This window comes from Enterobacter sp. 940_PEND, assembly GCF_001059415.1.
GTDB lineage: Bacteria > Pseudomonadota > Gammaproteobacteria > Enterobacterales > Enterobacteriaceae > Enterobacter > Enterobacter cloacae_M.
On sequence record NZ_JUMS01000134.1, the window covers coordinates 1 to 56,538 of the forward strand.

At 56.4% G+C, this 56,538-nt stretch carries 56 protein-coding genes; 41 read left to right on the forward strand and 15 right to left on the reverse strand.

The features are described 5' to 3' along the window. The first annotated feature begins 254 nt into the window (after positions 1 to 254). The gene (locus tag ADJ24_RS19500; protein ID WP_023308863.1) at positions 255 to 1,550 is read left to right on the forward strand and encodes an MFS transporter; all 1,296 of its coding nucleotides are present in this window, start codon (positions 255 to 257) and stop codon (positions 1,548 to 1,550) included. On the opposite strand, the gene ADJ24_RS19505 is transcribed toward ADJ24_RS19500, so the two are convergent. The 5 genes from ADJ24_RS19505 to trxC form a co-directional block, all read right to left on the reverse strand. Continuing rightward, positions 1,547 to 1,870, reverse strand: coding sequence for a YfiM family lipoprotein (locus ADJ24_RS19505; RefSeq protein ID WP_023308862.1), 324 nt, complete (start codon positions 1,868 to 1,870; stop codon positions 1,547 to 1,549). The two genes, ADJ24_RS19500 and ADJ24_RS19505, sit on opposite strands and share 4 nt — an antisense overlap. A 45-nt stretch (positions 1,871 to 1,915) precedes the next feature. Then, positions 1,916 to 3,271, reverse strand: coding sequence for a CDP-diacylglycerol--serine O-phosphatidyltransferase (gene pssA, locus ADJ24_RS19510; protein ID WP_023308861.1), 1,356 nt, complete (start codon positions 3,269 to 3,271; stop codon positions 1,916 to 1,918). Positions 3,272 to 3,381: 110 nt separating this feature from the next. After that, on the reverse strand, positions 3,382 to 6,045 hold the full coding sequence (locus tag ADJ24_RS19515; RefSeq protein ID WP_023308860.1) for a bifunctional acetate--CoA ligase family protein/GNAT family N-acetyltransferase: 2,664 nt from the start codon (positions 6,043 to 6,045) through the stop codon (positions 3,382 to 3,384). Between the two features lie 35 nt (positions 6,046 to 6,080). Beyond that, positions 6,081 to 6,779: a tRNA-uridine aminocarboxypropyltransferase gene (locus tag ADJ24_RS19520; protein WP_023308859.1), complete on the reverse strand. Its 699-nt coding sequence runs from the start codon at positions 6,777 to 6,779 to the stop codon at positions 6,081 to 6,083. Positions 6,780 to 6,848: 69 nt separating this feature from the next. Then, entirely contained in the window at positions 6,849 to 7,268 is a 420-nt protein-coding gene (gene trxC, locus ADJ24_RS19525; RefSeq protein WP_023308858.1) for a thioredoxin TrxC, read from the reverse strand. 204 nt (positions 7,269 to 7,472) lie between these two features. On the opposite strand from trxC, the gene ADJ24_RS19530 reads away from it, so the two are divergent. Continuing rightward, positions 7,473 to 8,603, forward strand: coding sequence for a tRNA/rRNA methyltransferase (locus ADJ24_RS19530; protein WP_023308857.1), 1,131 nt, complete (start codon positions 7,473 to 7,475; stop codon positions 8,601 to 8,603). A 48-nt stretch (positions 8,604 to 8,651) separates the two neighbouring features. Here the strand turns inward: ADJ24_RS19530 and ung are convergent, their stop codons facing one another. After that, positions 8,652 to 9,341: a uracil-DNA glycosylase gene (gene ung / locus ADJ24_RS19535; RefSeq protein ID WP_023308856.1), complete on the reverse strand. Its 690-nt coding sequence runs from the start codon at positions 9,339 to 9,341 to the stop codon at positions 8,652 to 8,654. 314 nt (positions 9,342 to 9,655) lie between these two features. On the opposite strand from ung, the gene grcA reads away from it, so the two are divergent. Then, positions 9,656 to 10,039, forward strand: coding sequence for an autonomous glycyl radical cofactor GrcA (gene grcA / locus ADJ24_RS19540; RefSeq protein ID WP_023308855.1), 384 nt, complete (start codon positions 9,656 to 9,658; stop codon positions 10,037 to 10,039). A 50-nt stretch (positions 10,040 to 10,089) separates the two neighbouring features. Here grcA and srmB read toward each other — a convergent pair whose 3' ends face one another. Beyond that, a complete protein-coding gene (srmB, locus tag ADJ24_RS19545) occupies positions 10,090 to 11,418 on the reverse strand; it encodes an ATP-dependent RNA helicase SrmB (protein ID WP_023308854.1) in 1,329 nt (442 codons plus the stop codon). Positions 11,419 to 11,550: 132 nt separating this feature from the next. Between srmB and trmN the strand changes: the two genes are divergently transcribed. Beyond that, positions 11,551 to 12,288, forward strand: coding sequence for a tRNA(1)(Val) (adenine(37)-N(6))-methyltransferase TrmN (trmN, locus tag ADJ24_RS19550; protein WP_023308853.1), 738 nt, complete (start codon positions 11,551 to 11,553; stop codon positions 12,286 to 12,288). Here the strand turns inward: trmN and nadB are convergent. Next, the gene (gene nadB / locus ADJ24_RS19555) at positions 12,273 to 13,892 is read right to left on the reverse strand and encodes an L-aspartate oxidase (protein WP_023308852.1); all 1,620 of its coding nucleotides are present in this window, start codon (positions 13,890 to 13,892) and stop codon (positions 12,273 to 12,275) included. The two genes, trmN and nadB, sit on opposite strands and share 16 nt — an antisense overlap. Before the next feature lie 363 nt (positions 13,893 to 14,255). On the opposite strand from nadB, the gene rseD reads away from it, so the two are divergent. The 12 genes from rseD (at position 14,256) to acpS (ending at position 23,690) form a co-directional block, all read left to right on the forward strand. Beyond that, a complete protein-coding gene (gene rseD, locus ADJ24_RS25630) occupies positions 14,256 to 14,318 on the forward strand; it encodes a rpoE leader peptide RseD (RefSeq protein ID WP_229255512.1) in 63 nt (20 codons plus the stop codon). Continuing rightward, positions 14,315 to 14,890, forward strand: coding sequence for an RNA polymerase sigma factor RpoE (gene rpoE / locus ADJ24_RS19560; RefSeq protein ID WP_006176728.1), 576 nt, complete (start codon positions 14,315 to 14,317; stop codon positions 14,888 to 14,890). The genes rseD and rpoE overlap by 4 nt, the downstream gene beginning before the upstream one ends. A 31-nt stretch (positions 14,891 to 14,921) precedes the next feature. Continuing rightward, positions 14,922 to 15,572 (forward strand): anti-sigma-E factor RseA, encoded by a 651-nt coding sequence (rseA, locus tag ADJ24_RS19565; protein WP_008502186.1) that lies wholly within the window; start codon positions 14,922 to 14,924, stop codon positions 15,570 to 15,572. Further along, complete coding sequence (rseB, locus tag ADJ24_RS19570) at positions 15,572 to 16,525, forward strand: sigma-E factor regulatory protein RseB (RefSeq protein ID WP_023308851.1); 954 nt, start codon at positions 15,572 to 15,574, stop codon at positions 16,523 to 16,525. The genes rseA and rseB overlap by 1 nt, the downstream gene beginning before the upstream one ends. Continuing rightward, the gene (rseC, locus tag ADJ24_RS19575) at positions 16,522 to 16,998 is read left to right on the forward strand and encodes a SoxR-reducing system protein RseC (protein WP_023308850.1); all 477 of its coding nucleotides are present in this window, start codon (positions 16,522 to 16,524) and stop codon (positions 16,996 to 16,998) included. Before rseB ends, rseC begins: the two co-directional genes overlap by 4 nt. A gap of 185 nt (positions 16,999 to 17,183) precedes the next feature. Further along, on the forward strand, positions 17,184 to 18,983 hold the full coding sequence (gene lepA / locus ADJ24_RS19580; RefSeq protein WP_023308849.1) for a translation elongation factor 4: 1,800 nt from the start codon (positions 17,184 to 17,186) through the stop codon (positions 18,981 to 18,983). A 15-nt stretch (positions 18,984 to 18,998) separates the two neighbouring features. Next, a complete protein-coding gene (lepB, locus tag ADJ24_RS19585; RefSeq protein ID WP_023308848.1) occupies positions 18,999 to 19,973 on the forward strand; it encodes a signal peptidase I in 975 nt (324 codons plus the stop codon). A 222-nt stretch (positions 19,974 to 20,195) separates the two neighbouring features. Beyond that, on the forward strand, positions 20,196 to 20,876 hold the full coding sequence (gene rnc / locus ADJ24_RS19590) for a ribonuclease III (protein ID WP_003860711.1): 681 nt from the start codon (positions 20,196 to 20,198) through the stop codon (positions 20,874 to 20,876). Continuing rightward, positions 20,873 to 21,778: a GTPase Era gene (gene era / locus ADJ24_RS19595; RefSeq protein WP_023308847.1), complete on the forward strand. Its 906-nt coding sequence runs from the start codon at positions 20,873 to 20,875 to the stop codon at positions 21,776 to 21,778. Before rnc ends, era begins: the two co-directional genes overlap by 4 nt. Before the next feature lie 17 nt (positions 21,779 to 21,795). Continuing rightward, the gene (gene recO / locus ADJ24_RS19600) at positions 21,796 to 22,503 is read left to right on the forward strand and encodes a DNA repair protein RecO (protein ID WP_023308846.1); all 708 of its coding nucleotides are present in this window, start codon (positions 21,796 to 21,798) and stop codon (positions 22,501 to 22,503) included. A 75-nt stretch (positions 22,504 to 22,578) separates the two neighbouring features. Further along, a complete protein-coding gene (gene pdxJ / locus ADJ24_RS19605; protein WP_032659491.1) occupies positions 22,579 to 23,310 on the forward strand; it encodes a pyridoxine 5'-phosphate synthase in 732 nt (243 codons plus the stop codon). Beyond that, the gene (gene acpS / locus ADJ24_RS19610) at positions 23,310 to 23,690 is read left to right on the forward strand and encodes a holo-ACP synthase (RefSeq protein WP_023294331.1); all 381 of its coding nucleotides are present in this window, start codon (positions 23,310 to 23,312) and stop codon (positions 23,688 to 23,690) included. The genes pdxJ and acpS overlap by 1 nt, the downstream gene beginning before the upstream one ends. Here the strand turns inward: acpS and ADJ24_RS19615 are convergent. Then, the gene (locus ADJ24_RS19615; protein WP_008502177.1) at positions 23,687 to 23,947 is read right to left on the reverse strand and encodes a YfhL family 4Fe-4S dicluster ferredoxin; all 261 of its coding nucleotides are present in this window, start codon (positions 23,945 to 23,947) and stop codon (positions 23,687 to 23,689) included. The two genes, acpS and ADJ24_RS19615, sit on opposite strands and share 4 nt — an antisense overlap. A 46-nt stretch (positions 23,948 to 23,993) precedes the next feature. After that, complete coding sequence (locus tag ADJ24_RS19620; protein ID WP_023308844.1) at positions 23,994 to 24,842, reverse strand: MurR/RpiR family transcriptional regulator; 849 nt, start codon at positions 24,840 to 24,842, stop codon at positions 23,994 to 23,996. A gap of 117 nt (positions 24,843 to 24,959) precedes the next feature. Here ADJ24_RS19620 and murQ point away from each other — a divergent pair, with 117 nt between their 5' ends. The 4 genes from murQ to tadA are packed head-to-tail and all read left to right on the forward strand — an operon-like array spanning position 24,960 to position 28,429. Continuing rightward, entirely contained in the window at positions 24,960 to 25,853 is an 894-nt protein-coding gene (gene murQ / locus ADJ24_RS19625) for an N-acetylmuramic acid 6-phosphate etherase (RefSeq protein WP_023308843.1), read from the forward strand. 11 nt (positions 25,854 to 25,864) lie between these two features. Beyond that, positions 25,865 to 27,226, forward strand: a complete 1,362-nt coding sequence (locus tag ADJ24_RS19630) for a PTS transporter subunit EIIC (protein ID WP_048703445.1) — start codon at positions 25,865 to 25,867, stop codon at positions 27,224 to 27,226. A 3-nt stretch (positions 27,227 to 27,229) separates the two neighbouring features. Continuing rightward, entirely contained in the window at positions 27,230 to 27,865 is a 636-nt protein-coding gene (gene yfhb, locus ADJ24_RS19635; RefSeq protein ID WP_023308841.1) for a phosphatidylglycerophosphatase C, read from the forward strand. Positions 27,866 to 27,889: 24 nt separating this feature from the next. Further along, entirely contained in the window at positions 27,890 to 28,429 is a 540-nt protein-coding gene (gene tadA / locus ADJ24_RS19640; protein WP_023308840.1) for a tRNA adenosine(34) deaminase TadA, read from the forward strand. On the opposite strand, the gene mltF is transcribed toward tadA, so the two are convergent. Continuing rightward, positions 28,317 to 29,867, reverse strand: a complete 1,551-nt coding sequence (gene mltF / locus ADJ24_RS19645; RefSeq protein WP_023308839.1) for a membrane-bound lytic murein transglycosylase MltF — start codon at positions 29,865 to 29,867, stop codon at positions 28,317 to 28,319. The genes tadA and mltF overlap by 113 nt on opposite strands. 267 nt (positions 29,868 to 30,134) lie before the next feature. On the opposite strand from mltF, the gene purL reads away from it, so the two are divergent. From purL to glnB, 5 genes are all read left to right on the forward strand, one after another. After that, on the forward strand, positions 30,135 to 34,022 hold the full coding sequence (gene purL / locus ADJ24_RS19650; protein WP_048703453.1) for a phosphoribosylformylglycinamidine synthase: 3,888 nt from the start codon (positions 30,135 to 30,137) through the stop codon (positions 34,020 to 34,022). A gap of 534 nt (positions 34,023 to 34,556) precedes the next feature. After that, positions 34,557 to 35,984, forward strand: a complete 1,428-nt coding sequence (qseE, locus tag ADJ24_RS19655; RefSeq protein WP_023308837.1) for a two component system sensor histidine kinase QseE/GlrK — start codon at positions 34,557 to 34,559, stop codon at positions 35,982 to 35,984. Position 35,985: 1 nt separating this feature from the next. Then, entirely contained in the window at positions 35,986 to 36,723 is a 738-nt protein-coding gene (gene qseG, locus ADJ24_RS19660; protein WP_023308836.1) for a two-component system QseEF-associated lipoprotein QseG, read from the forward strand. After that, positions 36,710 to 38,047 carry a two-component system response regulator GlrR gene (gene glrR / locus ADJ24_RS19665; protein ID WP_023308835.1) on the forward strand — a complete coding sequence of 446 codons (1,338 nt, stop codon included), beginning with the start codon at positions 36,710 to 36,712 and terminating at the stop codon, positions 38,045 to 38,047. The genes qseG and glrR overlap by 14 nt, the downstream gene beginning before the upstream one ends. 65 nt (positions 38,048 to 38,112) lie before the next feature. Beyond that, on the forward strand, positions 38,113 to 38,451 hold the full coding sequence (glnB, locus tag ADJ24_RS19670; RefSeq protein ID WP_003860685.1) for a nitrogen regulatory protein P-II: 339 nt from the start codon (positions 38,113 to 38,115) through the stop codon (positions 38,449 to 38,451). 79 nt (positions 38,452 to 38,530) lie between these two features. On the opposite strand, the gene hmpA is transcribed toward glnB, so the two are convergent. Next, positions 38,531 to 39,721 carry an NO-inducible flavohemoprotein gene (hmpA, locus tag ADJ24_RS19675; RefSeq protein ID WP_023308834.1) on the reverse strand — a complete coding sequence of 397 codons (1,191 nt, stop codon included), beginning with the start codon at positions 39,719 to 39,721 and terminating at the stop codon, positions 38,531 to 38,533. Positions 39,722 to 40,025: 304 nt separating this feature from the next. On the opposite strand from hmpA, the gene glyA reads away from it, so the two are divergent. Then, positions 40,026 to 41,279: a serine hydroxymethyltransferase gene (glyA, locus tag ADJ24_RS19680; protein ID WP_008502165.1), complete on the forward strand. Its 1,254-nt coding sequence runs from the start codon at positions 40,026 to 40,028 to the stop codon at positions 41,277 to 41,279. A gap of 54 nt (positions 41,280 to 41,333) precedes the next feature. Here glyA and ADJ24_RS19685 read toward each other — a convergent pair whose 3' ends face one another. Then, positions 41,334 to 41,756 (reverse strand): DoxX family protein, encoded by a 423-nt coding sequence (locus ADJ24_RS19685; RefSeq protein WP_032667909.1) that lies wholly within the window; start codon positions 41,754 to 41,756, stop codon positions 41,334 to 41,336. A 149-nt stretch (positions 41,757 to 41,905) separates the two neighbouring features. On the opposite strand from ADJ24_RS19685, the gene ADJ24_RS19690 reads away from it, so the two are divergent. Then, positions 41,906 to 42,397, forward strand: a complete 492-nt coding sequence (locus tag ADJ24_RS19690) for a DUF2569 domain-containing protein (RefSeq protein ID WP_048703458.1) — start codon at positions 41,906 to 41,908, stop codon at positions 42,395 to 42,397. A gap of 116 nt (positions 42,398 to 42,513) precedes the next feature. Beyond that, positions 42,514 to 43,659, forward strand: a complete 1,146-nt coding sequence (locus tag ADJ24_RS19695) for a 3-phenylpropionate MFS transporter (protein ID WP_008502163.1) — start codon at positions 42,514 to 42,516, stop codon at positions 43,657 to 43,659. Here the strand turns inward: ADJ24_RS19695 and csiE are convergent. Next, a complete protein-coding gene (gene csiE / locus ADJ24_RS19700; RefSeq protein ID WP_023308831.1) occupies positions 43,654 to 44,931 on the reverse strand; it encodes a stationary phase inducible protein CsiE in 1,278 nt (425 codons plus the stop codon). The genes ADJ24_RS19695 and csiE overlap by 6 nt on opposite strands. Positions 44,932 to 45,056: 125 nt before the next feature. On the opposite strand from csiE, the gene ADJ24_RS19705 reads away from it, so the two are divergent. Continuing rightward, positions 45,057 to 45,695 (forward strand): DUF1007 family protein, encoded by a 639-nt coding sequence (locus ADJ24_RS19705; protein WP_023308830.1) that lies wholly within the window; start codon positions 45,057 to 45,059, stop codon positions 45,693 to 45,695. Continuing rightward, positions 45,686 to 46,666 (forward strand): nickel/cobalt transporter, encoded by a 981-nt coding sequence (locus tag ADJ24_RS19710; RefSeq protein ID WP_023308829.1) that lies wholly within the window; start codon positions 45,686 to 45,688, stop codon positions 46,664 to 46,666. Before ADJ24_RS19705 ends, ADJ24_RS19710 begins: the two co-directional genes overlap by 10 nt. 59 nt (positions 46,667 to 46,725) lie before the next feature. Here ADJ24_RS19710 and suhB read toward each other — a convergent pair whose 3' ends face one another. After that, positions 46,726 to 47,529, reverse strand: coding sequence for an inositol-1-monophosphatase (gene suhB / locus ADJ24_RS19715; RefSeq protein WP_023308828.1), 804 nt, complete (start codon positions 47,527 to 47,529; stop codon positions 46,726 to 46,728). Between the two features lie 131 nt (positions 47,530 to 47,660). Between suhB and trmJ the strand changes: the two genes are divergently transcribed. The 11 genes from trmJ to sseB all read left to right on the forward strand — a co-directional run bounded on the left by trmJ (position 47,661) and on the right by sseB (position 56,527). After that, positions 47,661 to 48,386, forward strand: coding sequence for a tRNA (cytosine(32)/uridine(32)-2'-O)-methyltransferase TrmJ (gene trmJ, locus ADJ24_RS19720; RefSeq protein ID WP_023308827.1), 726 nt, complete (start codon positions 47,661 to 47,663; stop codon positions 48,384 to 48,386). 216 nt (positions 48,387 to 48,602) lie between these two features. Further along, on the forward strand, positions 48,603 to 49,094 hold the full coding sequence (iscR, locus tag ADJ24_RS19725; RefSeq protein ID WP_023308826.1) for a Fe-S cluster assembly transcriptional regulator IscR: 492 nt from the start codon (positions 48,603 to 48,605) through the stop codon (positions 49,092 to 49,094). 117 nt (positions 49,095 to 49,211) lie between these two features. Next, on the forward strand, positions 49,212 to 50,426 hold the full coding sequence (gene iscS, locus ADJ24_RS19730; protein ID WP_008502157.1) for a cysteine desulfurase: 1,215 nt from the start codon (positions 49,212 to 49,214) through the stop codon (positions 50,424 to 50,426). A gap of 24 nt (positions 50,427 to 50,450) precedes the next feature. Continuing rightward, entirely contained in the window at positions 50,451 to 50,837 is a 387-nt protein-coding gene (gene iscU / locus ADJ24_RS19735; RefSeq protein ID WP_003860661.1) for a Fe-S cluster assembly scaffold IscU, read from the forward strand. Between the two features lie 13 nt (positions 50,838 to 50,850). After that, entirely contained in the window at positions 50,851 to 51,174 is a 324-nt protein-coding gene (gene iscA, locus ADJ24_RS19740) for an iron-sulfur cluster assembly protein IscA (RefSeq protein ID WP_003860659.1), read from the forward strand. Between the two features lie 79 nt (positions 51,175 to 51,253). Next, on the forward strand, positions 51,254 to 51,769 hold the full coding sequence (gene hscB / locus ADJ24_RS19745) for a co-chaperone HscB (protein ID WP_023308825.1): 516 nt from the start codon (positions 51,254 to 51,256) through the stop codon (positions 51,767 to 51,769). A gap of 14 nt (positions 51,770 to 51,783) precedes the next feature. After that, positions 51,784 to 53,634, forward strand: coding sequence for a Fe-S protein assembly chaperone HscA (gene hscA, locus ADJ24_RS19750; RefSeq protein WP_023308824.1), 1,851 nt, complete (start codon positions 51,784 to 51,786; stop codon positions 53,632 to 53,634). Between the two features lies 1 nt (position 53,635). Continuing rightward, entirely contained in the window at positions 53,636 to 53,971 is a 336-nt protein-coding gene (fdx, locus tag ADJ24_RS19755; RefSeq protein WP_003860652.1) for an ISC system 2Fe-2S type ferredoxin, read from the forward strand. Position 53,972: 1 nt separating this feature from the next. Next, positions 53,973 to 54,173, forward strand: a complete 201-nt coding sequence (gene iscX, locus ADJ24_RS19760; protein WP_003860650.1) for a Fe-S cluster assembly protein IscX — start codon at positions 53,973 to 53,975, stop codon at positions 54,171 to 54,173. Between the two features lie 180 nt (positions 54,174 to 54,353). Next, positions 54,354 to 55,640, forward strand: coding sequence for an aminopeptidase PepB (pepB, locus tag ADJ24_RS19765; RefSeq protein WP_023308823.1), 1,287 nt, complete (start codon positions 54,354 to 54,356; stop codon positions 55,638 to 55,640). Between the two features lie 110 nt (positions 55,641 to 55,750). Further along, complete coding sequence (sseB, locus tag ADJ24_RS19770; RefSeq protein ID WP_023308822.1) at positions 55,751 to 56,527, forward strand: enhanced serine sensitivity protein SseB; 777 nt, start codon at positions 55,751 to 55,753, stop codon at positions 56,525 to 56,527. Positions 56,528 to 56,538 lie beyond the last annotated feature (11 nt).

The following is a 56,538-nucleotide window of genomic DNA, read 5'->3' on the forward strand; positions in this document are numbered from 1 at the left end:
TGGTAGTGTGGGGTCTCCCCATGTGAGAGTAGGGAACTGCCAGGCATCAATTAGAAGAACCCCGCACCGTAAGGTGCGGGGTTTTTTGCTTTGTGCTTATCCTCTCTGGCCTTCCTCTTAATCCCTTATCCTGCTAATGGAATGTGTGATCCCTGTCGCAATGTTATTTATAACAAAATTATAACATTTTATTTACGAGGTAATTGAGTCTCCTGGCTCAATACGCCGCTGTTTATGGCAGGAGTATAATCACAATGACAGAAAGCATTACATCAAACGGGACGCTGGCTAACAGTGATACCCGAAGAAGGGTATGGGCAATAGTCAGCGCCTCTTCAGGGAATCTGGTTGAATGGTTCGACTTTTACGTCTACTCATTCTGTTCACTCTACTTCGCACATATTTTTTTCCCATCCGGCAACACCACAACGCAGCTGCTACAAACGGCGGGGGTTTTTGCCGCAGGGTTTTTAATGCGGCCCATCGGGGGCTGGTTGTTCGGTCGTATTGCGGATCGTCGTGGCCGTAAGACTTCTATGCTGATCTCGGTGTGCATGATGTGCTTTGGTTCTCTGGTGATCGCCTGCTTACCGGGATATGAATCGATTGGTACCTGGGCACCGGCGCTACTTTTACTGGCCCGCTTATTTCAGGGATTATCGGTGGGCGGAGAATACGGTACCAGTGCGACCTACATGAGTGAGATTGCACTGGAAGGCCGTAAAGGTTTTTACGCCTCATTCCAGTATGTCACGCTGATTGGTGGTCAACTGCTGGCCATTCTTGTGGTGGTGATCCTGCAGCAAATCCTGACGGACGAACAACTTCACGCCTGGGGATGGCGAATTCCTTTCGCGATGGGCGCAGTACTGGCGGTTGTCGCACTTTGGCTACGCCGTCAGTTAGATGAAACCTCTCAGAAGGAAGTCAGAACGCTGAAGGAGGCTGGAACATTCAAAGGGTTATGGCGTAACCGCAAAGCTTTCCTTATGGTACTGGGCTTTACTGCGGGCGGCTCTCTTAGTTTCTACACGTTCACCACCTATATGCAAAAGTACCTTGTGAACACCACCGGCATGCACGCAAACGTTGCCAGCGTAGTCATGACCGTGGCGCTGTTTATCTTTATGCTCATACAACCTATTGTCGGTGCGCTCTCGGATAAAATCGGTCGACGAACGTCGATGCTGATTTTTGGCGGGCTGTCGGCGTTATGTACCGTACCTATTCTGTCTGCCCTTCAGCACGTGACTTCGCCGTATGCCGCGTTTGCGCTGGTGATGCTGGCGATGGTGATTGTCAGTTTCTATACCTCTATTAGCGGAATACTGAAAGCCGAAATGTTCCCGGCGCAGGTACGTGCTTTAGGGGTAGGGCTCTCTTATGCGGTAGCTAATGCGTTGTTTGGCGGATCGGCGGAGTACGTTGCGTTATCGCTTAAATCATGGGGAAGTGAAACGACATTCTTCTGGTACGTAACGATAATGGGCGCACTGGCCTTTGTTGTTTCCCTGGTGCTGCATCGCAAAGGGAAAGGCATTCGACTTTAATAGCGCGCCATCTGCCACACGGCATAGCCGGTCATTGCGCCGGCGACATCCCAGGCGAAATCTTTCCAGCTCCAGCCGCTCCCTGCGGGGCGGCTATCCCACAGTTCTTTTGATGCTCCAAGACTGACTGAGAACATCAACCCAATTGCCGCACTGCGATCCCGGCTGTATCCCTGATGCTGCGCATATTCATTACCGGCTGCAGACAACATCGCGGAAGCGAGGAAATGCTGGGCTTTATCCTGTCCTGACCAGCTATCGTTGGCCATATGGCTACAGCCGCTCAGAAAGAGGACGCTCAGTAACAGAGGAATACGCATCAACGGGCTCCATAAAAAAGCCCTGCGTGTGGCAGGGCCTGGACATTACAGAATACGGCTGATAAGTCGGTCGATACGAATACGACGCAAGCGGCGGATAAGCTTGCGGACTTTCACCGGGTAATCGGCAATGCTCTGCAGTTCGCGGTAATGATTCACCACAGTGGTATGTGTGCGAATCAGCTCCAGCTCACGTTCACGTTTTGCGGCTAACTCATGCTGCGGGTCATGGATTAGGATAGCGTTTTCCAGATCCAGTCGCCACGCGCGTGGGTTCAGGTTGTTACCGGTCAGCAGCATCCACTCATCGTCGACCCACATTCCTTTCAGATGGTAAGTGTTGTCTTCATCTTTCCAGAGACGCACAACCAGCTGGTCAGTGTTTACGTAATACTGTAAACGGCTCAGGAAACGGCGCAGGTTAATCTCGTAGAGATAAGGCAGCGCACCGATGATTTTGAACGGCTGATCTTCAGGAATGAAGAAGTCGTTTGCAGTTTTATCGCCAACGATGATTTCCACTTTTTTACCGTCGCGCAGCAGCTGAATGATATTACGCACCAGCACGGCAGGAAGGTTGAAGTACGGCGTACAGATGGTGAGTTTCTGCTCTGCACACGGCATCAGATGGAAGATCGTTTTGTTAAGCAGGCTTGATTTGCCGAGCCCTACCAGCGGGGTAACGGATAACTCTTCGTTGTTCGCATCGCCCTGAAAATGATAGACCGCATCACGCAGCTCCTGACGGAAGGCGCGAACATCGTTTTTGATTTCCGGGCTTTTAGGACGCTCGGGATCGTCAAGGCGATTAACACCACGGCCATGGACCAGATTTTTATCAACCCAGTTAAACATGATATCGGCCATCTGCGGATTACGGATCAGATGGTAGCGGTCGTAGCGATATTTATCGAGCTGATGAAGGTAAACATCATTCAGACTTGCACCGCTGTACAGCACGCTGTCATCAATGATGAACCCCTTGAAATGAAGGACGCCGAGCGCTTCACGGGTATTTACCGGGACGCCATAAACAGGCACATCAACGCCAGGATTTTCCTGCGCCGTACGGCAATACCAGTCGGCATTAGTGTTTGAGGCGGCAGCGCCAATACGGCCACGCTGAGCGCGATGCCAGTCTACCAGCACGCGAACATCAAGTTCTGGTCGCTGACGTTTGGCTTCATAGAGCGCGTTCAGGATCCCGCGCCCGCCTTCATCCTGTTCAAGATACAGCGCCACAATGCAAATGCGTCGCGTGGCGCTGGCAATCTTTTCCAGAAGCGTCTCCCGAAAATGAGCGGGAGCGTAAAAGAACTCTACATCATCAACTGACTGAGAAATCTTCGGTAGTTGAGCAAGGTGTTGTTGATGTTTATTACGCTTAAATTTTGACAACATCACAGTGCGTTTCTTCTCTGTTCATTGAAGGGTTGTCTGTACCATGCAAACAACATAAGCGGACAATGATACCACCAGTCCCGTCCAAAGTGGGTAACATTTCCAGTAGCTTACTCGCGTTTGTCTGCTGATCTCAGACTGAGGGACAAGGCCACAATACCTTCGTCCAGCTGAATATCAACGTCAAACCCAAGTTTTCGCGCCAGGGTCACCATACCGCGATTGTTAGGCATAGTAATGCCATTAAGGCGTAACAATCCGTGATCTCGCGTATAACCGATGAGTTTTTCCAGCAGCCGTCTTCCCAGACCCAGGCCTTTAAGATCGGAGCGCACCAGCACCGCAAACTCCGCATCGACGTTATCCGGGTCAGAAATCGCACGCGTGACGCCGAGGATCTCATCCCCCTTATCGGAGCGACGAACGGCAACAAACGCCATTTCTCGATCGTAGTCGATCTGGGTCATATTGGCTAAATCATCGTGGGTAAATTCGTTGATTTCGCTAAAATAGCGATAATAAAGGTCCTCTTTCGTGACCTGAGAGATAAAGGCCCGCAGCTGGGGCTCATCTTCCGGCAGGATAGGGCGGAACAAGGCGCGTTCCCCATTCTTCATCTCAACCCACTCCTCCAGCTGCAGGGGATACGGGCGGATTGCCAGACGGCTCTCTCTGTCTCCTTCGAATGGCGCGATATCCAGGGTCACGTCCAGCGCCGTGAACTCATTGCCGGAGGCGAGCAGTGGATGAATGTCCAGCCGCTGGATTTCGGCACAATCCACAATCAGGTTAGAGACCTGCACCAGGAACTGGCTTAACCCGGCAATATCAAGCGGGCGCAGCGCACTCCGGCCACGGATCTTTTTACTTTTGATCGCCTGGATGATCAGATACCGCGCCAGGTTCATGTTCAGCGGCGGTAACGCCACCGCGGCCTGCTCCTCCGGGCGCCACTCAACGCCACCTTCCCCCAGCATGATGAGCGGTCCGAAGACGGGATCGTGTTCAACCACCACCCGTAATTCCTGGGCTCCTGCACGGTTGGCCATGCTTTGCACCAGCAATCCGTGGATCCTTGCCTGCGGCCAGGCCATTTTTACCCGGTCGAAAATAGCATCAGCTGCCTGCTGCACCTCAGTCGCCGTACGCAGGTATAACATAACCCCCTGAACATCAGACTTATGCGGGATATCCGGGGAGCGGAGCTTCAGGGCCACCGGATAGCCAATCTGTTCGGCTATATACACGGCCTCTGCGCTGTCGCTGGCGATCCAGGTCGGCAGGGTTTGCATCCCGTAGCTGCCCAGAATGGGCTGGACCTCATGGGTATCAAGCGAGGTCGCGCCTTCTTCAATGGCCTGCTGCAACAGCCGGTGAACGTCGACGGTGTTCGCCGTCAGATTCCCCGGCAAAGCCGGCGTCTCACGCAGCTGTTTCTGGTTGCGGCGATATTCCACCATATGCATAAATGCGGTGATGGTGCCTTCCGGCGTGCGGTAGGTTGGCAGCCCGGCCTCGCTGAACAAGCGCCGCGCCTCCTGAGAGGAAAACTCGCCGCACCAGTTGGTGAGCAGGGTAACGTATTTACCGCGTGGATGGTTGCGCACGGCATCAATAAGCGCGCGCGCGCTTTCACTGCCCGGCGCGACCGCGCTGGGGGAGTGGATAATCATCAGCGCATCGAAATCCTGGCTATCCAGCAAAATGGATATCGCCCTGATATAGCGGTCGCTGCTGGCGTCATCGCGTAAATCAAGCGGATTGCCGGGCGTCACGCTGGTCGGAAGCGCTTCTTTCAGGCGCTGCAGCGTCTCTTCACTCGGCGTTGCCAGCTTGCCGAAGCGCCGCCACAGCTCGTCCAGCGCGAGCGCGGCAGGGGCCGCACCGTTACTGACAATCATTAGCTTCTCACCGCGCAACGGGCGCATATGGCTTAACGTCTCAACGGCGGAAAAAAGCTCGTGCGTATCCTGTACCCGCAGCAACCCCGCGCGCTGAATGGCGGCGTCCCAGGCGGGATCCATGCCGGAATGAGAATGCAGCAGACGCTGTGCCGCAGGGCTGCGTCCGCTTTTGATCACCAGGATCGGCTTATTGCGCGAAGCGCTTCGCGAAGCCGAGACAAAACGACGCGCGTCGCTGAGGTGCTCAAGATAAAGCAGGATCGCACTGGTTTTGCCGTCACGCGTCAGAAAATCCAGTAGCTCATCAACGTCGATATCCAGGCTGTCGCCCAGGGCAATGAAGTAGGAGAATCCCATTTCACGCTGCTGCGCCCAGTCGAGGATGGTGTTCGATACCGCAGCCGACTGCGAGATAAACGCGAGCTTGCCTTTGCGGATCGGAACCGGAGAGAAGCTGGCATTTAAGCCCTGCCAGGGGGCGAGCAGGCCGAGACTGTTTGGCCCAAGAATGCGCATTTGATAGCGGCTGGCGCAGGCCAGAAGCTCGGCTTTCTGTTCAGGCGGAGACGAGAGAATAATGCAGGTTTTACACCCTTTCTTGCCGAGCGATTCCAGCAGCTCCGGATTCCGTTTCGCATTTGTACACAGTACGGCCAGATCCGGCACGAAAGGCAGGCTCTGTACATCAGGCCATGCAAGCACTCCCTGAACCGCCTTATACGCCGGTGTGACGGGCATGACGGGGCCATTAAATCCCCCGGCCAGCAGATTGCGCATCATCAGATAGCCAGCACGATCCGGTTTCATTGATGCGCCGATAACGGCAATGGATTTAGGACGAAGTAGCGCTTCTAACCCTCGCTGGCTCATGCAGGCCTCCTGTGAATGCAAGCGACCTGATGATTTTAAACGCTTTCTGGCTCGGGCGCTGTGACGCTGCCCTTATGAACGGTTTTTCCCGCCAGATAGCGCTCCCGGAAGCATGAGAAATGGTTGCCCAGAGCCCCAGCCGCAGCGGTATCTCCCGCTAAATCCAGAAGCGCAATTGCCACTTCGGCGGTGCAGTATTGCCCGTCAGCATGCGCTTCACGCAGGCGGTAGGCGGAGACGCGGGAAAGATCTACAGAAATCAGCGGCAGCGCGTCGAGATAGGGGCTTTTGCGAAACATTTTTCGCGCTTCGGTCCAGGTGCCGTCCAGCATGATAAACAGCGGCGGTTTACCGGATGGCGGCGCTGAAAGCACCTGGCGCCCCACGCCTGCATAAGACGCGGGGAAAACGACCATCGGCTGATAGTCCTGGCTGGCCACCAGGTCCAGCAGGGCCTGAGGTGGCTCCGTACGGGACCACTGAAACGCGGCGGTATCCGGCAGAATATCGGCGATAAGACGCCCCGTATTGCTGGGTTTCATCGGCTCGGTATCGAACATGACCAGACAAAAACGGCTTTGTGCCGTACTCGGTGCCAGCGTCTCGCACAGACAAACCTTCAGCGGCAGCAGGCAGCGCTGACAGCGGCGAATACGGTTGCCTCGGGCGAGGAACGGTCGGGTGGCGCGCGCAAGGCGTTCGGCGCGTAATTTAAGAACGGCGTTATCAGTCATGGGCGAAATGCAGGAAAAACGCTATTTTCGCAGAGGCGGGAGCGGGGCACAAGACGTGCCCCGAGAATGTTACAGAGACTCGTTTAACCAGCTTTCAAAAGGCGCTTTTGGAACCGCGCCGTTGAGCATATCGATTACTTCACCATTTTTAAAAATCATAATGGTCGGTATGCTGCGAATACGAAAACGGGCGCTCAGTTCGGGTTCGGCTTCGGTATTGACCTTAACGAACCGCATTTTTCCGCTGCGCTCTTCGGCCACATCTTCGAAAATCGGCGCGAAGCTACGGCATGGGCCGCACCATGGCGCCCAGAAATCGATCACGACAGGAAGATCGTCCTTGAGGAGTTTGTCCAGCGTAGCACCCGTCGCGTTAATGACATCGCCATCAAATAATTCATGGCCACAACGTCCGCATTTCGCACCATCTTCCATCCGATCGTCCGGAATGCGATTAAGAGCCTGACAGTTGGCACATACGGTATTCATAACTAACCTCTGATAGAGCCGTGGGACAGCGGCACAACGCCGATAATGTTTCTAATATGTTACATATTATCAATGAGCCTGTTTGAAACAACAATGCGTTTTATTCAATGAGAACAATAGTCACAGGCTTTTGTACGAAATTATGGCTATGCGCTGGCACATCGGGTAATCTGCGCGCTTCGCGCAGCGCTGGTGGAGAAAAGCATGAACGACGAAATGAAAAACAAAAGCGGCAAGGTCAAAGTGATGTATGTCCGCAGTGATGATGACTCTGATAAACGCACCCAAAATCCGCGTACCGGAAAAGGTGGCGGGCGTCCGGCGTCTTCTCGTGCAGACGGTGGCCGTCGCCCCGCCCGCGATGACAGAAATAACCGAGGTGATGACCGCAAACGTGACGATCGCAAACGCGATGACCGTCCGCGTTCCGACCGCCCGCGCAGTGACCGTCCACGCGATGACCGTCCGCGGGATGACTTCTCACGTGATAACGCCTCCCCGTGGCGCACCGTTTCTCGCGCCCCTGGCGATGAGACGCCGGAAAAAGCCGATCACGGCGGTATCAGCGGGAAAAGCTTTATCGACCCGGAAGTGCTGCGCCGTCAGCGTGCGGAAGAGACTCGCGTGTATGGTGAAAACGCCTGCCAGGCGCTGTTCCAGAGCCGTCCTGAGTGTATCGTCCGCGCCTGGTTTATCCAGAGCGTGACCCCGCGCTTCAAAGAAGCGCTGCGCTGGATGGCCGCGAACCGTAAAGCCTACCACGTGGTTGATGATGCCGAGCTGACCAAAGCGTCCGGCACTGAACACCACGGCGGCGTCTGCTTCCTGATCAAAAAGCGTAACGGCACGACCGTGCAGCAGTGGGTCAGCCAGGCGGATGCCGATGACTGCGTGCTGGCGCTGGAAGATGTGGGCAACCCGCACAACCTGGGCGCAATGATGCGCAGCTGCGCGCACTTTGGCGTGAAAGGCGTGCTGTTGCAGGATGCCGCGCTGCTGGAATCCGGCGCCGCGATCCGTACTGCGGAAGGCGGAGCCGAGCACGTACAGCCGATCACCGGCGACAGCGTTCTGGACGCCCTCGAGCAGTTCCGTAAAGCAGGTTATTCCATCGTGACCACCTCGAGCCATGCCGGTACGCCGCTGTTTAAAGCGACGCTGCCGCGCAAAATGGTGCTGGTGCTGGGTCAGGAACGTGATGGTCTGTCTGACGCGGCGCTCTCCAGTGCGGATCTGAGCGTCTCTATCGACGGAACAGGCAATGTGGAAAGTCTGAACGTATCCGTTGCGACCGGCGTACTGCTGGCCGAATGGTGGCGCCAGAATAAGGCATAATCCATTGTGCTTTTTGTATGCCCGGTGAACCGGGCATACAAACTCAAACTACTCGCTCTCTGCCGGTAATACAGGCATCCAGTCAATTGGCTTTTCGCCACGTTTTTCCAGCCATTCATTCGCCAGAACAAAATGATTACTGCCAAAGAAACCGCGATGCGCAGAAAGCGGTGACGGGTGCGGTGCTTTCAGCACGTGATGACGCTGACGGTCAATAATCGCCCCTTTCTTCTGCGCGTGAGAACCCCAGAGTAAAAACACCACCCCTTCACGATGCTCGTTGATAAGGCTGATGACTTTATCGGTAAACGTCTCCCAGCCCAGACTGGCGTGCGAGTGCGCCTGACCCGCCCGTACGGTAAGCACCGTATTCAGCAACAGCACGCCCTGGCGCGCCCAGCTTTCCAGGTAACCGTGGTTTGGCCGGGTAAAACCGGGCACCGTTGCTTCAAGCTCTTTATACATGTTGAGCAGAGAAGGGGGTATAGCCACGCCCGGACGAACGGAAAACGCCAGCCCATGCGCCTGCCCGGGGCCGTGATAGGGATCCTGACCCAGAATGACCACTTTCACATCGCTCAGTTCGGTGTAGCGAAAGGCGTTGAACACGTCTTTCTGCGGCGGGTAAATCGTCTGTCCGGACTGACGCTCAGCGGCAACGGTGCTGAGCGTATTGATAAAATAAGGCTGCTGCTTTTCTTCTGCCAGCACGTCATGCCAGGTTAAAGGTGTCGTCATCTCGCTCTCCTGCGAATCTCAATCTCTGACTAGCTTACCTGTTTCACTCCGGTGAGCAAAATTACGCGCTGAAATACGTGCTAAGTGGCTAAATTTATTTTGAAAAGATGCAGGGTAAGTTGAATTGGTAAAACTGTGAAATTGATCTGAAACAATAAATTCAAACCACACTCTTTATGTGGTTGGTGTTTTTGTTGATTTAAATCAATAAATCACCGGGGTGTGAATGTTATATATACACACAAGAAACAATGGTTTTACCAATTGGCCGCAAGAGGCCGACACCAGTTAATGTAGCCTAAGGGAGGCAACACATGATTACAGGTATCCAGATTACTAAAGCTGCAAATGACGATCTGCTCAATTCTTTCTGGCTGCTGGATAGCGAGAAGAACGAAGCGCGCTGCGTCGTTGCGAAAGCGGGTTTTACTGAAGATGAAATCGTACCGGTAAACAAACTGGGCGAAATCGAGTACCGTGAAGTTCCTATGGAAGTGCAGCCGGAAGTGCGCGTGGAAGGGGGTCAGCATCTGAACGTTAACGTGCTGCGCCGCGAAACGCTGATGGATGCCGTTGAGCACCCAGAAAAATACCCACAGCTGACCATCCGCGTGTCTGGCTATGCGGTTCGCTTTAACTCACTGACTCCAGAACAGCAGCGCGACGTTATCGCCCGTACCTTTACTGAAAGCCTGTAACGGCTTCAGCAGGGGGGAATAAAAAAGCCGGGGATTTCCCCGGCTTTTTTTTACTCTTCAGTTTTCGTCTCTGGTGCGGCAGAGCTTGGCTTACGGCGCTTACCAATATTTTTGGTATCGCGGTGGCGCTGCTTCACGCGCGGTTTCTCTTTTTCTTTCTCTTTTCTCTCAGCACGTTTTGCGAGCGCTTTCTTGGACGGTTTACCCGTCATCTTTTCACTCGGCGCACGCGTGGTCGGGCGGAGTTCGTCAATCACGCGTGCTTTCAGCGGCTCGTCAACATAGCGGCCAATTTTCTGCAGCAGCAGGTAGTCATGCGCTTCGACCAGTGAAATCGCAATGCCTTTGCGGCCCGCGCGGCCGGTACGACCAATACGGTGCAGGTAGGTATCGCCGCTGCGCGGCATATCGAAGTTAATAACGTGGCTGACGTCAGGGATGTCGATCCCGCGAGCGGCAACGTCTGTGGCAACCAGCACGTTAACGCGGCCATCGGTCAGACGCTTAATCCCTTCGGTACGCTTGATCTGCGCCATCTCGCCTTCAAGATAACAGTTGTTGATCCCGGCGTTACGGAGCATTTCAGCCAGCTCGTGCACGCGCTCGCGCTTGCGCACAAATACGATTGTGCGCAGAGCATCTTCCTGTTTGAGCAGGTGTTTCAGCAATTCGACCTTGTGCTCAAGGTTATCCGCGCGGTAGTACCACTGGTGGATCTTCTTACGCTCACGGGTGGACGGCGTTGCCGAGACTTCCACCGGATCTTCCAGCAGACGCTCTGCGAAGTCTTTGATCGCTTCCCCTTCGAGGGTGGCAGAGAACAGCATCGTCTGGTTACGCCATCGCGTCTCGCCAGCAATGTGCTCGATATCCTGAGCGAAGCCCATGTCCAGCATGCGGTCGGCTTCGTCGAGGATCAGCGTTTCAACCGCGCGGCAGTCGAAGTTCTCTTCTTTAATGTACTGCAGCAGGCGGCCCGTCGTCGCAACGACGATGTCCTGGTTTTCGCTGAACACTTCGGCGTGGTTCATGTACGCAACGCCGCCGGTGATGGTGGCGATATCCAGATGAGTATTTGCCGCGAGTTCACGCGCGTGATCGGCAACCTGCATTGCCAGTTCGCGCGTAGGCGTCAGGATCAAAATACGCGGCGGGCCAGATTTTTTACGCGGAAAGTCGAGCAGATGCTGCAACACAGGCAGCAAATAGGCTGCTGTCTTCCCCGTGCCGGTTGGCGCAGAACCGAGCACATCGCGGCCCTCAAGCGCAGGCGGAATGGCCGCTGCCTGAATGGCGGTCGGGCGTGTAAAGCCTTTGCTCTCAAGTGCATTGAGCAGGCTTTCATCGAGTTCAAGTTCGGAAAAAGTCGTTACAGTCATGTTCTACCTCTGTGTGGGGCGCTGATTATAGACGTTACGGCTGTAATCTTCATCTGTTTGTATGGATATCGCTTTTCGGCCACTTCGCTTTCCCCTATGCTACTCCAGTTTCACTTAGAAGGTTGCCCTGACATGTCTCAACTCAAAGCGCAGCTGCGCCGCGATGGTTTTACGTTTAAACAGTTTTTTGTCGCTCACGATCGCTGTGCCATGAAGGTCGGTACAGACGGTATTTTACTGGGAGCGTGGGCGCCTGTCGCAGGTGTTAAGCGTATTCTTGATATCGGTACCGGTAGCGGGCTGGTGGCGCTGATGCTGGCGCAGCGTACGGAAGAACATGTCATCATTGATGCCGTCGAACTGGATGCGCAGGCCGCAGAGCAGGCGAGTGACAATATGGCCGAATCTCCCTGGGCAGCCCGAATGAAAGTGGAATGCGCAGATGTGCTCGCCTGGGCGCCTGAACAAACCGCGCGTTACGATCTGATCGTCAGCAACCCTCCCTACTACGAACCCGGCGTTGAGTGCGGGACCCCCGAGCGTGAACAGGCGCGTTATACCGGCTCCCTCGATCATAAAGCGCTGCTCACCAGTGCGGCAGAACTCATCTCCGAAGAAGGTTTTTTCTGTGTGGTCCTGCCTGAGAGTACCGGCAACACGTTTATCGGCATCGCGCAGGAGATCGGCTGGACGTTACGTCTGCGTACCGATATTTCGGATACGGAAGGACGACTGCCGCACCGCGTGCTGCTGGCGCTCTCGCCAAAAGAGGGTGAATGCTTTAATGACCGGATGGTGATCCGTGGGCCAGACCAGCGTTATTCCGAAGATTACACTGCTCTGACCCAGGCGTTTTATCTGTTTATGTAAACCTGCGGGGCGAGTATCGACGGGCCGGACTCAGCAAGCTGATCCGGGTAGTCCAGGGTATAGTGCAGCCCGCGGCTCTCTTTACGCATCATCGCGCAGCGGACAATCAGCTCGGCCACCTGCACCAGATTGCGCAGCTCCAGCAGGTTATTGGATACGCGGAAGTTGGCATAATACTCATCAATTTCCTGCTGCAGCATGGTGATGCGGCGCAAGGCGCGTTCCAGACGTTTCGTGGTGCGCACAATCCCCACGTAGTCCCACATAAATAGCCGTAGCTCATGCCAGTTATGCTGGATCACGACCAGCTCGTCCGGATTATCCACCCGGCTTTCATCCCAGGCTGGCAGGTGCTCTGTCTCGCGGGCGTAAGGCATGCGCTTTGTGATATCTTCCGCCGCCGACCAGCCGTACACCAGACACTCAAGCAGCGAGTTAGAGGCCATACGGTTCGCGCCGTGAAGTCCGGTATAGCTGACCTCACCGATAGCATACAGACCGTCTACGTCAGTACGTCCATGATCGTCAACCATCACGCCACCGCAGGTATAGTGGGCCGCTGGCACAATGGGCACCGGGTCGCGCGTTAAATCAATGCCAAGGTTGAGCAGCTTCTCGTAAATCATTGGGAAATGCTGGCGAATGAACGCTGCTGGCTTATGGCTGATATCGAGATACATGCAGTCCACGCCAAGACGCTTCATTTCATGATCGATGGCGCGGGCAACGATGTCACGCGGGGCCAGTTCACCCCGGGCGTCAAAGTCGGGCATAAAGCGGGAGCCGTCAGGGCGTTTCAGATAAGCGCCTTCACCGCGCAGGGCTTCCGTCAGCAGGAAGTTGCGCGCCTGGGGATGGAACAGGGCGGTGGGGTGAAACTGATTAAATTCGAGGTTCGCCACCCGGCAGCCAGCGCGCCAGGCCATCGCGATACCGTCTCCGGAGGCAATGTCCGGGTTCGTGGTGTACTGATACACCTTGGAGGCGCCGCCCGTTGCCAGCACCACAGCCTTCGCCTGACAGGTCTCCACCTTCTCTTTATTGCGGTTCCAGACCCAGGCGCCCACCACGCGACGCGTGCCGGGCAGGCCAATCTTGTCAGAAATGATCAGGTCAACGGCATTACTTCGCTCGAGAACCCGAATATTAGGATGGCTCAGCGCTTTGCTGACCAGCGTGGTTTCTACTTCTTTGCCGGTGGCATCCGCTGCGTGCAGGATGCGGCGGTGGCTATGGCCGCCTTCGCGAGTCAGGTGGTAGCTCTCTTCACCGTTGGGTTGAACCTGAGTATCGAACAAGACGCCCTGGTCGATGAGCCACTGAACGCAGTGACGGGCATTGCTGGCGACAAACTCTGCGGCGTGTGCATCCACGATCCCTGCTCCGGCAATGAGCGTATCTTCGACGTGAGACGCAATGCTGTCTGTCTCATCAAACACGGCGGCAATGCCACCCTGGGCATAAAACGTGGAACCTTCACTTATCGGTCCTTTACTCAGAACGATTACGTTTTGATGCTCGGCCAGGCGCAGCGCCAGAGAGAGACCGGCAGCGCCGCTGCCGATAATCAGTACATCACAATGGAGTTCAGGTGTTGTGTTCATGATTGTTGTTTAATTTACTAAACAGTGTTGGGGCAGAATAGCACCTGAATGCGATATGTCGCACGTATTTTTTTAGAGGCTGTCGCAATGGCTAAACGCGTAAGCGGAGGTAAATGGAGGGTAAATGAGTGAAATTATTTTGCGAAGCAGATCGTTAGCGTCAGATTTTGTGGTGAAATAAAGCCTGTGTTGCGTTACTCTTCTGGCGGGAAAAAGATGTTTCTTGTCAGAAAGTGGTGCGTATCGTGAACAGACTTATAATGAGAGAAAATGAACGGTCTGCGGCGCGATGAACAAAAACAAAGGCGTTACGGAACTTATTGAAGATCAGACACTCTAATTGGTGCTTGCTCAAAGTGCGGTATTTTAGAGTGGCGTTTCGATAACGCGTGGAATTTAGGTTTGGGGAGACATTACCTCGGATGAGCGAGCAGTTAACGGACCAGGTCCTGGTTGAACGGGTCCAGAAGGGAGATCAGAAAGCCTTTAACCTACTGGTGGTCCGCTACCAGCATAAGGTGGCGAGCCTGGTTTCCCGCTATGTACCGTCAGGCGATGTGCCTGATGTGGTGCAAGAGTCTTTTATTAAGGCCTATCGCGCGCTGGATTCTTTCCGGGGAGATAGTGCTTTTTATACCTGGCTGTACCGTATTGCGGTCAATACGGCAAAGAATTATCTGGTCGCTCAGGGCCGTCGTCCGCCTTCAAGTGATGTGGACGCAATCGACGCCGAAAACTTCGAAAGTGGCGGCGCATTGAAAGAAATTTCGAACCCTGAGAACTTAATGTTGTCAGAAGAACTGAGACAAATCGTTTTTCGCACGATCGAGTCGCTCCCGGAAGATTTACGTATGGCAATTACGTTACGGGAGCTGGATGGTCTGAGCTATGAAGAGATAGCCGCTATCATGGATTGTCCGGTCGGCACGGTACGTTCACGAATTTTCCGTGCGCGAGAAGCTATTGATAATAAAGTTCAACCGCTTATCAGGCGTTGACGATAGCGGGATACTGGAAAAGGTATTAGGCATGCAGAAAGAAAAACTTTCCGCTTTAATGGATGGTGAAACGGTGGATAGTGAGCTGCTCAACGAGCTGTCTCATTCACCCGAAATGCAAGAGACCTGGGAGAGTTACCATCTCATCCGTGACACCCTTCGCGGTGACACCGGTGAGGTTCTCCATTTCGATATCTCAGCCCGCGTCATGGCGGCGATCGAGAATGAGCCTGTTCATCAGACCACTCCGCTGATTCCTGAAGCTCAACCCGCGCCTCACCAGTGGCAGAAAATGCCATTCTGGCAAAAGGTGCGCCCGTGGGCCAGCCAGCTTACCCAAATGGGTGTGGCTGCATGCGTATCGCTTGCAGTTATTGTTGGCGTCCAGCACTATAATACTCAGTCTGAAACTAATCAGCAGCCAGAAGCGCCAGTGTTTAACACACTGCCGATGATGGGCAAAGCTAGCCCGGTAAGCCTGGGCGTACCGGCTGATGCTTCCGCCAGCGGCGGCCAGCAACAGCAGGTTCAGGAGCAGCGCCGTCGCATTAATGCGATGTTGCAGGATTATGAGTTGCAGCGTCGTCTGCACTCTGAACAGCTTCAGTTTGAGCAGGCGCAGACACAGCAAGCTGCTGTGCAGGTGCCCGGAAACCAAACTTTAGGAACGCAATCGCAGTAATGAAGCAACTTTGGTTCGCCATGTCTCTGATGGCGGGTAGCCTGTTCTTCTCTGCCAACGCCTCGGCTGATGTATCATCCGGGGCGTTGTTGCAGCAAATGAATCTGGCCAGCCAGTCACTCAATTACGAGTTGGCATTTATCAGCATCAATAAGCAGGGCGTCGAGTCGTTACGCTATCGCCATGCCCGTCTTGATAACCAGCCGCTCGCCCAGCTTTTACAGATGGATGGCCCGCGTCGGGAAGTTGTCCAGCGTGGTAACGAAATCAGCTATTTCGAGCCAGGCCTGGAGCCTTTCACGCTGAATGGCGACTATATCGTTGATTCCCTGCCGTCACTCATTTACACCGACTTTAAACGGCTTGCCCCTTACTACGATTTTATTTCGGTAGGGCGTACCCGTATCGCGGACAGACTGTGCGAGGTAATTCGCGTTGTTGCCCGGGACGGAACGCGCTACAGCTATATCGTCTGGATTGATGCCGAAACCAAACTCCCCATGCGTGTTGACCTGCTCGATCGTGACGGTGAAACGCTGGAACAGTTCCGGGTTATCTCCTTCAGCGTGAACAATCAGGTTGGCAACAGCATGCAGAATCTGGCTAAGGCCAGCCTGCCGCCGCTGCTTTCTGTTCCTGCCGGGGATTCCGTTAATTTCAACTGGGTACCTGCCTGGATCCCGCAAGGGTTTAGCGAAGTGTCCAGCAGCCGACGTCAGCTGCCAACGATTGAAACGCCGGTAGAATCGCGCCTCTATTCGGATGGTTTGTTCAGCTTCTCGGTGAATATTAATCGCGCAACGGCAAATAGCGCTGAACAAATGCTGCGTACCGGGCGCCGTACGGTGAGTACAACGGTACGCGATAATGCAGAAATCACCATTGTGGGAGAACTCCCTCCGCAGACGGCGAAGCGCATCTCCGACAGCATTAAATTCAGGGCTGCACAATGATCAAAGAGTGGGCGACGGTTGTCTCATGGCAGAACGGCATTGCGCTGGTGAGCTGCGATGTTAAAGCCTCATGTAATAGCTGCGCATCCCGCGCCGGCTGCGGCAGCCGCGTGCTGAATAAGCTCGGGCCGCAAACATCGCACACGATTTCTGTGCCAAGCGAACAGCCGCTGATGGCGGGGCAGAAGGTGGAACTGGGCATCGCGGAAGGCAGCCTGCTCAGCTCCGCTATGCTTGTGTATCTCTCTCCGCTGGTCGGCCTGTTTATCATGGGCGGCCTGTTTCAGATGCTGTTTGGTACCGATGTGGCCGCTATGTGCGGTGCCGCATTGGGTGGCGTGGGGGGATTCTGGCTTGCAAAAGGGCTCTCTCCGACGCTCGCCGCGCGCGAGGAGTGGCAGCCTGTCATTCTCAGCGTTGGGCTGGCGCCAGACCAGCTTCGTGTTGAAACGCTCTCTTCTGAGGCCCGGTGATCCATCGGGCTTTATCTTTTTTTACACCCTAAAACAGAAAACGTCCTTTCTTCACGCTATACCAGTCTCTAAGTGCATTTCCAGGTAGCGAGGATGTAGTGTAGAATGCTGCGTTTTCGCACTGAAAAACGTCAGGCTAAGAACAGCGGCCTCCAGGAATTCGTAAGGCATAATTATTTAACTATATGAAGAACATACGTAACTTTTCGATCATTGCTCACATTGACCACGGTAAGTCGACGCTGTCTGACCGTATTATCCAGATTTGCGGTGGCCTGTCTGATCGTGAAATGGAAGCCCAGGTTCTGGACTCCATGGACCTGGAACGCGAACGCGGTATCACCATTAAAGCGCAGAGCGTTACGCTTGATTACAAAGCGGCTGATGGTGAAACCTATCAACTGAACTTTATCGATACCCCAGGCCACGTTGACTTCTCCTATGAAGTTTCACGCTCGCTCGCGGCCTGTGAAGGCGCGCTGCTGGTGGTGGATGCCGGGCAGGGCGTTGAAGCCCAGACCCTGGCAAACTGCTACACCGCGATGGAAATGGATCTCGAAGTTGTGCCGGTTCTGAACAAGATCGACCTGCCAGCCGCCGATCCTGAGCGCGTAGCGGAAGAGATTGAAGATATTGTCGGCATTGACGCGACCGATGCCGTGCGCTGCTCCGCGAAAACCGGTGTCGGCGTCACCGACGTGCTGGAACGTCTGGTGCGTGATATTCCGGCCCCGGAAGGCGATCCGGATGCCCCGCTGCAGGCGCTGATTATCGACTCCTGGTTCGATAACTATCTGGGCGTTGTCTCCCTGGTGCGTATTAAAAACGGCACCATGCGCAAAGGCGACAAAATCAAGGTAATGAGTACCGGACAGGTCTACAACGCCGACCGTCTGGGCATCTTCACGCCAAAACAGGTTGACCGCACCGAGCTGACATGCGGCGAGGTAGGCTGGCTGGTCTGCGCCATCAAAGACATCCTCGGCGCGCCGGTGGGCGATACCCTGACCGGCGCACGTAACCCGGCGGACAAAGCGCTGCCAGGCTTTAAAAAGGTGAAACCGCAGGTTTACGCGGGTCTGTTCCCGGTCAGCTCTGACGACTACGAAAACTTCCGTGACGCGCTCGGTAAACTGAGCCTGAACGATGCTTCACTGTTCTACGAGCCAGAAAGCTCAACGGCGCTGGGCTTCGGCTTCCGCTGTGGCTTCCTTGGTCTGCTGCACATGGAGATCATTCAGGAGCGTCTGGAGCGTGAATACGATCTGGATCTGATCACCACGGCGCCGACCGTAGTCTATGAAGTTGAAACCACCTCGAAAGAAGTGATCTACGTCGATAGCCCGTCCAAGCTGCCGCCGCTGAACAATATTCACGAGCTGCGTGAGCCGATTGCCGAATGTCACATGCTGCTGCCGCAGGAGTTCCTGGGCAACGTCATTACGCTGTGTATTGAGAAGCGCGGCGTGCAGACCAACATGGTTTACCACGGTAACCAGGTGGCGCTGACCTACGAAATCCCGATGGCGGAAGTGGTACTCGACTTCTTCGACCGTCTGAAGTCGACCTCCCGTGGCTATGCGTCACTGGATTACAACTTCAAACGCTTCCAGGCCTCCAACATGGTGCGTGTGGACGTGCTGATCAACGGCGAGCGTGTGGATGCGCTGGCGCTGATCACCCACAACGACAATGCGCCGTACCGCGGCCGCGAGCTGGTTGAGAAGATGAAAGATCTGATCCCGCGTCAGCAGTTCGATATCGCGATTCAGGCGGCAATTGGCAACCACATTATCGCGCGTTCAACCGTGAAACAGCTGCGTAAAAACGTTCTGGCGAAGTGCTATGGCGGTGACGTCAGCCGTAAGAAAAAGCTGCTGCAGAAGCAGAAAGAAGGTAAGAAGCGTATGAAGCAGGTCGGTAACGTCGAGCTGCCGCAGGAAGCATTCCTTGCCATCCTTCATGTTGGTAAAGACGGCAAATAACCCTAAGGAGTTGGCATGGCGAACATGTTTGCCCTGATCCTGGTCATTGCTACCCTGGTGACAGGTCTGCTGTGGTGTCTGGATAAGTTTATCTTCGCCCCAAAACGTCGTGAACGTCAGGCTGCCGCACAGGCAGCCACTGGAGATGGGATTGACGCGAAAACCCTGAAGAAAGTCGGCCCGAAACCGGGCTGGCTGGAAACGGGCGCCTCGGTATTTCCGGTGCTGGCAATTGTTCTGGTGGTACGTTCGTTTATTTATGAGCCGTTCCAAATCCCATCAGGTTCAATGATGCCAACGCTGCTGATTGGTGATTTTATTCTGGTAGAGAAGTTTGCCTACGGCATTAAAGATCCTATCTACCAGAAAACTCTGATCGAAACCGGTCATCCGAAACGTGGCGACATCGTGGTGTTCAAATATCCGGAAGATCCGCGCCTGGACTACATCAAGCGCGCGGTAGGTCTGCCGGGTGATAAAGTGACTTACGATCCGGTTGCGAAAGAAGTCACCGTTCAGCCGGGCTGCAGCTCCGGTACCGCATGTGAAAACGCGCTGCCAATCACCTACTCAAACGTTGAGCCAAGTGATTTTGTGCAGACCTTTGCCCGTCGTAACGGCGGCGAAGCGACCAGCGGATTCTTCCAGGTACCGAAAGGTGAAACCAAAGAGGACGGCATCCGTCTGGTTGAGCGCAAAGAGACGCTGGGCGATGTGACGCACCGAATCCTCACCGTGCCAATCGCGCAGGATCAGCTGGGTATGTACTATCGCCAGCCGGGCCAGCAGCTGGCGAGCTGGATTGTACCGCCAGGACATTACTTCATGATGGGTGACAACCGCGATAACTCTGCGGACAGCCGTTACTGGGGCTTTGTGCCGGAAGCGAATCTGGTCGGCAAAGCCACCGCCATCTGGATGAGTTTTGAGAAGCAGGAAGGCGAATGGCCGACCGGTGTACGCCTGAATCGTATCGGCGGAATCCATTAATTCTCAATAAATGAACGCGTAGCCGCTTTTATTAGCGGCTACGTGAATTATTTCCACGATAAATCTCTTCGAACTAACGACATCCCCTGTCGTTGTGTATAGAATATTCCCCCGAAGTTTAAGGTTGGCCCTGCAAGGGTGCCACGGCACACGAAACCGCGTTGGTTTTCTCAGGTCGGTTTCGTGTGCTGCATTTTTGACGCATTCATTTATTGGTATCGCATGAACCCCATCGTAATTAATCGGCTTCAACGGAAGCTGGGCTACACTTTTCATCATCAGGAGTTGTTGCAACAGGCATTAACCCACCGCAGTGCCAGCAGCAAACATAATGAGCGTCTCGAGTTTTTAGGCGACTCTATTTTAAGTTTCGTGATTGCGAATGCGCTTTATCATCGTTTCCCGCGTGTGGACGAGGGTGATATGAGCCGCATGCGTGCCACGCTGGTTCGGGGTAATACCCTTGCGGAAATCGCGCGCGAGTTTGAACTGGGCGAATGTCTGCGTCTTGGACCGGGTGAACTGAAAAGCGGCGGCTTCCGTCGTGAATCTATTCTTGCCGATACGGTCGAAGCATTAATTGGTGGTGTGTTCCTGGACAGCGATATCCAGACCGTAGAAAAGCTGATCCTGAACTGGTATCAGACCCGTCTGGACGAAATCAGCCCGGGCGATAAACAAAAAGATCCGAAAACGCGTCTGCAGGAATATTTGCAGGGTCGTCATCTGCCGCTGCCGTCTTATCTGGTGGTACAGGTGCGTGGCGAAGCGCACGATCAGGAATTTACCATCCATTGCCAGGTCAGTGGCCTGAGTGAACCGGTGGTGGGCACAGGTTCAAGCCGTCGTAAGGCTGAACAGGCTGCCGCCGAACAGGCGTTAAAAATGCTGGAGCTGGAATGAGCGAAGATAAAACCTATTGCGGATTTATTGCCATCGTCGGACGTCCGAACGTTGGCAAATCCACCCTGCTGAATAATCTGCTTGGGCAGAAGATTTCTATCACTTCGCGTAAGGCGCAGACCACGCGTCACCGCATCGTCGGCATCCATACTGAAGGCGCGTATCAGGCGATCTACGTCGATACCCCTGGCCTGCACATGGAAGAGAAGCGTGCCATCAACCGCCTGATGAACAAGGCGGCGAGCAGCTCGATCGGCGATGTAGAGCTGGTGATTTTCGTTGTGGAAGGCACCCGCTGGACGCCGGACGACGAGATGGTGCTGAACAAGCTGCGTGACGGCAAAACGCCTGTCATCCTCGCGGTCAACAAAGTTGATAACGTGCAGGAAAAGGCCGACCTGCTGCCGCATCTGCAGTGGCTCGGTAGCCAGATGAACTTTCTCGACATCGTTCCGCTGTCTGCTGAGACCGGCCTGAACGTTGATACCATCGCGGGCATCGTGCGTAAGCATCTGCCGGAAGCGATTCATCACTTCCCGGAAGACTACATCACCGATCGCTCTCAGCGCTTTATGGCGTCTGAAATCATCCGTGAAAAGCTGATGCGTTTCCTGGGTGCTGAACTGCCTTACTCCGTAACGGTGGAGATCGAGCGTTTCCAGACCAACGAGCGCGGTGGCTACGATATCAACGGCCTGATCCTCGTTGAGCGCGAAGGGCAGAAGAAAATGGTGATCGGCAACAAAGGGGCCAAGATCAAAACCATCGGCATTGAAGCCCGTAAGGACATGATGGAGATGTTCGAAGCGCCGGTTCACCTCGAACTGTGGGTGAAAGTGAAATCTGGCTGGGCCGATGATGAGCGTGCTCTGCGCAGCCTCGGTTACGGCGAAGACCAGTAACTTAAGACGACGAGCATATGGATGGATGGCAGCGCGCCTTTGTCCTGCATAGTCGTCCCTGGAGCGAAACCAGCCTTATGCTGGACGTCTTCACGGAAGAGTCGGGCCGCGTGCGCCTTGTTGCGAAAGGCGCACGTTCCAAACGTTCTAACCTGAAAGGTGCCCTACAGCCTTTCACGCCGCTGCTGGTACGCTTCGGTGGGCGAGGGGAAGTGAAAACCCTGCGCAGCGCTGAAGCCGTCTCCCTGGCGCTTCCTCTTTCCGGCATCACGCTCTACAGCGGTCTGTATGTCAACGAACTCATCTCACGCGTTCTTGAACATGAGACCCGCTTCTCTGAACTTTTCTTCGATTATCTGCACTGTATCCAGGCGCTGGCTGGCGGAACCGGCACGCCCGAACCCGCCTTGCGTCGTTTTGAACTGGCGCTGCTGGGCCACCTCGGATACGGCGTAGATTTTCTGCACTGCGCGGGCAGCGGTGACGAGATAGAAGACACCATGACCTACCGCTACCGCGAAGAAAAAGGCTTCATTGCCAGTATCGTGATAGACAACAGCACCTTTACCGGTCGCCAGCTCCGGGCGCTGTATGAGCGCGAGTTTCCCGATCTGGACACCCTGCGCGCAGCAAAACGCTTTACCAGGATTGCCCTCAAGCCGTATCTTGGCGGCAAGCCCTTAAAGAGCCGCGAATTATTCAGGCAGTTTGTGCCGAAACGTTAATGTTTTACCCCTCACCCCAGCCCTCTCCCGGAGGGAAGAGGGGAAGAGAAATGAACCAAAATACCGAGGATTGTCATGGCTGAATTACTGTTAGGCGTCAACATCGACCACATCGCCACGCTGCGTAATGCGCGCGGCACGGCGTATCCCGATCCGGTTCAGGCGGCGTTTATCGCTGAACAGGCTGGCGCTGACGGCATTACCGTTCACCTGCGTGAAGACCGTCGCCATATCACCGATCGCGACGTGCGCATTCTGCGTCAGACGCTGGACACCCGTATGAATCTGGAGATGGCGGTCACCGAAGAGATGCTGGCGATTGCCTGCGAGACCCAGCCGCATTTCTGCTGCCTGGTGCCGGAAAAACGCCAGGAAGTAACCACCGAAGGCGGTCTGGATGTGGCCGGTCAGCTCGACAAAATGCGCGATGCCTGCAAGCGCCTGGCGGATGCCGGTATCCTGGTTTCTCTGTTTATCGACGCCGATTTCGCCCAGATTAAAGCGGCGGCCGACGTGGGCGCACCGTATATCGAAATCCACACCGGCTGCTATGCCGATGCCAAAAACGACGCCGAGCAGGCCAAAGAGCTGGAGCGTATTGCCAAAGCGGCCACGTATGCTTCAAGCCTGGGACTGAAGGTTAACGCCGGTCACGGCCTGACCTACCATAACGTGAAGGCCATTGCCGCGCTGCCGGAAATGCACGAGCTGAACATCGGCCACGCCATCATTGGCCGCGCGGTGATGAGCGGCCTGAAAGAGGCGGTTTCAGAAATGAAACGCCTGATGCAGGAAGCGCGTCAGTAATGGCCATTCTGGGCTTAGGCACCGATATCGTTGAAATAGCCCGTATTGAAGCGGTGATCGCCCGTAGCGGCGATCGCCTCGCAAGACGCGTTCTGAGCGATAACGAGTGGGCCATCTGGGAAGCGCATCAGCAGCCGGTGCGTTTTCTGGCAAAGCGCTTTGCGGTAAAAGAGGCGGCGGCCAAAGCCTTCGGGACCGGCATTCGTAACGGCCTGGCGTTTAATCAGTTCGAAGTGTTTAACGATGAGCTGGGCAAACCGAGCCTGCGTCTGTGGGGAGAAGCGCAAAAGCTGGCGGAAAAGCTGGGGGTGAATCACATGCACGTGACGATCGCGGATGAACGCCACTATGCCAGCGCGACGGTGATCATCGAAAGTTAAAGTTTGTCCGCGTGGTGCATCAGGACAAATTTATCCCATAGCTGCTCTTCGCTCTCAACGTGGGCCGGATCCTTCAGGATGGTATTCGGGATCGGGCACACTTTCTGACAGGTCGGCGTTTCATAGTGGCCGATGCATTCCGTGCAGCGGTCGCTGTTAATCTCATAAATGCTGTCGCCCATCGAAATCGCCTGGTTCGGGCATTCGGGCTCGCACATATCGCAATTAATGCATTTTTTGGTAATTAACAGCGCCATCAGGAAATTCTCAGAAACAACACAAACCGGGCGGGCATTATAAGCGTCAAACCAGTTTCTTTACCAGTTCTTCGCTGTGACGAATGCGTTCGGGCGCGCGCTCCAGATCCTGCTGCACCAGCGCCATAAACAGCAGGTCCGTCAGCATCATTTGCGCGCTGGTGGACGAGATAGCCGCGCTGCGCGTGGCCTGCTCTTCGGCAATGGTATATAAACAGCGCGTTGCCCGCTGCTGCAGGGCATTCGGGGTAAAACCGGTGATCGCCAGAATTTTACCGCCGACGCGCAGGGCCTCATCGGTGGCCATATTGATTTCACGGCGCTCGCCGGAGTATGAGATAGCCAGCAGCAGATCGTCAGGATCCATCGCCTGTACGGTCGCCAGCAGGGCGTGCATATCCTGCTCGACGATGGCGTTAAGCCCAATTTTCGTCAGCTTCCAGCCAAAGTTACGCGCCACAAGTCCGGACGCCCCGATACCGGTCAGGATGATGCGCCGCGCGCCGCGCAGCATCGCTACGCTCTCCAGCAGCTTCTCTTCCGTATTCACGTCGAGCGTCGCGTGCATAGCCGCCACGTTCTCTTTGATCAGCTTTTCGCCAACCAGCCGCATCGGGTCATCGCCGCGGATCTGATTATGCACCGGCATTGACTGCGGGTTGGGGTTGCTCACCAGCGCTTCGCTGATCGCCAGCTTGAGGGCGGGGAACCCCTTAAAGCCAATCTTCTGGGCAAACTTCACCACGCTGGACTGGCTCACGCCGGCTTCACTCGCCAGCTGCTGCGAGCTGAGGTGGCGTGCATGATCGGGTTGAGAAAGCAGAAAATCCGCCAGCTTTTTGTCGCTTTGGGCAAAGCCTGCATAACGCTGGCGAATGCGAATTAAACAGTTCATAGGGTCTCCTGGCGAAAATGTGATTATCTGCGCAAATACGAATTTTGCTCGCCTGAATGAATTTTATATTCCATTATAGTGTGATTATTATGAATTAAAAATTCTTGAGGTACAAAAATGAATCTTGGCTCACTTGTTTCTGAAACGCGTAACCCACAAACCATGGATCTGGATGCGCTCTCCACCCTGGAGCTGGTTAACCGCTTTAATCAACAGGATACGCTGGTCGCGCAGGCAGTGAAAGAGACTTTACCCGAGGTGGCGAAAGCGGTCGATGCGGCGGCGGAAGCCCTTAAGGCCGGCGGTCGCATTATCTACATGGGAGCGGGCACCAGCGGGCGTCTTGGGGTTCTGGATGCGTCAGAATGTCCGCCCACCTTTGGGGTGCCGCACGGTCTGGTCGTTGGGCTGATTGCCGGTGGACCCGGCGCGCTGCTGAAAGCCGTTGAGGGAGCGGAAGACAATAAACAGCTGGGCGAGGATGACCTGAAAGATCTGAATCTGACCGCGAATGATCTGGTGGTCGGGCTGGCGGCATCCGGGCGCACCCCGTACGTCATTGGCGGGCTGGAATACGCCAACCGGACGGGCTGCACGACGGTCGCCATCTCCTGTAATCCGGGTTCCCCGATTGCGCAGGTGGCCGCTATCGCTATCTCTCCGGTAGTCGGGCCGGAAGCGCTCACCGGCTCCACGCGTCTGAAATCCGGGACCGCGCAAAAGCTGGTGCTCAATATGATCTCCACCGGCGCGATGGTGAAGTTCGGCAAGGTTTATCAGAACCTGATGGTGGATATGCAGGCCACCAACATCAAGCTGGTGGACAGAGCCTGCCGCATGGTGATGGAGGCGACAGGCGCAGGCCGTGAAGAGGCAGAAGCGGTGCTCAGGCAGACCGCTCACGATGTTAAACCGGCCATTCTGATGATCCTGAGCGGGCTGGATGCGGCGGCCGCGAGGGCCAAACTCGCTGCGCATAACGGCTTCTTACGGGCGGCATTAGAAAACTAACAGAGGCGTCTATGGACAAAACAGCAGCGCTCGCCAGCGATATCCTGCAGGGGATCGGTGGGGAAAAAAATATTCAGCGTCTCGAAAACTGCATGACGCGCGTGCGCGTCGAGGTACATAACGACGACCAGCTTGACGTGCCGCGCCTTAAGCAGCTGTCCGGCGTCAGCGGCTACGTGAAACAAGGGCAGCAGCATCAGCTGATCGTCGGGCCGGGGAAAGCGGCGCAGGTTGTTGATGCCATGCGCGCGCTGATGGGCGTTAGCGCGAGCGCGTCGATGGACGATGCGGAGCGCACCAGGGCGCAGGCAAAGGCCAAATACAAAGCCCCCATGAGCGATGCGCTGCGTCAGCTGGCAAACGTCTTTATTCCGCTGATCCCGGCGTTTATTGCCTCCGGCCTGATCACCGGGATCATCAACATCCTCAAGCGACCGGATATTGTGGGGGATTTCGCCACGCAGTATCCGAACCTGCTGGGGATTCTCGGGATCTTCGGCAGCGCTGTTTTCGCCATCATGAACATTCTGGTCGGGGTGAATACCGCGAAGGTGTTTGGTGGATCGCTGGCGATGGGCGGGGTCATGGCGGGCACCTTGTCCAGCCCGCAGCTGGCGCAGATCACGCTGTTTGGCGAGGCGCTCCAGCCGGGCCGCGGCGGGGTGATCGCCGTGCTGCTGGTGGTCATCCTGATGTGCTGGATCGAGAAAAGGCTGCGCGCGGTTCTTCCAGGCTCGATCGAGCTGATTCTCAACCCGCTGTTGACCACGCTGATTACCGGTAGCGTAGCGATTGTGGCCCTCCAGCCGCTAGGCGGGTGGATCTCTGAAGCCATCGCTCACGGTGCGTCTCTCGCTATTGACCGCGGCGGGCTGCTGGTGGGCGCTGTGCTTTCCGGTACCTTCCTGCCGCTGGTGCTGACCGGCCTGCACCAGGGGCTGGTGCCGATCCACGTCGAGCTTGTACAGGCGCACGGCTATAACGCGCTGCTGCCTATCCTGTCGATGGCGGGGGTGGGGCAGGTCGGCGCGGCAATTGCCGTACTGATGAAAACCCGCAACGCGCGTCTGAAAAAAATGATTAAAGGCGCGCTCCCGGTCGGACTGCTCGGCATCGGCGAGCCGCTGATTTTCGGCGTTACGCTGCCGCTGGGTAAACCGTTCCTCGCCGCCTGTCTGGGGGGCGCGGTAGGCGGGGCGCTGATCAGCTACTGGAAAGTCGCTACCGTTATCACCTTTGGGCTTTCCGGTTTACCGCTGGCATTAACCATCGTGACCGGAAAAGTGATGCTCTATCTGTTAGGCTATTTAGTAGCGGTGATCGCCGGGTTCCTGTTTACCTGGCTGTTAGGTTTCAACGATCCAGAGGAGTAAGGTTTGGCAAATCACGCGCGTCGCGTTGTCTTTTTCGACCTGGATGGAACGCTGCATCAGCAGGATATGTTTGGTACGTTTATGCGTTACCTGCTGCGGCGTCAGCCTTTGAATGCGCTGCTCGTGCTGCCGCTCTTACCGGTTATCGGGATCGCACTGCTGGTGAAAGGCCGTGCGGCGCGATGGCCGATGAGTTTGCTGCTGTGGGGATGTACCTTTGGGCACAGCGAAGCGCGGCTCAAGCAGCTCGAAAAGGATTTTGCGCACTGGTTTCGCGGCCACGTCGCCGCCTTTCCGGTGGTGCAGGCGCGCCTGACCAGCTACCTCGACGCTAACGATGCCGACATCTGGCTGATTACGGGCTCCCCGCAGACGCTGGTGGAGCAGGTCTATTTTGATACCCCCTGGCTTCCGCGCGTGAATCTTATCGCCACGCAAATTAGCCGCGGCTACGGCGGCTGGGTGCTGACCCTGCGCTGCCTGGGGCATGAAAAAGTGGTTCAGCTGGAAAAACGCATCGGTACGCCGCTGCGCCTGTACAGCGGCTACAGCGACAGCAAGCAGGACAACCCGCTGCTCTATTTTTGCCAGCACCGCTGGCGCGTCACGCCATCAGGCGAACTTCAGCAACTCGAATAGTCTTCTCTATAACTGGCGTGTATAATGCCGCCCGCTTTTCGACTGGAGTATCAGCCTTTGTCCAACCCTGTACGCAATCATGAATACTGGATGCGCCACGCGCTGACGCTGGCTCAACGCGCCTGGGACGAGGGCGAAGTGCCCGTGGGCGCGGTGCTGGTTCATAACAATCAGGTGATTGGCGAAGGGTGGAACCGGCCTATTGGTCGCCACGATCCTACTGCGCATGCCGAAATCATGGCGCTTCGCCAGGGCGGTCTGGTGCTGCAAAACTATCGCCTGCTTGATACCACGCTGTATGTGACGCTGGAGCCGTGCGTGATGTGCTCCGGCGCGATGGTGCACAGCCGGATCGGGACGTTGGTCTTCGGCGCGCGGGATGAAAAAACCGGTGCGGCCGGTTCGCTGATGGACGTGCTGGGTCACCCGGGTATGAACCACCAGGTGAAGACTATCGGTGGGGTGCTTGCACCAGAGTGTTCGGGGCTATTAAGCGATTTCTTTCGAATGCGCCGTCAGCAGAAAAAGCAGCAAAAGGCAGAATTGAAGCTGTCGGACGATTAAGCTCGTCCGGCGCCACGACCGGGTAGCTTTGAGCCAGCTGTTTGGCCTCCGTCGCCTCTTTCTCTTTCTCCAGCAGATACCCGACCAGGCTAATCTGATATTTACGGATATTTTCCACGTAGGTGTAGGCTTCATGTCCGCGCGCGTAGCCGTATGTCAGCTTGTTATACCATGGCTTCTGGCTCAGCAGCGGCAGGCGCTGCTTGACGTCTGACCAGCTGTCCGGGTTACCTTTCGTTTTGGCCGTCAACGCTCGCGCATCAAGCATATGCGCGTAGCCCATATTGTAGGCTGCCAGCGCAAACCAGATCCGCTCTTCTTCCGGCACCGTTTCCGGTACTTTGGCCATCATATCCTGCAGGTAGCGCGCGCCGCCGCTGATGCTCTGTTCGGCATCGGTACGGTCATTGACGCCAAGGCTCAGCGCGGTATTTTTGGTTAACATCATCAAACCGCGTACGCCCGTGGGCGACGTGGCCTGGGTGTCCCAGTGGGATTCCTGATACGAAATAGCCGCCAGCAGCTTCCAGTCAATCTCCTGGGCGTATTTTTCGAACAGCGGCTGCAGGTCCGGCAGGACGCTGTCTACTGCTCGCAGGAAGCTGCGGGTATCAACGTAGTCAAAGTCATCGCCGTGCCCGAGGTACTTCTCCTCGAGACGCGCCAGGGTACCGTCTTCATTGATGGTGTTGAAGAAATCAAGCATCGCGGCAGAGAAGGTCTGATCGTCATCAAGCTGGCTAAACCAGGTCACGGGCTGCTCGTCGGTGACGTCGAGCGCCACGGCGATTTCTGGATGCACCCGCTGGAACAGGCTGATCGCGACCGAATCGGCGATGGTGTAGGGTACCTTCTGATCTTTTACCTGCTCCAGCAGCTCCGTCGTGCCGAGTTTCGGATCCACCGTCCAGCTCAGGTCGGGATATTTCTTCTCCTTGAGCTCCCGCAGATCGTCAATCACCACGTGGCCGGGCGCAATCGTCAGCTGCCGATCGTTAATTGAAGCCAGCGAGCGCGGGCGCAGGCTCCCGACGCGGTAAACCAGCTGCTGAGAAACGGAGTAGTAGGTCGGGCCTGGCTGGTAGTTCTTGCTGCGCTCGCTGTTATACACCAGCCCGGCGGCGAGCATATCGGCATCGTCGTTATCGAGGTCGTCAAACAGCTCGTTGATATTCTGGCGGACGGTGATTTTAAGCTTCACGCCAAGATAGTCGGCGAACTGTTGTGCAAGTTCATAATCCAGACCAATGATTTTGCCGTTGACGTCGCTGTAAATCAGCGGGGAGTTGAGGGTACTGACGCGCAATTCCCCCCGCTCCTGAATGGCGGCGATACGGTTTTCGGCTTTGCCGAACCAGGGGATGGAAGGCCAGAGGGCCACTGCCAGCAGCAACGTTACAATGCCGATGAGCAGATAATTAATCTTTAATTTTTTCAATTAGTTAATTCTCTGCGACGCCGGTTGCCTCAGTTTGCTGTAGCCATGTTAATCATAAGGTTTGCCATTGAATGAGCGGCATTTTGCGTAAACTTGCGCCACTTGGCAACCAATTAGAGAGACAGGTCACATCTATTGTTAAATCTCTGTGCAAATTTTATTTCGACGCAAACGGTTTCGTCGGCGCTCAGGATTCTCTATAATGACGCCCGTTTTCCCCCCTTGCGCACACTGTAAGCGCCCCGGCGCTTCGAAGACGAGAGACTTATGATGGAAATTCTGCGTGGTTCGCCTGCACTGTCTGCCTTCCGTATCACTAAACTGCTGGCACGTTTTCAGGCGGCCGACCTTCCGGTAAGCAATATTTACGCTGAGTATGTCCATTTTGCTGACCTGAATGCCCCCCTGAATGCAGAGGAGCGCGTACAGCTGGAACGCCTGCTCAAGTATGGCCCAAGCCTGAGCAGCCATACGCCAACCGGCAAACTGATCCTTGCGACGCCTCGTCCGGGCACCATCTCCCCCTGGTCTTCCAAAGCCACCGACATCGCCCACAACTGTGGCCTGAGCCAGATTAACCGTCTGGAACGCGGCGTGGCGTACTACGTGGAAGCCTCTACCCTGAGCGACGCGCAGTGGCAGGCGGTTGCGGCTGAACTGCACGATCGCATGATGGAGAGCGTATTTGCCTCTCTCGATGACGCGCAGAAGCTTTTCTCTCACCATCAGCCTGCGCCGGTACAGAGCGTAGACCTGCTGGGGCAGGGCCGTCAGGCGCTGATTGACGCCAACCTGCGTCTCGGCCTGGCGCTGGCTGAAGACGAAATTGATTACCTGCAGGATGCGTTTGTTAAGCTCAACCGTAACCCGAACGACATCGAACTCTACATGTTCGCGCAGGCTAACTCTGAGCACTGCCGCCACAAGATTTTCAACGCCGACTGGATTATTGACGGCGAACAGCAGCCGAAGTCGCTGTTCAAAATGATCAAAAACACCATGGAGCAAACCCCTGACCACGTGCTGTCTGCCTATAAGGACAACGCCGCGGTAATGGAAGGTTCCGAGGTGGGCCGCTTCTTCGCCGATCGCGAAGCAGGGCGCTATGACTTCCATCAGGAGCCCGCGCATATCCTGATGAAAGTGGAAACCCACAACCACCCGACGGCGATCTCCCCGTGGCCGGGCGCGGCGACCGGCTCCGGCGGTGAAATCCGTGATGAAGGTGCGACCGGTCGTGGCGCTAAACCCAAAGCGGGTCTGGTCGGTTTCTCCGTCTCTAACCTGCGTATCCCGGGCTTTGAACAGCCGTGGGAAGAAGATTTCGGCAAGCCAGAGCGTATCGTGACCGCTCTGGATATCATGACCGAAGGCCCGCTGGGCGGCGCGGCGTTTAACAACGAATTTGGTCGTCCGGCGCTGAACGGTTACTTCCGTACCTATGAAGAGAAAGTGGACAGCCACAACGGCGAAGAGCTGCGCGGCTACCACAAGCCGATCATGCTGGCGGGCGGGATCGGCAACATCCGTGCCGATCACGTGCAGAAAGGCGAGATCGTCGTCGGCGCGAAGATGATCGTACTGGGCGGCCCGGCGATGAACATCGGTCTGGGCGGCGGGGCGGCCTCTTCTATGGCCTCCGGCCAGTCTGATGCGGATCTCGACTTCGCCTCCGTGCAGCGCGACAACCCTGAGATGGAGCGCCGCTGCCAGGAAGTGATCGACCGCTGCTGGCAGCTGGGCGACGCTAACCCGATCCTCTTCATTCACGACGTGGGCGCGGGCGGTTTGTCCAACGCCATGCCGGAGCTGGTAAGCGACGGCGGCCGCGGCGGGCGTTTCAACCTGCGCGATATCCTGAGCGATGAGCCGGGCATGAGCCCGCTGGAAATCTGGTGTAACGAATCCCAGGAGCGCTACGTGCTGGCGGTTGCTGCCGACCAGCTGCCGCTGTTTGACGAGCTGTGCCGCCGCGAGCGCGCGCCGTATGCCGTCATCGGTGAAGCGACCGAAGAGCAGCACCTTTCCTTAAGCGACACCCACTTTGACAACCAGCCAATCGATCTGCCGCTCGACGTTCTGCTCGGTAAAACGCCGAAGATGACCCGCGACGTAACCACCCATAAAGCGGCGGGCAAAGCGCTGGATCGCCAGGGCATCACCGTGGCAGAAGCGGTCAACCGCGTGCTGCACCTGCCTGCTGTGGCAGAGAAAACCTTCCTGGTGACCATCGGCGACCGCACCGTGACCGGTATGGTATCGCGCGATCAGATGGTCGGCCCGTGGCAGATCCCTGTCGCTAACTGCGCCGTGACCACCGCGAGCCTCGACAGCTACTACGGCGAAGCGATGGCTCTCGGCGAACGTACCCCGGTGGCGCTGCTGGACTTCGCTGCTTCTGCCCGTCTGGCGGTCGGTGAAGCGCTGACCAACATCGCCGCGACGCAGATTGGCGATATCAAACGTATCAAGCTCTCCGCCAACTGGATGGCCGCTGCCGGCCACCCTGGCGAAGATGCTGGCCTGTATGAAGCCGTGAAAGCGGTGGGCGAGGAGCTGTGTCCTGCCCTCGGCCTGACCATTCCGGTGGGCAAAGACTCCATGTCGATGAAAACCCGCTGGCAGGAAGGCAGCGAGCAGCGCGAGATGACCTCTCCGCTGTCGCTGGTCATCACCGCGTTTGCCCGCGTGGAAGACGTGCGTCACACCGTTACGCCGCAGCTTGCGACCGAAGACAACGCCCTGCTGCTGATTGACCTGGGTAAAGGCCACAACGCGCTGGGTGCTACCGCGCTGGCGCAGGTTTACCGCCAGCTCGGCGATAAGCCAGCCGACGTGCGTGACGTGGCCCAGCTGAAAGGCTTCTACGACGCGATTCAGGCGCTGGTGGCGCAGCGTAAGCTGCTGGCCTACCACGACCGTTCCGACGGCGGCCTGCTGGTGACCCTGGCAGAGATGGCCTTCACCGGCCACTGTGGCGTGGAAGCGAACATTGCGACGCTGGGCGAAGACCGTCTGGCGGCGCTGTTCAACGAAGAGCTGGGCGCCGTGATTCAGGTGCGCGCGGCGGATCGCGACGCGGTTGAAGCGATTCTGGCGAAGCACGGTCTGGCAGACTGCGTGCACTATCTGGGTAAAGCCGTTCAGGGCGACCGCTTCGTGATTGAAGCAGACGGTCACGCGGTATTCAGCGAAAGCCGCACCACGCTGCGCATGTGGTGGGCGGAAACCACCTGGCAGATGCAGCGCCTGCGTGATAACCCGGAATGTGCCGATCAGGAGCATAACGCGAAAGCGAATGACCAGGATCCAGGCCTGAACGTGAAGCTCTCCTTCGACATTAACGAAGATATCGCTGCGCCGTACATTGCGACCGGCGCGCGTCCAAAAGTGGCCGTGCTGCGCGAGCAGGGCGTCAACTCCCACGTTGAGATGGCGGCTGCCTTCCACCGCGCGGGCTTTGACGCTATCGACGTCCACATGAGCGACCTGCTGGCCGGACGTACCGGTCTGGAAGATTTCCAGGCGCTGGTGGCGTGCGGCGGCTTCTCCTACGGCGACGTGCTGGGCGCGGGCGAAGGCTGGGCGAAGTCCATCCTGTTCAACAGCCGCGTGCGCGACGAGTTCGAAACCTTCTTCCACCGTCCGCAGACCCTGGCGCTGGGCGTGTGTAACGGCTGCCAGATGATGTCTAACCTGCGCGAGCTGATCCCGGGCAGCGAAGCCTGGCCGCGCTTTGTGCGCAACCAGTCTGACCGCTTCGAGGCGCGCTTCAGCCTGGTGGAAGTGACCCAAAGCCCGTCTCTGCTGCTGCAGGGGATGGTCGGTTCTCAGATGCCAATCGCCGTTTCCCACGGTGAAGGTCAGGTAGAAATACGTGATGCTGCGCATCTGGCTCAGCTGGAGAGCAAAGGCCTGGTGGCGCTGCGCTTTGTCGATAACTTCGGCAAGGTGACTGAAACTTACCCGGCTAACCCGAACGGCTCCGCCAACGGTATTACGGCGGTGACCAGCGAAAGCGGTCGCGCGACCATCATGATGCCGCACCCGGAACGCGTGTTCCGTACCGTGAGCAACTCCTGGCACCCGGAAAACTGGGGCGAGGACAGCCCGTGGATGCGTATCTTCCGCAACGCGCGTAAGCAGTTGGGTTAAGTTTTAGCCCCACACCCTTCCAGGCCCGGTAAGCGAAAGCTCCACCGGGCTTTTTTATTTGTGTCGCAATTACGCGACAGACCCGTAATCCAAATGTCTCCAAAAGACGACATTTAACTCATTGATTTATATGTGGCAGTAAAGGTTCCCGTTAAGGTGTTGCTTAATAGCGACACTTAGCCTGGAAATCATTCAACCGATAATTAACAGGCTAAACGAGTAAAACTCATATATTTCAAACTGTTAATATTTTGTTTTGCATTCTGGCACGGGTGTTGCATAATATTAACCAGTGGCTCATTCACCTTCTTATGTCAGCCCCTTCGGGACGCGCTACATAAACTTCGAATGACGCACAAAAAGGTGCCTGCCGTCCAACTACTGATCATAGCGATGCTTTATCAGGCCAGGGCGAAACGTCGAGTTAGGCACCGCCTCATTCCATGACAAAGCCGGGTTTTTACCCGGCTTTGTTGTATCTGAAGGGCAGACTCAGTTACGCTCTGCGTAAATCCCCATTAAGAGAGTAATGCGTTGAAACGCTGGCCCGTTTTCCCCCGCTCCCTGCGGCAGCTCGTCATGATGGCCTTCCTGCTGATCCTGCTGCCGCTGCTGATCCTTGCCTGGCAGGCGTGGCAAAGCCTGAACGCGCTGAGCGCGCAGGCGGCTTTGACCAACCGCACGACACTCATCGACGCCAGACGCAGTGAAGCAATGACCAACGCCGCGCTGGAGATGGAGCGTAGCTATCGTCAGTATTGCGTGCTTGACGATCGGACACTGGAAAAGGTTTATCAGAGTCAGCGTAAACGCTACAGCGAAATGCTGGACGCTCACGCGGGGGTCTTGCCTGATGACAAGCTGTATCAGGCGTTACGTCAGGATTTGAACGATCTCGCGCAGCTGCAGTGCAGCAACAGCGGCCCGGATGCCGCCGCCGCCGCGCGCCTCGAAGCATTTGCCAGCGCCAACACCGAGATGGTGCAGTCAACGCGCGCGGTGATTTTCTCTCGCGGCCAGCAGCTCCAGCAGGAGATTGCCGAGCGTGGCCAGTTCTTTGGCTGGCAGGCGCTGGTGCTGTTCCTGGTGAGCCTGGGGCTGGTTCTGCTCTTTACCCGCATGATCATCGGCCCGGTGAAGGGCATTCAGCGTATGATCAACCGTCTGGGGGAGGGGAAATCGCTCGGGGATACGGTAGCCTTTAAAGGTCCCCGCGAGCTGCGATCCGTAGGCCAGCGCATTATCTGGCTGTCCGAGCGCCTGGCGTGGCTCGAATCACAGCGCCATCAGTTCCTGCGCCATATCTCCCATGAGCTTAAAACGCCGCTGGCCAGCATGCGTGAAGGGACGGAGCTGCTGGCGGACGAAGTGGCCGGGCCCCTTACGCCAGAACAGAAAGAAATTGTCGAGATCCTGGATAACAGCAGCCGCAATCTGCAAAAGCTGATTGAGCAACTGCTGGATTACAACCGCAAGCTGGCTGACGGGGCGGTCGTACTGGAAAACGTTGAAATTGAGCCGCTGGTGGATATGGTGATCTCCGCCCACAGCTTGCCAGCAAGAGCTAAAATGATGCATACCGGCGTTGAGCTGAATGCGCCTGCGTGCCTGGCTGAACCCATGCTGCTGATGAGCGTTCTGGATAATCTTTACTCCAATGCGGTGCACTATGGTACTGAATCCGGTAACATTTATATCCGAAGTAATACGAATGGTTCACGGGTGTTTATTGACGTCGCAAACACCGGCTCCCCGATCCCCGATGACGAAAAAACCATGATCTTCGAACCCTTTTTCCAGGGGAGTCATCAGCGGAAAGGCGCGGTTAAAGGAAGCGGGCTGGGCTTGAGCATCGCCCGGGACTGCATACGACGCATGCAGGGTGAGCTAAACATTGCCGCGGACGAACGTTCAGACGTTTGCTTCCGTATCGAACTGCCCGTGAGCCGGAAAAATCAATAAAATGAATCTATGTCTGGTGAGTATGTCACACGTCTTTTTCCGCGCCGTACGCGCGGTGTTTTCCTGCAACACGCTTCGCCTGAGCCTGCCCTGTTTATTTCTGGCAGGGTGTGTTTCCCATGCGCCACAAAGTGCAATTAGCGATAAACAAGAAGATAAATGGCCCGATAACCAGCTGGCAGATTTCCTCTCAACCCGCTGTGACGACATCTGGAACCTGTCAGGACATGACGTTGAAAGCAACCCGCTGTTCTGGCTGCGTGGGATAGATTGCGCCCAGCGTCTTGCGCCGGTAGACGCCCGCTCGAAGGCGGCGATGCTGGATGACGACACCTGGCAGGACGCTTTCAAGCGCGGAATTTTACTCGCAGATGCGAAAATCACCCCCGTTGAACGCCGCGTCAATGTCACCCGGCTGGACACGTTTGTAGTCAATCTTCCTGTGCAGGTACGCCCGGTATACCAGCTCTGGCGCGATGGGCAGACATTACAGCTTCAGCTGTCTGAAGAGCGCTCCCGCTACAGCAAGCTGCAGCAGTCAACCGACAGCGAGCTTGATACGCTGCGTCAACAGCAGCAACATTTACGTACGCAGCTGGATACCACGACGCGCAAGCTGGAAAACCTGACGGATATCGAAAGGCAGCTCTCGTCGCGTAAATATCAGCCGGGGAGTTCATCCGCTGCACCGGACAGCGATACGCCGAAACAAGAGGATGTGAAGCATGACGAGCCGTAAACCTGCCCATCTTTTACTAGTGGATGACGATCCCGGACTGTTAAAGCTGCTGGGGATGCGTCTGGTGAGTGAAGGCTACAGCGTCGTGACCGCTGAAAGCGGGCTGGAAGGACTGAAGATCCTCAGCCGCGAGAAAATCGATCTGGTAATAAGCGACCTGCGGATGGACGAAATGGATGGTCTGCAGCTGTTCGCGGAGATCCAGAAGCAGCAGCCGGGTATGCCCGTGATTATCCTGACGGCGCACGGGTCGATCCCGGATGCGGTTGCCGCGACGCAGCAGGGGGTCTTCAGCTTCCTGACCAAGCCGGTGGACAAAGACGCGCTTTATAAGGCTATCGACAGCGCGCTGGAACACGCCGCCCCGGCGGGGGATGAAGCGTGGCGGGAGTCCATCGTCACCCGCAGCCCCATTATGCTGCGTCTGCTTGAACAGGCCCGGATGGTGGCGCAGTCCGACGTCAGCGTGCTCATCAACGGCCAGAGCGGAACCGGGAAAGAGATCCTGGCGCAGGCGATCCATAACGCCAGCCCGCGCAGTAAAAACGCCTTTATCGCCATTAACTGCGGCGCGCTTCCAGAACAGCTGCTCGAATCTGAACTGTTTGGTCACGCCCGCGGCGCATTCACCGGCGCGGTGAGCAGCCGGGAAGGGCTGTTCCAGGCCGCGGAAGGGGGCACGCTGTTCCTGGACGAGATTGGCGACATGCCCGCGCCGCTGCAGGTCAAACTGCTGCGCGTATTGCAGGAGCGAAAAGTTCGCCCGCTGGGCAGCAATCGCGACATTGATATTAACGTACGCATTATTTCCGCTACCCACCGCGACTTGCCAAAAGTGATGGCCCGCAACGAGTTTCGCGAAGATCTCTACTACCGTCTGAACGTGGTGAATCTGAAGATCCCGGCGCTGGCGGAGCGTGCGGAAGACATTCCGCTGCTGGCGAACCATCTTTTGCGCCAGGCGGCCGATCGCCATAAACCATTCGTGCGCGCGTTTTCCACCGACGCGATGAAGCGGCTGATGGCCGCAGGCTGGCCGGGTAACGTGCGCCAGCTGGTGAACGTGATTGAGCAGTGCGTGGCGCTGACCTCCTCACCGGTGATCAGCGATGCGCTGGTGGAGCAGGCGCTGGAAGGGGAAAACACGGCCCTGCCGACGTTTGCGGAAGCGCGGAATCAGTTTGAGCTGAACTATCTGCGCAAGCTATTGCAGATCACCAAAGGCAACGTGACCCACGCGGCGCGCATGGCCGGACGCAACCGCACCGAGTTCTACAAGCTGCTGTCGCGCCACGAGCTGGAAGCAAACGATTTTAAAGAGTAATGCCGTATGGTACTGTGAGCAATCGATTACGAGGCAGCTTACAGGCAAGAGTTTAAGGACCCACCATGAAAAAGATTGATGCGATTATTAAACCTTTCAAACTGGATGACGTGCGTGAAGCGCTGGCGGAAGTCGGCATCACCGGGATGACCGTGACGGAAGTGAAAGGTTTTGGTCGTCAGAAGGGCCACACCGAGCTTTACCGTGGCGCAGAGTACATGGTCGACTTTCTGCCGAAAGTAAAAATTGAAATCGTGGTCAGCGACGATATCGTCGATACCTGCGTGGATACCATTATCCGCACGGCGCAGACGGGCAAAATCGGCGACGGTAAAATCTTCGTCTTTGACGTGGCGCGCGTGATCCGTATTCGTACCGGCGAAGAAGACGACGCCGCGATTTAACAATGCCAACGGTTTTGTAGGCCGGGTAAGGTGCAACCACCCGGCGAAAAAAAAGCCCCTCGAACGAGGGGCTTTTTCATTACAGCACCTTATGGGGCCCGAAACATTCATAATGAATGTTGTCTTTGTTCACACCCAGCTCCACCAGCTGCTTCGCGGCATACTGCATAAACGCCACCGGCCCGCAGACGTAGAACTGCATGTCCGGCGCGCTAAACGCCCCTTCCATCAGGCTTAAATTCATCAGACCTTCGCTGTCAAATCGTGCGGCCGCGCGGTCTGCATCCGTCGGCAGGCGATACCAGGTGTGCGCGGTGAAGCGCGGCAGGGACGCCCCGAGCGTTTTCACTTCATCAGCAAAGGCGTGCACGTCACCGTTTTCCGCAGCGTGGAACCAGTTGACCTGCGCACCGTGGTTGGCTTTCGCCAGCGTATCAAGCATCGCCAGCATTGGCGTTTGGCCGACGCCCGCAGAGATCAGCGTAACCGGGGTATTCGCTTCAACGGCCATGAAGAAATCGCCCGCCGGCGCGGCCAGATGAACCACGTCGCCCACGTTAGCTTCGCTGTGAAGCCAGTTGGATACCTGACCGCCGTCCTCACGCTTCACCGCAATGCGGTAGCCTTTGCCGTTTGGCTTGCGGGTAAGAGAATACTGGCGGATCTCCTGATGCGGGAAACCTTCAGGCTTCAGCCACACGCCCAGATACTGGCCCGGCTGGTAATCGGCAACCGGCTGTCCGTCCACTGGCTCAAATTCAAAGCTGGTAATCAGCGCGCTGCGCGGCGTTTTCTCAACGATGCGGAAGGCGCGCGTGCCTTCCCAGCCGCCGTTCTTGCTGGCATTTTCGCTGTAGATCTGCGCTTCGCGGTTGATAAACACGTTTGCCAGCACGCCGTAGGCTTTCCCCCACGCGTCCAGCACCTCCTGGCCCGGGCTGAACATCTCGTCCAGCGTTGCCAGCAGGTGGCCACCCACAATGTTGTACTGCTCGGGCTGGATCTGGAAGCTGGTGTGCTTCTGCGCGATTTTTTCCACCGCGGGCAGCAGTGCCGCCAGGTTTTCAATATTGCTGGCGTAGGCCGCGATGGCGTTGAAAAGCGCTTCGCGCTGATCGCCGTTACGCTGGTTGCTCATGTTGAAAATTTCCTTGAGCTCCGGGTTGTGCGTGAACATGCGATCGTAGAAATGGGCGGTGAGTTTAGGGCCGGTTTCCACCAGCAGGGGAATGGTGGCTTTAACGGTAGCGATGGTTTGAGCGTCGAGCATGAGCGCATCCTTCTGATGTGACTTTAATGATGTATTTTAAATGCATCTTATAAAAAATACCCCTGCGTTGTAAATGGTTCTTTGCAAGATGAAAAATATGCATCACAAACCTGAAAAGAAATCCGCTGGAAAGAGCGAGAGCTTTATTCCTCAAACCCTTGCGTGGCGGGTAGGAAAACGTTTGCGTAAAATCGTTTGTCAAGACCTGTTATCACAGAACTAATCAGTTATACTGTTGCCCGTCGTCCAACAGGACTGCCTTTTCAGGCCAAAATTTACTTGTTAGCTGAGTCAGGAGATGCGGATGTTAAAGCGTGAAATGAACATTGCCGATTATGATGCCGAACTGTGGCAGGCTATGGAGCAGGAAAAAGTACGTCAGGAAGAGCACATCGAACTGATCGCCTCCGAAAACTACACCAGCCCGCGCGTCATGCAGGCGCAGGGTTCTCAGCTAACTAACAAATATGCTGAAGGTTACCCGGGCAAGCGCTATTACGGTGGTTGCGAGTACGTTGATATCGTTGAGCAGCTGGCTATCGACCGTGCGAAAGAACTCTTTGGCGCTGACTACGCAAACGTGCAGCCGCACTCTGGCTCTCAGGCTAACTTCGCGGTCTACACCGCGCTGCTGCAGCCGGGCGATACCGTTCTGGGTATGAACCTGGCGCAGGGCGGCCACCTGACTCACGGCTCCCCGGTTAACTTCTCCGGCAAACTGTACAACATCATCCCTTACGGTATTGATGAGTCCGGTAAAATTGACTACGAAGACATGGCGAAGCAGGCTAAAGAGCACAAACCGAAGATGATCATCGGTGGCTTCTCTGCTTACTCCGGTATCGTTGACTGGGCAAAAATGCGTGAAATCGCGGACAGCATCGGTGCTTACCTGTTCGTCGACATGGCGCACGTTGCGGGCCTGATTGCCGCTGGCGTTTACCCGAACCCGGTTCCACACGCTCACGTTGTGACCACCACCACCCACAAAACTCTGGCGGGTCCACGCGGTGGCCTGATCCTGGCGAAAGGCGGTGACGAAGAGCTGTACAAAAAACTGAACTCCGCTGTATTCCCAAGCGCGCAGGGCGGCCCGCTGATGCACGTTATCGCGGCAAAAGCGGTCGCGCTGAAAGAAGCGATGGAGCCTGAGTTCAAGGTTTATCAGCAGCAGGTTGCTAAGAATGCCAAAGCGATGGTGGAAGTGTTCCTGAACCGTGGCTACAAAGTGGTATCCGGCGGTACTGAAAACCACCTGTTCCTGCTGGATCTGGTTGATAAGAACCTGACCGGTAAAGAAGCTGACGCAGCCCTGGGCCGCGCCAACATCACCGTGAACAAAAACAGCGTGCCAAACGATCCGAAGAGCCCGTTCGTGACCTCCGGTATCCGTATCGGTTCTCCGGCCGTAACTCGCCGCGGCTTTAAAGAAGCGGAAGTGAAAGAGTTGGCTGGCTGGATGTGTGACGTTCTGGACAACATCAATGACGAAGCGGTTATCGAGCGCGTCAAAGGTAAAGTTCTGGATATCTGCGCACGCTTCCCGGTTTACGCATAATTCCTCTGCCTGGCAGAAATAAAAAAGGCCGCGCTTGCGGCCTTTTTTTATGGCTTAACGCCGGTCGAGGGAAATGGCTCCAGGTCCGACAATCGCAAGCAAAATAAAGGCGCCAGCAATACTGACGTTCTTATAGAAGTTAATCATATTCGGCACGACCGCATCACCTGTCATATCCCAGTAGTGGTGCCCAATCACCGCGGTTCCGAGGGTATAGAATACAAACAGTACCGCGAGAGGACGGGTGAAAAAGCCCAGGACGATCAGGATAGCGGCAGGCACTTCCATTACCACCGCAATAATGGCCGCCAGCATGGGCATCGGCGCACCCAGCGAGGTCATATATTGTACGGTGCCGCTAAACCCCGTCAGTTTTGGATAACCAAAGATAATAAACAGCACGACAAGCGCGATGCGGCCAATCAGCAGCAGCAGGTGACGTGACTGACCGAAATCTAAATAACGTAGAGTGTTCATAGCTGGCTCATTTTTCAGGGGACCCAATCTAAAATTAATACACAAATCCATAGTCTTCCATTCAGCTTTTCTTCATAAATCAGGCGTTCGCGTGATGTTAAATTCAGACTTCGTGTAAAATTGTCTCTTTTCTTTGGCAAGGGAAATTTATGCAGTGCATATCATGTCAGCAAGAAGAGGCAAATAAAGAATCCGGGCTGTGTAATCAGTGTGAGCGTGCAGACGAAAAGAAAATTAACGGGCTGCTTTATCTCCCGGCGGCGGGCCTGGTGATTAACCTCATCATGACGCCTATTGGAGCATGGAATTACTTTGCGGCGATGTTCCACTTTTTCCAGTCAGGGGGAATTAACCTGTTTGGGGCCGTGGGTATCGCGGTAATGATAATTGATGTGGCACTGACCGCGGCCGCAGGCTGGTATTTCTTTAAAAGAAAGTCGGGTATCCGTAAGATCATCATTCCCTACTATTTAATGGGCGTTGTCTCTGTGCTCTATTTTATGGGCATACCTGCCTGGCTCTTCGACGCAAGGCTGGATACGGCTGATATTCGCAATGCGCTTTCCTCCATTGTTGGCGCATCGATCTGGATCCCCTACTTCCTGGTTTCCAAACGCATTAATCAGGTTTTTGTACGCTAGACGTTTCGCAGGGCCGCCATGGCCCTGTAAAATGTGCGTGTTATTCACTTGTTAATAGTTGCTTGCGCAGGCTTTGATTTAACGCCAGACTATGGCCTCGATTTCGGGAGGGATTCATGGTCTTGCATTCCACGCGCTGGCTGGCGCTCAGTTATTTCACCTATTTTTTTAGCTACGGTATTTTTCTTCCTTTCTGGAGCGTCTGGCTCAAGGGTATCGGCCTGACTCCTGAGACCATCGGTGTCCTGCTGGGGGCCGGGCTGGTGGCGCGTTTCCTCGGCAGCCTGCTGATTGCCCCGCGCGTCAGCGATCCCTCCTTGCTGATCAAGGCCGTGCGTATTCTTGCTCTGCTGACGCTGGTCTTTGTTGCCTGCTTCTGGGTCAGCCACCAGTTTGCCTGGCTGATGGTGGTGATGGTCGGCTTTAACCTGTTCTTCTCACCGCTGGTGCCGCTAACGGATGCCCTGGCGAACACCTGGCAAAAGCAGATCACCATGGACTATGGCCGCGTGCGCCTGTGGGGCTCTATTGCCTTTGTGATAGGTTCCGCGCTGGTGGGCAAACTGGTCAGCCTTTACGATTACCGCGCCATTCTCGCCCTGCTGAGTATCGGTATTGCCTCAATGCTGCTGGGCATGCTGCTGCGTCCGTCGGTGATGCCGCAAGGGGAAAGCCGCCATCAGGAGAGCGCAGGCTGGCCCGCCTGGCGGAGCCTGGTGGCCCAGAGCTGGCGTTTTCTGGCGTGTGTCTGTCTGCTTCAGGGGGCGCATGCGGCGTACTATGGCTTCAGCGCCATCTACTGGCAGGGGGCGGGATACTCTGCTTCCGCAGTGGGCTATCTGTGGTCGCTGGGGGTAGTGGCCGAAGTCATTATCTTCGCCCTGAGCAAGAAGCTGTTCCGCCGCTTTGGCGCGCGAGACCTGCTGCTGCTTTCCGCCGTGTGCGGCGTGGCGCGCTGGGGGATTATGGGCTGGACGACCGATCTGCCGTGGCTGATAGTGGCGCAAATCCTTCACTGCGGCACCTTTACCGTGTGCCATCTGGCGGCCATGCGCTATATCGCAGCGCGCGAGGGCGGAGACGTTATTCGCCTGCAGGCCGTCTATTCGGCGGTCGCGATGGGGGGCAGTATCGCGATCATGACGGTCTTTGCGGGGTTCCTCTACCAGCATCTGGGGCATGGGGTCTTCTGGGTGATGGCGCTGGTCGCCTTACCCGCCATCGTTGTTCGTCCTAAAGTGGCCGCTCGCGCCTCGCTATGATTCCAGCATGGCGCGAATATGTTCTTGCTGCTGCGCGTTCAATGTCTCAACGGCATGTATCAGCGGCGGCGAGAACAGCGGCAGGACGGTAGGGTAGGGGGTGATAACCAGCGCGGCTTCGCGCGGTGCCCCCTCTTTCTGGAAAGCCTGCAGCGTCAGATAGCGAATGTTGAGCGGCAGCAGCGTCAGCTCGCGAAGCTGCTGTTCAATCAGGTCCTCGGTGGCTTTATCGTCTCCCGTCAGCAGGATCACCTGTTTTTCGTGCAGATCGGTCTCCTGCATCAGCCAGGCACCGAAAATCACCGCGACAAGACTCATCTCTTCATCTGAAAAACGCAGCCCAAACTCCGCCTCCAGCTCAAACAGCGCTTCCTTTGTGGTGCGTAAGAGCCGGGGATAAAGGCGATGGATCTCCTCCGGCAGGCTATTGTCGATGCCGATCTCAAACAGCGAGCGGTCCAGCGCCTGAGCCAGATGGATATATAGCTGATCGGTCAGCCCTTGCTCATCGCTGAAGTTCATCCCGGTCTGCGAGCGAAAACGAGCGACCATGCGCACGATGGCCCGACGCAAGCGCTGATCCTGCTGGTGTTTATCGAGCACCGGATCGGGCGTGCGGAGCATCATAAACAGCAGGGCCAGAAACAGCTGTTCATCCCCGTGCGCACCCTGCGGCACGCGACGTCTCCAGTGACGCACGATCTCCTGGGCCGTAAAGTACTCCCCTCTCGACTGGGTCCAGCTGCGCTGAACGTGAGAAAACTGCGGCGTATTCCCGAGCTGATGCTGAATAAGACAGTATTGCAGATAGAGCTGTAAAAACTGGACGTCGCGGCATTCAAACTGGCGCTGCAGCTTGCGGGAGCAGAAGCCGATCAGCGCCCGCAGGTTCGCATCATCGTAAAGCGGCCGCGCAATGCCGTGTTGTTTAAGCGCGGTTTTTAATGCGGGGGTAAACTGGTGCGAGACAAACTGCGGGCAAAGCCGCAGCGCCCGGCGCAGCCAGTGCAGCAGGCATAAACGCTGATTCAGGGCTGTGCCTTCAATCCGGTAGCTGCCGTCGTGGTGCGTGACGATGTCCAGCCGGTGATAGCGCTGGATTTCATCGCGCGTCTCGGCTATATCTTGCCGTGCCATCGCGTCGTCCACCCCGTTGGCAGCAATTATGCTCTGTGCGGTGACGGCAGCATCGGGCAGGTAAAGCATCAAAAGCACCTGGCAGCGGCGCTGCGAACTGGAAAGCACAGATGGAATTTCAAGCGTCGTCATCATCTGTCGGGTATCCAGTGTGAATGTTTGATAAGAATAGCTAAAGGATGAGCGCTGAAAAGCGCGCCGGCAGGCCTTTCACTCAGGATTGCTGGGGAACATCACAGAATTTTTGACGTGAGGAATTGATGCAAACAGTTAAACAAAGTGCGATGGCGTTATTTTTGGCGGTTATCAGCTTCACCGCCAGCGCACACCCTCACAGTTTTATTGACCTCCAGACCGAGCTGGTTACCGACGGCACGCAGCTGAGCGGCCTGAAGATGCGCTGGACGATGGATGAAATCACCTCGGCCGATCTGCTCTATGATGCGGGAAACGCGAAGCCCGGCGATGAAATCTGGAAAAAGCTGGCGGCGGAAGTGATGGCTAACGTGCTCGGCCAGCACTACTTCACGGAATTCTGGCACAACGGGCAGAAGGTCAAATTTCTGAACCGGCCAACGGAATACGGTATGACGCGTGACGGGCATCAGGCGGTGCTGACGTTTGTGCTTCCGCTGGCGCATCCGCAGCCGCTGGCGGGGCAAACGTACCGCTTTTCTACCTTTGATCCTACCTACTATGTCGACATGCGCTATGACAAAGACGGCGACGTACGGCTGCCGGACGCTCTGCAAAAAAACTGCAAAATTGGCGTGCACACCCCGAAACCCAGCGAAGAGACGCTGAACTTTGCGATCTCGCTTGATAAAGAAGATGCCCCCCCTGAGAACATGGAGTTGGGTAAACAGTTCGCGCAGGAGGTGACGTTACAATGTCAGTGATCTCTTCTCCGGTTCGGAAACCGCGCCGCTGGCTGCACCTCTGGCCGCTGGCGCTCTTTCTCCTGCTAGCCGTTTGCGGTTCGCTCTGGCTATGGCAGGCCTGGCCGCAGGTGATGATGAAAAGTATTGTCTGGCAGCGTGAGGTCAACCAGCAGATGAGCGGTCTGCTGAAGGCGGTGGCGGAGAACCCGACCAAAGCGGGCGGATCCCTGCTGGCGTTCAGCTTTATCTATGGCGTTCTGCACGCGCTGGGGCCGGGGCACGGCAAAATCGTGATCGCGACCTGGCTCGCCACCCATCCATCAAAGCTGAAATCGAGTATCGGGCTGACGCTGGCCTCCTCGCTGCTTCAGGGCAGCGTGGCGATTGCGCTCGTCGTTGTCGTCCTTTCGCTGTTGCAGCTTCCCGCGCGCCAGCTGCACATGAGCAGTTTCTGGCTGGAGAAGGGGAGCTACGCGCTGGTTGGCGTGCTGGGGGTGATCCTCTGCTGGCGGGCGCTGAAAAAGCTGCGCGTGCTGCTGCGAAAGCCAACGTTCAAATCCTTTACGCCGCACCACGTTCATGATGAAAACTGCGGCTGCGGGCATCAGCATTTGCCCACGCAGGAACAGTTGCAGAACGGCGACGACTGGCGCGCGCGGCTGATGATTGTTCTCTCGATGGGCATGCGCCCGTGTTCGGGGGCCATCATGGTGCTGCTGTTCAGTAAGGTGATTGGCGTGTTTGGCTGGGGAATGCTCTCTGCGCTGGCGATGGCGGCAGGAACGTCTCTCACCATTTCGTCTTTAGCGCTGCTGGTTCACAGCTTCCGTCAGCTGGCGGTCAGACTCAGCGGCAATAAAACGCCGGTGCTGTGGCGGCAGGTAGGGTGGACAACGCTTGCGCTGGCGGGCGGAGTGATTCTGCTGGTGGCGGCGGTGACGATGTGGATGAGCGCGGTGCCGGTGGGAAGGGGATTGCGGCCTTTCTAGCGTACTGAGGGATTTTGTAGGCCCGGTAAGCGTAGCGCCACCGGGCTTAACTAACTGGATTAACGCTTCAGCGCATCGCTCAGTTCATCACGCATGTTTGCCAGCATGGCTTTAACAACGCGTGGGTTACCTGCAACGACGTTGCCGGTAGACATATAGTTATGGCCGCCGGTGAAATCACATACGATGGCGCCTGCTTCACGTGCGATCAGCTCGCCCGCAGCAAAGTCCCACGGCTTCAGAGACAGCTCGAAGTAACCGTCAACGCGGCCGGTCGCCACGTAGGCCAGATCCAGCGCGGCAGAACCGGTGCGGCGGAAGTCAGCGCATTCGGTAAACAGTTTGCCCAGGATATTCATATAGGTGGTCGCGTGCTGTTTCGCCTTGAACGGAAAACCGGTCGCCAGGATGGTGCCGTCCAGATCGCGTGCGTTGCTGCAGCGCAGACGGTAGCCGTTCAGCTGTGCGCCCTGACCGCGGGTAGCGGTGAACAGTTCATTACGCATTGGATCGTAAACAACGGCGACTTCAGTACGGCCTTTAATGCGTACTGCGATAGACACAGAGAAGTGTGGCAGGCGTTTAACAAAGTTGGTGGTGCCATCCAGTGGATCGATAACCCATTGAACATCCTGATCGGTACCTTCATGTTCACCGCTTTCCTCGGTGATGATGGTGTGCTGCGGGTAAGATTTGCGGATCGTTTCGATAATAATCGCTTCTGCGGCTTTATCGACGTTAGTCACGAAATCATTGCTGCCTTTCTGGCTGGTTTCTACGGAGTCTGGCGTTTCGTAGTGTTTGGCAATTACATTACCCGCCTTGCGCGCTGCGCGCACGGCGATGGTCAGCATCGGATGCATCGGTCTCTCTCACTGGATGTTAAAGAACAGGAAAATCGGCGCAGAGTATAGCAGTGGGATCGGATTATGTCTCCCGTTTATGATAATATGCCGGAATATTCTTCAGACGCTGAATTCAGACATTAAAAATTATGCTGCAAAACATTCGAATCGTGCTGGTCGAAACATCGCACACCGGCAACATGGGCTCCGTTGCCCGCGCTATGAAAACCATGGGCTTAACGAACCTGTGGCTGGTTAATCCGCTGGTGAAACCTGACTCGCAGGCTATCGCCCTGGCGGCCGGTGCCAGCGACGTGATCGGCAACGCCCAGATCGTCGATACCCTTGACGAAGCGCTGGCCGGCTGCAGCCTCGTTGTCGGGACCAGCGCGCGTTCACGCACGCTGCCGTGGCCGATGCTGGATCCGCGCGAATGCGGCCTGAAAAGCGTCTCAGAAGCGGAGCAGGCACCGGTTGCGCTGGTGTTTGGCCGCGAGCGCGTTGGCCTGACCAACGACGAGCTGCAGAAGTGCCACTATCACGTCGCCATCGCGGCGAACCCGGAATACAGCTCGCTGAACCTGGCGATGGCGGTGCAGGTTATCGCCTATGAGGTGCGTATGGCGTGGCTGGCGACGCAGGAGAAACAGGTAGAGCCTAAAGAAGAGACGGTCTACCCGCTGGTGGACGACCTTGAGCGCTTCTACGGTCACCTGGAGCAGACGCTGCTCTCAACCGGCTTTATTCGTGAAGGCCACCCGGGCCAGGTGATGAACAAGCTGCGCCGTATGTTTACCCGCGCTCGCCCGGAAAGCCAGGAGCTGAACATCCTGCGCGGGATTCTGGCGTCGATTGAGCAGAAGAATAAAGAGTAGTGTCGATTTCCCCCTCTCCCCGCGGGAAAGGGCTAGGGTGAGGGCATCAGACCGCACCTGGGTTATGAAGGCACGGAACGTTAAATACCTGACTAAAACAGTCAAGTAAATAGTTGACCATTTTAGTCAGGAATGTCAGACTTGGCCCTGCTATGCAATACCCCCATTTTACAATAAAAAACCCCGGGCAGGGGCGAGTTTGAGGTTAAGTAAGACATGAGACTGACATCTAAAGGGCGTTATGCCGTGACCGCGATGCTGGACGTTGCGCTCAACTCCGAAGCGGGCCCGGTTCCGTTGGCTGATATTTCTGAACGACAAGGGATCTCCCTCTCTTACCTGGAACAGCTGTTCTCCAGACTGCGTAAAAATGGACTGGTTTCCAGCGTTCGTGGCCCAGGCGGTGGTTATCTGCTGGGTAAAGACGCGGGCAGTATTGCAGTTGGTGAAGTGATTAGCGCAGTTGACGAATCCGTTGACGCGACCCGTTGCCAGGGGAAAGGCGGCTGCCAGGGCGGCGATAAGTGCCTGACCCACGCGCTGTGGCGCGATCTGAGCGACCGTTTGACCGGCTTCCTGAACAACATCACCCTCGGTGAGCTGGTGAATAACCAGGAAGTTCTGGATGTCTCTGGTCGTCAGCACGGTCAGGATTCCCAACGCAGCACCCGCGCGCAGGACGCTATCGACGTCAAACTGCGCGCGTAATAAAACGATAAAGATTTCAGAATCAGGCCGGGGCGGTCACGCCCCGCGTACTCGGTCGTACATCCAGCCGGTTGCCTGATTCCTTGCATTGAAGCGATGTACGGAGTTTAAAGAGCAATGAAATTACCGATTTATCTCGATTACTCCGCAACCACGCCGGTGGACCCGCGTGTTGCCGAGAAAATGATGCAGTGTCTGACCCTGGACGGAAACTTTGGTAACCCAGCTTCCCGTTCACACCGTTTTGGCTGGCATGCTGAAGAGGCGGTTGATATCGCCCGTAATCAGATTGCCGACCTGGTGGGTGCCGACCCGCGTGAGATTGTATTCACCTCCGGTGCGACCGAATCCGACAACCTGGCGATCAAAGGTGCAGCCAACTTTTATCAGAAAAAAGGCAAGCACATCATCACCAGCAAAACCGAACACAAAGCCGTGCTGGATACCTGCCGCCAGCTGGAGCGTGAAGGGTACGAAGTGACTTACCTGGCGCCACAGAGCAACGGGATCATCGACCTGAAAGAGCTCGAAGCGGCCATGCGTGATGACACCATTCTGGTTTCCATCATGCACGTTAACAACGAAATCGGCGTCGTTCAGGACATCGCAACCATCGGCGAAATGTGCCGCGCGCGCGGTATCATCTATCACGTTGACGCGACCCAGAGCGTGGGCAAACTGCCTATCGATCTGAGCCAGCTGAAAGTGGACCTGATGTCCTTCTCCGGCCACAAAATTTATGGCCCGAAAGGGATCGGCGCGCTGTACGTTCGTCGTAAACCGCGTATCCGCATCGAAGCACAGATGCACGGCGGCGGTCACGAGCGCGGCATGCGTTCCGGCACTCTGCCTGTTCACCAGATCGTGGGCATGGGCGAAGCGTACCGCATTGCAAAAGAAGAGATGGAAACCGAGATGGCGCGCCTGCGCACGCTGCGTAACCGTCTGTGGGACGGCGTGAAAGATATGGAAGAAGTGTATCTGAACGGCGATCTCGAGCAGGGCGCACCGAACATCCTCAACGTCAGCTTCAACTATGTTGAAGGCGAATCGCTGATCATGGCGCTGAAAGACCTGGCCGTTTCTTCCGGTTCTGCCTGTACGTCTGCAAGCCTGGAGCCATCCTACGTGCTGCGCGCGCTGGGCATGACCGACGAGCTGGCACACAGCTCTATCCGTTTCTCTTTAGGTCGTTTCACTACCGAAGAAGAGATTGACTACACCATCAAGCTGGTTCGCAACTCCATCGGCCGTCTGCGCGACCTTTCTCCACTGTGGGAAATGTTCAAGCAGGGCGTGGATCTGAACAGCATTGAATGGTCACATCACTAATCGGTACATAAGGAGAATTCAATCATGGCATACAGCGAAAAAGTCATCGATCATTACGAGAACCCGCGCAACGTTGGCTCTTTTGACAACAGCGACGAATCTGTCGGTAGCGGCATGGTTGGCGCACCGGCGTGTGGCGACGTGATGAAGTTGCAGATTAAAGTCAACAATGAAGGTATCATTGAAGACGCGCGCTTCAAGACCTACGGCTGCGGTTCTGCTATCGCGTCCAGCTCCCTGGTCACCGAATGGGTGAAGGGCAAGTCCCTGGACGAAGCACAGGCAATCAAGAACACCGATATTGCTGAAGAACTCGAACTGCCACCGGTGAAAATTCACTGTTCAATTCTGGCAGAAGACGCGATCAAAGCCGCCATTGCGGACTATAAAAGCAAACGTGAAGCAAAATAATTGAGGTTTGAGTATGTCGATTACCCTTAGCGACAGCGCTGCCGCGCGAGTAAGCTCTTTTCTGGCGAACCGTGGTAAAGGCTTTGGCCTGCGACTGGGCGTACGTACCTCCGGCTGTTCTGGTATGGCTTACGTACTGGAGTTTGTTGATGAACCGGCGTCTGATGATACCGTGTTTGAAGACAAGGGCGTGAAGGTGGTGGTCGATGGCAAAAGCCTGCAATTCCTCAACGGCACTCAGCTGGACTTCGTTAAAGAAGGCCTGAACGAAGGGTTCAAATTCACGAACCCGAACGTCAAAGACGAGTGTGGTTGCGGCGAAAGCTTCCACGTTTAACCGCGCGTCATCCGAAACCCCACCGTGGCTTACCCGCTGCGCGTGGGGTTTGTTCTAACAGGCTACCCCTGAGATTGTTATGGATTATTTCACTCTCTTCGGACTACCCGTTCAATACCCGATTGATCTCCAGGCGCTGACGATCCGTTTTCAGGATCTTCAGCGTCAGTATCATCCGGATAAATTCGCCAGTGGTACTCAGGCAGAACAGCTGGCTGCGGTATCGCACTCTGCGACCATCAACCAGGCCTGGCAGACGCTGCGCCATCCGCTGGCGCGTGCAGAATATCTGCTCTCGCTCCACGGTTTCGATCTGGCGAGCGAACAGCATACCGTGCGCGACACCGCGTTTCTGATGGAACAGCTGGAGCTTCGCGAAGAGCTGGATGAGATTGAACAGGCCAAAGACGAAGCGCGTCTGGAAAGCTTCATCACGCGCGTGAAGGGCATGTTCGATACCCGCCATCAGCAGATGGTGGAGCAACTGAACAACGAGACCTGGGACGCGGCGGCAGACACTGTGCGCAAACTCCGTTTTCTCGATAAACTGCGAAGCAGTGCTGAACAACTCGAAGAAAAGCTGCTCGATTTTTAATTTCGGAAGCAATTATGGCCTTATTACAAATTAGTGAGCCTGGCTTAAGTGCCGCACCGCACCAGCGTCGTCTTGCGGTGGGTATCGATCTGGGCACCACCAATTCCCTCGTGGCGACCGTGCGCAGCGGCCAGGCGGAAACGCTGGCCGACGAGCAGGGCCGCCATCTGCTGCCTTCCGTGGTCCACTACCAGCAGCAGGGTCACGCGGTCGGCTATGACGCCCGCGCCAACGCCGCGCGCGATCCGGCCAACACCATCAGCTCCGTAAAGCGCATGATGGGCCGCTCGCTGGCCGATATTCAGACCCGCTATCCGCATCTGCCGTATCAGCTGCAGGCCAGTGAAAACGGCCTGCCGATGATTGCGACCGCGGCCGGTCTGCTGAACCCGATTCGCGTTTCCTCCGACATCCTCAAAGCGCTGGCCGCGCGCGCTACGGCGACGCTCGGCGGCGATCTGGACGGCGTAGTCATCACCGTTCCGGCCTATTTTGACGATGCACAGCGTCAGGGCACCAAAGACGCTGCGCGTCTGGCGGGCCTGCACGTGCTGCGCCTGCTGAACGAACCGACGGCGGCGGCGATTGCCTACGGCCTCGACTCCGGTCAGGAAGGGGTCATTGCGGTTTACGATCTCGGCGGCGGTACCTTTGATATCTCGATCCTGCGCTTAAGCCGCGGGGTATTTGAAGTGCTGGCGACCGGCGGGGATTCCGCACTGGGCGGCGATGACTTCGACCATCTGCTGGCGGATTACATTCGCGAGCAGGCGGGCATCAGCGATCGCAGCGATGCGCGCGTGCAGCGTGAACTGCTGGATGCGGCCATCGACGCTAAAATCGCCCTTAGCGATGCGCAGACGGTTACCGTAAATGTTGCGGGCTGGCAGGGTGAGATCGCCCGCGACCAGTTCAGCGATCTGATTGCCCCGCTGGTGAAACGCACCCTGCTGGCCTGCCGTCGCGCACTGAAAGATGCGGGCGTTGAGGCGAACGAGGTGCTGGAAGTGGTCATGGTGGGCGGTTCGACCCGCGTGCCGCTGGTGCGCGAGCGCGTGGGCGAATTCTTTGGCCGCACGCCGCTGACCTCCATCGATCCGGACAAAGTGGTTGCCGTGGGCGCCGCTATCCAGGCCGATATTCTGGTCGGCAACAAGCCGGACAGCGAAATGCTGCTGCTGGACGTCATCCCGCTGTCGCTCGGGTTAGAAACCATGGGCGGCCTGGTAGAGAAAGTGATCCCGCGTAACACCACTATTCCGGTGGCGCGCGCGCAGGAGTTCACGACCTTCAAAGACGGTCAGACCGCGATGTCCATCCACGTAATGCAGGGCGAGCGCGAGCTGGTGCAGGACTGCCGCTCTCTGGCGCGCTTTGCGCTGCGCGGCATCCCGGCGCTGCCTGCGGGCGGGGCGCATATTCGCGTTACCTTCCAGGTGGATGCCGACGGTATGCTGAGCGTCACGGCGATGGAAAAATCCACCGGCGTGGAATCGTCCATTCAGGTGAAGCCGTCCTACGGCCTGACCGATGGCGAAATCGCCTCCATGATTCAGGACTCAATGAGCTACGCCGAGCAGGATGTGAAGGCGCGTATGCTGGCTGAACAGAAAGTTGAAGCCGCCCGCGTGCTGGAAAGCCTGAACGGCGCGCTCGCTGCCGATGCCGCGCTGTTAAGCGCCGCTGAGCGCCAGGTGATTGACGAGGCTGCCGCGCGCTTAAGCGCAGTAGCAGAAGGCAATGACGCTGACGCAATAGAAGAAGCCATTAAAAACGTTGATAAACAAACCCAGGACTTTGCTGCTCGCCGCATGGACAAATCTGTCCGCGTCGCGCTGAAAGGCCAGTCCGTGGACGAGGTTTAATATGCCAAAGATTGTTATTTTGCCTCATGCGGACCTCTGTCCGGATGGCGCTGTTCTGGAAGCGAAGACCGGTGAAACCATTCTCGATGTTGCCCTGCGTGCAGGTATCGAAGTGGAACACGCCTGTGAAAAATCCTGTGCCTGCACCACCTGCCACTGCATCGTGCGTGAAGGTTTCGACTCTCTCGCCGAGAGCACCGAAGACGAAGACGACATGCTGGATAAAGCATGGGGTCTGGAGCCTGACAGCCGCCTGAGCTGCCAGGCCGCGGTGACCGATGAAGATCTGGTCGTGGAATTCCCACGCTACACCATCAACCACGCACGCGAGCATTGATATGGGACTTAAGTGGACAGACAGCCGCGAAATCGGCGAAGCGCTCTACGACGCGAACCCGGATCTCGATCCGAAGACCGTACGATTCACCGACATGCACCAGTGGATCTGCGATTTAGAGGATTTCGACGACGATCCAAACGCATCCAATGAAAAAATTCTGGAGGCGATTCTGTTAGTCTGGTTAGATGAAGCAGAATAATTTCCACGTCATGCTTCACGTTGCCGATGCGTTGGCTGCGCTTGTTCACCCCGGTCACAGAGTTATCTCTGCTCCCGGGGATTCACTCGCTTGCCGCCTTCCTGCAACGCGAATCATTTAGTGGAAAGAGACTCTATGGGCTGCCTTCAGGCGGCCCGTTTGCTAATAAGGATAAATAAAATGACCGAAGCGATGAAGATTACGCTCTCTACGCAGCCAGCCGATGCGCGCTGGGGCGAGAAAGCCACCTACAGCATCAACAACGACGGCATTACCCTGCACCTGACGGGCAACGATGATTTGGGCCTGATCCAGCGCGCCGCGCGTAAAATTGACGGCCTGGGCATTAAGCATGTGTCCCTGGAAGGCGAAGGCTGGGACACCGACCGCAGCTGGGCATTCTGGGCTGGCTACAAAGGGCCGAAAGGCACCCGCAAAATTGAGTGGGCAAACCTTGACGCTGCCGGTCAAAAAGAGCTGGAAAGCCGCCTGCAAATCATCGACTGGGTGCGTGACACCATCAACGCCCCGGCGGAAGAGCTTGGTCCTGAGCAGCTGGCGCAGCGCGCGGTTGACCTGCTGTGCGGCGTGGCGGGCGACAAGATGTCCTACCGCATTACCAAAGGTGAAGATCTGCGCGAGCAGAATTACATGGGTATCCACACCGTGGGCCGTGGTTCTGAGCGTCCTCCGGTCCTGCTGGCGCTGGATTACAACCCAACCGGCGATAAAGCGGCGCCGGTCTTTGCCTGCCTGGTGGGTAAAGGTATCACCTTCGATACCGGCGGCTACAGCCTGAAGCAGAGCGCGTTCATGGACTCCATGAAGTCCGACATGGGCGGCGCGGCAACTATCACCGGCGCGCTGGCGTTCGCCATCACCCGCGGTCTGAACAAGCGCGTGAAGCTGTATCTGTGCTGCGCGGACAACATGGTGAGCGGTAACGCCTTCAAGCTGGGCGACATCATTCGCTATCGCAACGGCAAAAACGTCGAAGTGATGAACACCGACGCCGAAGGCCGCCTGGTGCTGGCCGATGGCCTGATCGACGCGTCTGCGCAGAAGCCAGAGCTGATTATCGACATGGCGACCCTGACCGGCGCGGCAAAAACCGCTCTGGGCAACGACTACCACGCGCTGTTCAGCTTTGACGACAAGCTGGCCGCTCGCCTGCTGGCAAGCGCTGCTGCCGAAAACGAACCGTTCTGGCGTCTGCCGCTGGCCGAGTTCCACCGCAGCCAGCTGCCGTCCAACTTTGCCGAGCTGAACAACACGGCGAGCGCGGCGTACCCTGCGGGTGCAAGCACGGCGGCAGGCTTCCTGTCCCACTTCGTTGAGAATTATCACGAAGGCTGGCTGCACATCGACTGCTCCGCAACCTACCGTAAAGCGGCGGTTGAGCAGTGGTCCGCTGGCGCGACCGGTCTGGGCGTGCGTACCGTGGCGAACCTGCTGACGGCTGAGTAATCTTTATTGCCCTCACCCTAACCCTCTCCCAAGGGGAGAGGGGATGGTTTGCTCCCTCTCCCTTGAGGGAGAGGGCCGGGGTGAGGGGAAATGCATCATCTGGAATTGTTATGTCCGAAACCAAAAACGAATTAGAAACCCTGCTGGAGCAGGCGGCGACCGAGCCCGCCCACCGTCCGGCATTTTTCCGCACGCTGCTGGAATCCACCGTCTGGGTGCCGGGAACCGCGGCGGAAGGTGAGCAGGTTGTAGAAGACAGCGCGCTGGATTTGCTGCACTGGGAGAAAGACGACGGCACGTCGGTGATCCCGTTCTTTACCTCGCTGGAAGCTCTGCAGGAAGCGGTAGAAGACGAACAGGCGTTCGTGGTGATGCCGGTGCGTACCCTGTTTGAAATGACGCTGGGCCAGACGCTGTTCCTTAACGCGAAGCTGCCGACCGGGAAAGAGTTTACGCCGCGTGAAATCAGCCATCTGATAGGCGAAGAGGGCAACCCGCTCAGCACCCAGGAAGTGCTGGAAGGGGGCGAAACGCTGCTGCTGTCTGAAGTGGCCGAGCCGCCCGCGCAGATGATTGATTCCCTGACGACGCTGTTCAAAACCCTGAAACCGGTTAGACGCGCGTTTCTCTGCTCCATTAAAGAGCGTGCGGACGAGCAGCCGGTGCTGCTGATTGGTATTGAGGCGGACGGCGATATCGACGACATCATTCAGGCGGCGGGAAGCGTGGCGACCGACACGCTGCCGGGCGACGAGCCGATTGATATCTGCCAGGTGAAGAACGGTGAAAAGGGCATCAGCCACTTTATTACCGAGCACATCACCCCGTTCTACGAGCGTCGCTGGGGCGGCTTCCTGCGCGATCTCAAAACCAACCGCATCATCTGATTACGGCGGGG

Bases quoted from the DNA above. Each gene is read 5' to 3' on its own strand.
- recO (WP_023308846.1), top strand. From the start codon at position 21,796: ATGGATGGATGGCAGCGCGCCTTTGTCCTGCATAGTCGTCCCTGGAGC.
- rseA (WP_008502186.1), top strand. From the start codon at position 14,922: ATGCAGAAAGAAAAACTTTCCGCTTTAATGGATGGTGAAACGGTGGAT.
- iscR (WP_023308826.1), top strand. From the start codon at position 48,603: ATGAGACTGACATCTAAAGGGCGTTATGCCGTGACCGCGATGCTGGAC.
- ADJ24_RS19530 (WP_023308857.1), top strand. From the start codon at position 7,473: ATGAACGACGAAATGAAAAACAAAAGCGGCAAGGTCAAAGTGATGTAT.
- trmN (WP_023308853.1), top strand. From the start codon at position 11,551: ATGTCTCAACTCAAAGCGCAGCTGCGCCGCGATGGTTTTACGTTTAAA.
- rnc (WP_003860711.1), top strand. From the start codon at position 20,196: ATGAACCCCATCGTAATTAATCGGCTTCAACGGAAGCTGGGCTACACT.
- glyA (WP_008502165.1), top strand. From the start codon at position 40,026: ATGTTAAAGCGTGAAATGAACATTGCCGATTATGATGCCGAACTGTGG.
- ADJ24_RS19690 (WP_048703458.1), top strand. From the start codon at position 41,906: ATGCAGTGCATATCATGTCAGCAAGAAGAGGCAAATAAAGAATCCGGG.
- pssA (WP_023308861.1), bottom strand. From the start codon at position 3,271: ATGTTGTCAAAATTTAAGCGTAATAAACATCAACAACACCTTGCTCAA.
- trxC (WP_023308858.1), bottom strand. From the start codon at position 7,268: ATGAATACCGTATGTGCCAACTGTCAGGCTCTTAATCGCATTCCGGAC.
- purL (WP_048703453.1), top strand. From the start codon at position 30,135: ATGATGGAAATTCTGCGTGGTTCGCCTGCACTGTCTGCCTTCCGTATC.
- ADJ24_RS19515 (WP_023308860.1), bottom strand. From the start codon at position 6,045: ATGAGCCAGCGAGGGTTAGAAGCGCTACTTCGTCCTAAATCCATTGCC.
- iscX (WP_003860650.1), top strand. From the start codon at position 53,973: ATGGGACTTAAGTGGACAGACAGCCGCGAAATCGGCGAAGCGCTCTAC.
- lepB (WP_023308848.1), top strand. From the start codon at position 18,999: ATGGCGAACATGTTTGCCCTGATCCTGGTCATTGCTACCCTGGTGACA.
- ung (WP_023308856.1), bottom strand. From the start codon at position 9,341: ATGACGACACCTTTAACCTGGCATGACGTGCTGGCAGAAGAAAAGCAG.
- ADJ24_RS19705 (WP_023308830.1), top strand. From the start codon at position 45,057: ATGCAAACAGTTAAACAAAGTGCGATGGCGTTATTTTTGGCGGTTATC.
- ADJ24_RS19685 (WP_032667909.1), bottom strand. From the start codon at position 41,756: ATGAACACTCTACGTTATTTAGATTTCGGTCAGTCACGTCACCTGCTG.
- acpS (WP_023294331.1), top strand. From the start codon at position 23,310: ATGGCCATTCTGGGCTTAGGCACCGATATCGTTGAAATAGCCCGTATT.
- ADJ24_RS19710 (WP_023308829.1), top strand. From the start codon at position 45,686: ATGTCAGTGATCTCTTCTCCGGTTCGGAAACCGCGCCGCTGGCTGCAC.
- ADJ24_RS19620 (WP_023308844.1), bottom strand. From the start codon at position 24,842: ATGAACTGTTTAATTCGCATTCGCCAGCGTTATGCAGGCTTTGCCCAA.
- sseB (WP_023308822.1), top strand. From the start codon at position 55,751: ATGTCCGAAACCAAAAACGAATTAGAAACCCTGCTGGAGCAGGCGGCG.
- pdxJ (WP_032659491.1), top strand. From the start codon at position 22,579: ATGGCTGAATTACTGTTAGGCGTCAACATCGACCACATCGCCACGCTG.
- glnB (WP_003860685.1), top strand. From the start codon at position 38,113: ATGAAAAAGATTGATGCGATTATTAAACCTTTCAAACTGGATGACGTG.
- iscU (WP_003860661.1), top strand. From the start codon at position 50,451: ATGGCATACAGCGAAAAAGTCATCGATCATTACGAGAACCCGCGCAAC.
- fdx (WP_003860652.1), top strand. From the start codon at position 53,636: ATGCCAAAGATTGTTATTTTGCCTCATGCGGACCTCTGTCCGGATGGC.
- glrR (WP_023308835.1), top strand. From the start codon at position 36,710: ATGACGAGCCGTAAACCTGCCCATCTTTTACTAGTGGATGACGATCCC.
- hscB (WP_023308825.1), top strand. From the start codon at position 51,254: ATGGATTATTTCACTCTCTTCGGACTACCCGTTCAATACCCGATTGAT.
- ADJ24_RS19500 (WP_023308863.1), top strand. From the start codon at position 255: ATGACAGAAAGCATTACATCAAACGGGACGCTGGCTAACAGTGATACC.
- suhB (WP_023308828.1), bottom strand. From the start codon at position 47,529: ATGCATCCGATGCTGACCATCGCCGTGCGCGCAGCGCGCAAGGCGGGT.
- rseB (WP_023308851.1), top strand. From the start codon at position 15,572: ATGAAGCAACTTTGGTTCGCCATGTCTCTGATGGCGGGTAGCCTGTTC.
- pepB (WP_023308823.1), top strand. From the start codon at position 54,354: ATGACCGAAGCGATGAAGATTACGCTCTCTACGCAGCCAGCCGATGCG.
- ADJ24_RS19520 (WP_023308859.1), bottom strand. From the start codon at position 6,779: ATGACTGATAACGCCGTTCTTAAATTACGCGCCGAACGCCTTGCGCGC.
- grcA (WP_023308855.1), top strand. From the start codon at position 9,656: ATGATTACAGGTATCCAGATTACTAAAGCTGCAAATGACGATCTGCTC.
- ADJ24_RS19615 (WP_008502177.1), bottom strand. From the start codon at position 23,947: ATGGCGCTGTTAATTACCAAAAAATGCATTAATTGCGATATGTGCGAG.
- ADJ24_RS19505 (WP_023308862.1), bottom strand. From the start codon at position 1,870: ATGCGTATTCCTCTGTTACTGAGCGTCCTCTTTCTGAGCGGCTGTAGC.
- iscS (WP_008502157.1), top strand. From the start codon at position 49,212: ATGAAATTACCGATTTATCTCGATTACTCCGCAACCACGCCGGTGGAC.
- ADJ24_RS19630 (WP_048703445.1), top strand. From the start codon at position 25,865: ATGGACAAAACAGCAGCGCTCGCCAGCGATATCCTGCAGGGGATCGGT.
- ADJ24_RS19695 (WP_008502163.1), top strand. From the start codon at position 42,514: ATGGTCTTGCATTCCACGCGCTGGCTGGCGCTCAGTTATTTCACCTAT.
- iscA (WP_003860659.1), top strand. From the start codon at position 50,851: ATGTCGATTACCCTTAGCGACAGCGCTGCCGCGCGAGTAAGCTCTTTT.
- era (WP_023308847.1), top strand. From the start codon at position 20,873: ATGAGCGAAGATAAAACCTATTGCGGATTTATTGCCATCGTCGGACGT.
- hmpA (WP_023308834.1), bottom strand. From the start codon at position 39,721: ATGCTCGACGCTCAAACCATCGCTACCGTTAAAGCCACCATTCCCCTG.
- qseG (WP_023308836.1), top strand. From the start codon at position 35,986: ATGAATCTATGTCTGGTGAGTATGTCACACGTCTTTTTCCGCGCCGTA.
- srmB (WP_023308854.1), bottom strand. From the start codon at position 11,418: ATGACTGTAACGACTTTTTCCGAACTTGAACTCGATGAAAGCCTGCTC.
- murQ (WP_023308843.1), top strand. From the start codon at position 24,960: ATGAATCTTGGCTCACTTGTTTCTGAAACGCGTAACCCACAAACCATG.
- lepA (WP_023308849.1), top strand. From the start codon at position 17,184: ATGAAGAACATACGTAACTTTTCGATCATTGCTCACATTGACCACGGT.
- rseC (WP_023308850.1), top strand. From the start codon at position 16,522: ATGATCAAAGAGTGGGCGACGGTTGTCTCATGGCAGAACGGCATTGCG.
- trmJ (WP_023308827.1), top strand. From the start codon at position 47,661: ATGCTGCAAAACATTCGAATCGTGCTGGTCGAAACATCGCACACCGGC.
- rpoE (WP_006176728.1), top strand. From the start codon at position 14,315: ATGAGCGAGCAGTTAACGGACCAGGTCCTGGTTGAACGGGTCCAGAAG.
- csiE (WP_023308831.1), bottom strand. From the start codon at position 44,931: ATGATGACGACGCTTGAAATTCCATCTGTGCTTTCCAGTTCGCAGCGC.
- tadA (WP_023308840.1), top strand. From the start codon at position 27,890: ATGCCGCCCGCTTTTCGACTGGAGTATCAGCCTTTGTCCAACCCTGTA.
- hscA (WP_023308824.1), top strand. From the start codon at position 51,784: ATGGCCTTATTACAAATTAGTGAGCCTGGCTTAAGTGCCGCACCGCAC.
- nadB (WP_023308852.1), bottom strand. From the start codon at position 13,892: ATGAACACAACACCTGAACTCCATTGTGATGTACTGATTATCGGCAGC.